51 protein-coding genes and 1 tRNA gene (1 of these 52 running past the window's edge) are annotated in these 57,671 nt (G+C 53.7%); 3 read left to right on the top strand and 49 right to left on the bottom strand.

Annotated features, from left to right (window positions below; translation table 11 throughout):
• The 10 genes from L2W48_RS11925 to glmU all read right to left on the bottom strand — a co-directional run.
• A protein-coding gene (locus L2W48_RS11925) for an HD family phosphohydrolase (protein WP_236116552.1) crosses the window boundary here: on the bottom strand, positions 1-1,804 show its 5' portion. It extends 86 nt beyond the left edge of the window; only the first 1,804 of its 1,890 coding nucleotides appear in the window; the start codon lies at positions 1,802-1,804; its stop codon lies off the left edge, out of view.
• Positions 1,805-1,919: 115 nt separating this feature from the next.
• Positions 1,920-2,960, bottom strand: a complete 1,041-nt coding sequence (locus tag L2W48_RS11920) for a PhoH family protein (RefSeq protein WP_236100077.1) — start codon at positions 2,958-2,960, stop codon at positions 1,920-1,922.
• 18 nt (positions 2,961-2,978) lie between these two features.
• Positions 2,979-3,212: a NifU family protein gene (locus L2W48_RS11915; RefSeq protein ID WP_236100076.1), complete on the bottom strand. Its 234-nt coding sequence runs from the start codon at positions 3,210-3,212 to the stop codon at positions 2,979-2,981.
• 13 nt (positions 3,213-3,225) lie between these two features.
• Positions 3,226-4,638: a pyruvate carboxylase subunit B gene (locus L2W48_RS11910; RefSeq protein WP_236100075.1), complete on the bottom strand. Its 1,413-nt coding sequence runs from the start codon at positions 4,636-4,638 to the stop codon at positions 3,226-3,228.
• A gap of 37 nt (positions 4,639-4,675) precedes the next feature.
• Positions 4,676-5,503: a nucleoside triphosphate pyrophosphohydrolase gene (gene mazG, locus L2W48_RS11905; protein ID WP_236100074.1), complete on the bottom strand. Its 828-nt coding sequence runs from the start codon at positions 5,501-5,503 to the stop codon at positions 4,676-4,678.
• The gene (locus L2W48_RS11900; RefSeq protein WP_236100073.1) at positions 5,500-8,448 is read right to left on the bottom strand and encodes a DEAD/DEAH box helicase; all 2,949 of its coding nucleotides are present in this window, start codon (positions 8,446-8,448) and stop codon (positions 5,500-5,502) included. Before L2W48_RS11900 ends, mazG begins: the two co-directional genes overlap by 4 nt.
• A gap of 329 nt (positions 8,449-8,777) precedes the next feature.
• Entirely contained in the window at positions 8,778-9,338 is a 561-nt protein-coding gene (gene pth / locus L2W48_RS11895; protein WP_236100072.1) for an aminoacyl-tRNA hydrolase, read from the bottom strand.
• Positions 9,339-9,353: 15 nt separating this feature from the next.
• The gene (locus L2W48_RS11890) at positions 9,354-9,974 is read right to left on the bottom strand and encodes a 50S ribosomal protein L25 (RefSeq protein ID WP_236100071.1); all 621 of its coding nucleotides are present in this window, start codon (positions 9,972-9,974) and stop codon (positions 9,354-9,356) included.
• A 53-nt stretch (positions 9,975-10,027) separates the two neighbouring features.
• Entirely contained in the window at positions 10,028-10,996 is a 969-nt protein-coding gene (locus L2W48_RS11885) for a ribose-phosphate diphosphokinase (RefSeq protein WP_236100070.1), read from the bottom strand.
• Positions 10,983-12,380 (bottom strand): bifunctional UDP-N-acetylglucosamine diphosphorylase/glucosamine-1-phosphate N-acetyltransferase GlmU, encoded by a 1,398-nt coding sequence (glmU, locus tag L2W48_RS11880; RefSeq protein WP_236100069.1) that lies wholly within the window; start codon positions 12,378-12,380, stop codon positions 10,983-10,985. The genes L2W48_RS11885 and glmU overlap by 14 nt, the downstream gene beginning before the upstream one ends.
• Before the next feature lie 445 nt (positions 12,381-12,825).
• On the opposite strand from glmU, the gene mrtS reads away from it, so the two are divergent.
• Positions 12,826-13,347, top strand: coding sequence for a Synerg-CTERM system glutamic-type intramembrane protease MrtS (gene mrtS / locus L2W48_RS11875; RefSeq protein ID WP_236114955.1), 522 nt, complete (start codon positions 12,826-12,828; stop codon positions 13,345-13,347).
• Positions 13,348-13,370: 23 nt separating this feature from the next.
• A complete protein-coding gene (locus L2W48_RS11870; RefSeq protein ID WP_236100067.1) occupies positions 13,371-14,441 on the top strand; it encodes a hypothetical protein in 1,071 nt (356 codons plus the stop codon).
• A gap of 93 nt (positions 14,442-14,534) precedes the next feature.
• On the opposite strand, the gene glmS is transcribed toward L2W48_RS11870, so the two are convergent.
• The 38 genes from glmS to rpsO all read right to left on the bottom strand — a co-directional run bounded on the left by glmS (position 14,535) and on the right by rpsO (position 55,064).
• Positions 14,535-16,361, bottom strand: coding sequence for a glutamine--fructose-6-phosphate transaminase (isomerizing) (glmS, locus tag L2W48_RS11865; RefSeq protein WP_236100087.1), 1,827 nt, complete (start codon positions 16,359-16,361; stop codon positions 14,535-14,537).
• A gap of 227 nt (positions 16,362-16,588) precedes the next feature.
• Positions 16,589-17,455 (bottom strand): UTP--glucose-1-phosphate uridylyltransferase, encoded by an 867-nt coding sequence (locus L2W48_RS11860; protein WP_236100066.1) that lies wholly within the window; start codon positions 17,453-17,455, stop codon positions 16,589-16,591.
• A complete protein-coding gene (locus L2W48_RS11855; protein WP_236100065.1) occupies positions 17,452-18,828 on the bottom strand; it encodes a phosphohexomutase domain-containing protein in 1,377 nt (458 codons plus the stop codon). Before L2W48_RS11855 ends, L2W48_RS11860 begins: the two co-directional genes overlap by 4 nt.
• Before the next feature lie 31 nt (positions 18,829-18,859).
• Positions 18,860-20,083, bottom strand: coding sequence for a CdaR family protein (locus L2W48_RS11850; protein ID WP_236100064.1), 1,224 nt, complete (start codon positions 20,081-20,083; stop codon positions 18,860-18,862).
• 10 nt (positions 20,084-20,093) lie between these two features.
• On the bottom strand, positions 20,094-20,912 hold the full coding sequence (gene cdaA / locus L2W48_RS11845; RefSeq protein ID WP_236100063.1) for a diadenylate cyclase CdaA: 819 nt from the start codon (positions 20,910-20,912) through the stop codon (positions 20,094-20,096).
• A 32-nt stretch (positions 20,913-20,944) separates the two neighbouring features.
• Positions 20,945-21,553: an NUDIX hydrolase gene (locus L2W48_RS11840; RefSeq protein ID WP_268906579.1), complete on the bottom strand. Its 609-nt coding sequence runs from the start codon at positions 21,551-21,553 to the stop codon at positions 20,945-20,947.
• A complete protein-coding gene (pyk, locus tag L2W48_RS11835; RefSeq protein ID WP_236100061.1) occupies positions 21,543-23,297 on the bottom strand; it encodes a pyruvate kinase in 1,755 nt (584 codons plus the stop codon). The genes L2W48_RS11840 and pyk overlap by 11 nt, the downstream gene beginning before the upstream one ends.
• A gap of 27 nt (positions 23,298-23,324) precedes the next feature.
• Complete coding sequence (gene dnaE, locus L2W48_RS11830) at positions 23,325-26,762, bottom strand: DNA polymerase III subunit alpha (RefSeq protein WP_236100060.1); 3,438 nt, start codon at positions 26,760-26,762, stop codon at positions 23,325-23,327.
• Positions 26,755-28,437 carry a DNA polymerase III subunit gamma/tau gene (dnaX, locus tag L2W48_RS11825; RefSeq protein ID WP_236100059.1) on the bottom strand — a complete coding sequence of 561 codons (1,683 nt, stop codon included), beginning with the start codon at positions 28,435-28,437 and terminating at the stop codon, positions 26,755-26,757. The genes dnaE and dnaX overlap by 8 nt, the downstream gene beginning before the upstream one ends.
• A gap of 91 nt (positions 28,438-28,528) precedes the next feature.
• The gene (locus L2W48_RS11820) at positions 28,529-29,599 is read right to left on the bottom strand and encodes a M48 family metalloprotease (protein WP_236100058.1); all 1,071 of its coding nucleotides are present in this window, start codon (positions 29,597-29,599) and stop codon (positions 28,529-28,531) included.
• A gap of 34 nt (positions 29,600-29,633) precedes the next feature.
• Complete coding sequence (locus L2W48_RS11815; RefSeq protein ID WP_236100057.1) at positions 29,634-30,086, bottom strand: flagellar protein FlgN; 453 nt, start codon at positions 30,084-30,086, stop codon at positions 29,634-29,636.
• Positions 30,076-30,525: a flagellar export chaperone FliS gene (fliS, locus tag L2W48_RS11810; RefSeq protein WP_236100056.1), complete on the bottom strand. Its 450-nt coding sequence runs from the start codon at positions 30,523-30,525 to the stop codon at positions 30,076-30,078. The genes L2W48_RS11815 and fliS overlap by 11 nt, the downstream gene beginning before the upstream one ends.
• 66 nt (positions 30,526-30,591) lie before the next feature.
• Complete coding sequence (locus tag L2W48_RS11805) at positions 30,592-31,527, bottom strand: 1-phosphofructokinase family hexose kinase (RefSeq protein ID WP_236100055.1); 936 nt, start codon at positions 31,525-31,527, stop codon at positions 30,592-30,594.
• Positions 31,528-31,618: 91 nt separating this feature from the next.
• Positions 31,619-32,536, bottom strand: a complete 918-nt coding sequence (trxB, locus tag L2W48_RS11800; protein WP_329604265.1) for a thioredoxin-disulfide reductase — start codon at positions 32,534-32,536, stop codon at positions 31,619-31,621.
• Positions 32,537-32,603: 67 nt separating this feature from the next.
• Complete coding sequence (gene prmC, locus L2W48_RS11795) at positions 32,604-33,452, bottom strand: peptide chain release factor N(5)-glutamine methyltransferase (protein ID WP_236100054.1); 849 nt, start codon at positions 33,450-33,452, stop codon at positions 32,604-32,606.
• Entirely contained in the window at positions 33,449-34,525 is a 1,077-nt protein-coding gene (prfA, locus tag L2W48_RS11790; RefSeq protein ID WP_236100053.1) for a peptide chain release factor 1, read from the bottom strand. Before prfA ends, prmC begins: the two co-directional genes overlap by 4 nt.
• Positions 34,509-35,483, bottom strand: coding sequence for a DUF1385 domain-containing protein (locus L2W48_RS11785; protein ID WP_236100052.1), 975 nt, complete (start codon positions 35,481-35,483; stop codon positions 34,509-34,511). Before L2W48_RS11785 ends, prfA begins: the two co-directional genes overlap by 17 nt.
• A complete protein-coding gene (gene thyX / locus L2W48_RS11780) occupies positions 35,480-36,127 on the bottom strand; it encodes an FAD-dependent thymidylate synthase (RefSeq protein ID WP_236100051.1) in 648 nt (215 codons plus the stop codon). The genes L2W48_RS11785 and thyX overlap by 4 nt, the downstream gene beginning before the upstream one ends.
• Positions 36,128-36,186: 59 nt before the next feature.
• On the bottom strand, positions 36,187-36,417 hold the full coding sequence (gene rpmE, locus L2W48_RS11775) for a 50S ribosomal protein L31 (protein ID WP_236100050.1): 231 nt from the start codon (positions 36,415-36,417) through the stop codon (positions 36,187-36,189).
• 108 nt (positions 36,418-36,525) lie between these two features.
• Positions 36,526-37,065 carry a HutP family protein gene (locus tag L2W48_RS11770; protein ID WP_236100049.1) on the bottom strand — a complete coding sequence of 180 codons (540 nt, stop codon included), beginning with the start codon at positions 37,063-37,065 and terminating at the stop codon, positions 36,526-36,528.
• Between the two features lie 18 nt (positions 37,066-37,083).
• On the bottom strand, positions 37,084-38,247 hold the full coding sequence (locus tag L2W48_RS11765) for an alanyl-tRNA editing protein (protein ID WP_236114959.1): 1,164 nt from the start codon (positions 38,245-38,247) through the stop codon (positions 37,084-37,086).
• 23 nt (positions 38,248-38,270) lie between these two features.
• A complete protein-coding gene (locus L2W48_RS11760; protein WP_236100047.1) occupies positions 38,271-39,305 on the bottom strand; it encodes an AI-2E family transporter in 1,035 nt (344 codons plus the stop codon).
• Positions 39,306-39,460: 155 nt separating this feature from the next.
• Positions 39,461-39,537: transfer RNA gene (locus L2W48_RS11755), tRNA-Arg, on the bottom strand.
• Positions 39,538-39,619: 82 nt separating this feature from the next.
• Positions 39,620-41,968 (bottom strand): endonuclease MutS2, encoded by a 2,349-nt coding sequence (locus L2W48_RS11750; RefSeq protein WP_236100046.1) that lies wholly within the window; start codon positions 41,966-41,968, stop codon positions 39,620-39,622.
• Positions 41,969-41,971: 3 nt separating this feature from the next.
• Complete coding sequence (locus tag L2W48_RS11745) at positions 41,972-42,508, bottom strand: CvpA family protein (RefSeq protein ID WP_236100045.1); 537 nt, start codon at positions 42,506-42,508, stop codon at positions 41,972-41,974.
• Positions 42,505-42,759: a hypothetical protein gene (locus L2W48_RS11740; protein ID WP_236100044.1), complete on the bottom strand. Its 255-nt coding sequence runs from the start codon at positions 42,757-42,759 to the stop codon at positions 42,505-42,507. The genes L2W48_RS11745 and L2W48_RS11740 overlap by 4 nt, the downstream gene beginning before the upstream one ends.
• Before the next feature lie 16 nt (positions 42,760-42,775).
• The gene (locus L2W48_RS11735; protein ID WP_236100043.1) at positions 42,776-43,069 is read right to left on the bottom strand and encodes a coiled-coil domain-containing protein; all 294 of its coding nucleotides are present in this window, start codon (positions 43,067-43,069) and stop codon (positions 42,776-42,778) included.
• Between the two features lie 56 nt (positions 43,070-43,125).
• Positions 43,126-45,528 (bottom strand): phenylalanine--tRNA ligase subunit beta, encoded by a 2,403-nt coding sequence (gene pheT / locus L2W48_RS11730; RefSeq protein ID WP_236100042.1) that lies wholly within the window; start codon positions 45,526-45,528, stop codon positions 43,126-43,128.
• Positions 45,525-46,562: a phenylalanine--tRNA ligase subunit alpha gene (pheS, locus tag L2W48_RS11725; protein WP_236100041.1), complete on the bottom strand. Its 1,038-nt coding sequence runs from the start codon at positions 46,560-46,562 to the stop codon at positions 45,525-45,527. The genes pheT and pheS overlap by 4 nt, the downstream gene beginning before the upstream one ends.
• Before the next feature lie 3 nt (positions 46,563-46,565).
• Positions 46,566-47,255, bottom strand: a complete 690-nt coding sequence (locus L2W48_RS11720; RefSeq protein ID WP_236100040.1) for a potassium channel family protein — start codon at positions 47,253-47,255, stop codon at positions 46,566-46,568.
• A gap of 12 nt (positions 47,256-47,267) precedes the next feature.
• A complete protein-coding gene (locus tag L2W48_RS11715; protein ID WP_236100039.1) occupies positions 47,268-48,530 on the bottom strand; it encodes a TrkH family potassium uptake protein in 1,263 nt (420 codons plus the stop codon).
• A 56-nt stretch (positions 48,531-48,586) separates the two neighbouring features.
• Entirely contained in the window at positions 48,587-48,946 is a 360-nt protein-coding gene (gene rplT / locus L2W48_RS11710) for a 50S ribosomal protein L20 (protein ID WP_236100038.1), read from the bottom strand.
• A 30-nt stretch (positions 48,947-48,976) separates the two neighbouring features.
• Positions 48,977-49,174 carry a 50S ribosomal protein L35 gene (gene rpmI, locus L2W48_RS11705; protein ID WP_236100037.1) on the bottom strand — a complete coding sequence of 66 codons (198 nt, stop codon included), beginning with the start codon at positions 49,172-49,174 and terminating at the stop codon, positions 48,977-48,979.
• Positions 49,175-49,218: 44 nt separating this feature from the next.
• A complete protein-coding gene (gene infC, locus L2W48_RS11700) occupies positions 49,219-49,788 on the bottom strand; it encodes a translation initiation factor IF-3 (RefSeq protein ID WP_236114961.1) in 570 nt (189 codons plus the stop codon).
• A 210-nt stretch (positions 49,789-49,998) separates the two neighbouring features.
• Positions 49,999-51,891, bottom strand: a complete 1,893-nt coding sequence (gene thrS, locus L2W48_RS11695) for a threonine--tRNA ligase (RefSeq protein ID WP_236100036.1) — start codon at positions 51,889-51,891, stop codon at positions 49,999-50,001.
• A gap of 73 nt (positions 51,892-51,964) precedes the next feature.
• The gene (gene dut, locus L2W48_RS11690; protein ID WP_236100035.1) at positions 51,965-52,423 is read right to left on the bottom strand and encodes a dUTP diphosphatase; all 459 of its coding nucleotides are present in this window, start codon (positions 52,421-52,423) and stop codon (positions 51,965-51,967) included.
• Position 52,424: 1 nt separating this feature from the next.
• Positions 52,425-54,674, bottom strand: a complete 2,250-nt coding sequence (locus L2W48_RS11685; protein ID WP_236100034.1) for a polyribonucleotide nucleotidyltransferase — start codon at positions 54,672-54,674, stop codon at positions 52,425-52,427.
• 123 nt (positions 54,675-54,797) lie between these two features.
• Positions 54,798-55,064: a 30S ribosomal protein S15 gene (gene rpsO, locus L2W48_RS11680; RefSeq protein WP_005661854.1), complete on the bottom strand. Its 267-nt coding sequence runs from the start codon at positions 55,062-55,064 to the stop codon at positions 54,798-54,800.
• A 249-nt stretch (positions 55,065-55,313) separates the two neighbouring features.
• On the opposite strand from rpsO, the gene L2W48_RS11675 reads away from it, so the two are divergent.
• Positions 55,314-56,006, top strand: coding sequence for a response regulator transcription factor (locus L2W48_RS11675; RefSeq protein ID WP_236100033.1), 693 nt, complete (start codon positions 55,314-55,316; stop codon positions 56,004-56,006).
• A gap of 67 nt (positions 56,007-56,073) precedes the next feature.
• Here L2W48_RS11675 and L2W48_RS11670 read toward each other — a convergent pair whose 3' ends face one another.
• Entirely contained in the window at positions 56,074-57,471 is a 1,398-nt protein-coding gene (locus L2W48_RS11670) for a Do family serine endopeptidase (protein WP_236100032.1), read from the bottom strand.
• Between the last annotated feature and the right edge of the window lie 200 nt (positions 57,472-57,671).

Raw genomic sequence — 57,671 nt, 5'->3', positions numbered from 1 at the left:
TCTTAAGCATTACTTCCTTTATTTTAGCCAAATCCAGCAGGGTAAATCCAGTATCGTCAAGCTGACCATCTCTCAGCTTGGACTCGGTTACCCCATCTACTATTTCCTTCAGGTCCATGAAACTTTTTATATTTTCCCTCTCCGCTCTAACCGCTGCCTCTATCGAATCGGCCAACATGACCAATCCGGTCTCCTTCGTCTTCGGCCTGGGTCCGGGATATCTGAACTGACTCTCGGAAGGATCGAGTCCCATTTTCTTAGCCTTTTTGTAGAAATACCCCAGACAAGTCGTGCCGTGATGCTCCGCTATAAAGTGTCTTATTCCCTCGGGCAACTTGTTCTCCAGAGCCAAGTCCAGCCCTTCTCTCACATGGGATACTATCACGAGAGCAGACATAACGGGAGAGATGTCATCGTGAGCGTTTTTAGATCCAAACTGGTTTTCCACAAAAAATTGCGGCCGTTTCAGCTTGCCTATATCGTGAAAGAAAGCTCCGGATTTTACCAGTCTGGAGTTAAGTCTCAATGCATCGGACGACGCCTCGGCAAGTATAGCAACCATTTGAGAATGATGGTAGGTTCCCGGTGCCTCTATCTGAAGCCTTTTCTGGAGGGGATGATCGGGCTGACAGAGTTCCATTAGGCGCAGAGGCGACAGAACGTCGAACAGACCTTCCGTCAGAGGAAGGATTATCATCGTCAAGGTTCCCCAAAGAACCGACAGAAAAAGAACCTGTAGGGGAAATATATAGTCGAAGGGGCTGTTGAAGATCCATCTCGATAACAAGAGGGCCGCTCCTGAGACCAGGCCCAGCTGCACCATGCAGAGCCAAAGACTCGATCTGGAATCGATTCTCCTGAATAGGATCTCGCCTATCCCAGCGACGACCGCCCCTATAAGCAAAATCTCTCCTGACGATATCGGAGTGACGTCGAAAAAAAGAGACGCTAACAGAAAGGTCCCAGCCAAAACAGTGGCTCTGGCTCTTCGATGGGGCATCGTTACGTAGGCTATCCCTGCCATGGGAACTATACCGAGCCCCGTCATCCCGTAAAAGGCGGATAGAACTCCCATGACGAGGCATAAAGCAAAGAGAAAAGCCAAAAAACCTGCTTTTCTCTCGTCCCATAGAGTAAGGACGTTCTTTTTGGCCCAGATAAAAACCGATATGACCGACAAGGAAATTATAAGAAGGGTCTTTATCGGAAAGGCCGCTTCAGGATATCCCTGTCTCCTCAGTAATTCGGCAATTTGAGGGGTGATCGTATCCCCTTTGGAAACTATTACCTCTCCCGCCTGGATCTCTTTCGGCACCGTATCTACCGCATCCGCAACTATATCTCTCAACCTGTCCGTGATACCCGATTCTCCCGAGACAGCCGGTACAAGGATTCCAGATAGAACCTGTACGGATATATTGGCCTCTCCGGGATCCAAGCCGCTGTTCTCCAGAACACGCCATAGATAGTCTTCAGAAACACCCTGCATAGAATCCCTGTAGATATCCGATTCGGAGACCTCCAAACCGGCTTTAGAGGTGACTCTAAGCAGGAGATCTCGCCTTTCGACCGGGAGGGCCCGAATAAGCTCGATGAAAGCCTGGGGAACTCCGGCCTCCTCCAGACGACCTTCCCCTATCAGAGAGAGCCTCTCCTGGGCTTCCTTTATATGACCGGTTTTTCTCACCAACACGTCTACTATGCTGTTTTTTGCGAAATCCCTGAGCTGTTCGGTCTCCTTCTCGTCTTTATAACGCATGTTGAATAACGCGAAGTAATTTCTGGTCGCGGGGAGTCCCTTCACAAAAGATCTATCGATATCTATGGATACCCACCTAAAAACTAAGAGCAGACAGCCAACGACAAGGAGGGCTGAAAGCGACAGATAAGTCGCTTTCAGCCTCTCATGAGACCGGTCCTCAGCTTTTGGCTGCTGTCGAACCGGTTCCTGTCTCTTGTTTTTCTCTTTGTCTTTCTTCATGTCTTTCATAGGCAGCCACAACCCTCTGAACGATCTCATGGCGTACGACGTCGACGTTTTCCAGGCGGATAAAATCGATCCCTTTGACACCTTCGAGTATGTCCTGAACGACGAAAAGTCCGGACCTCTTACCTGAGGGGAGATCAACCTGGGTCAAGTCCCCAGTTACGACCGCCTTGGATCCGAAACCGAGTCTCGTCAAAAACATCTTCATCTGCTCCGGAGAGGTATTTTGAGCCTCATCCAATATTATAAAACTGTCATTCAAAGTACGCCCTCTCATATAGGCTAAAGGGGCTACCTCTATGACGTTCTTGTCGATATATCTCATAAACCGTTCCGGACTCAGGAGGTCGAAAAAAGCGTCGTAAAGAGGCCTTAGATAGGGCTCCACCTTTTCTTTCAGATCCCCTGGAAGAAAGCCCAAACTCTCCCCTGCCTCTACCGCCGGACGGACCAGCACGATCCTGCTGGTAGCGCCGGACTTCAACATATTGACGGCCTCGCAGACCGCCAGATACGTTTTTCCCGTACCGGCTGGGCCTATGCCAAAGACGACATCGTTCTCCCTGATCGCTTTTATATAGGCTCTCTGTCCTAAGGTCTTCGGTCGAACCGGCTTTCCTCTGGCAGTCATACAGAGCAGATCGTCGTACAGGGCCTCTAGATCGACTGACCCTCTCTTGGCGATCATGTCCATTCCGTACCTTATCTCCGCCGCCCTTATGGCGTGCCCCTTGGAGGCTATGCTAAGCATCTGATCTATAAGATCGGAGACCATCTCGACCGCGTCTCTATCGGGACCCTGAACGGTTATGTTCTCTCCCCGAAGAACTATCCGTACCGGATACCTCTCCTCGATCAGATGGATATTCTCGTCGTCCTTGCCGGAAAACTTCGACCCCGAGCCGATTGCCCCGGACTCGAAGACGGAGGAATAACCGCCAGGAGTCTCCTCTACTGTAATTTTACTGGTCAAGAGGATAACCTACCGGGGCTAGGCTCTGACAACCGAGGAGACCTCCGGAATCTCCCTTTTCAAGACCGCTTCTACCTGCATCCTGAGGGTCTCCTGAGCGAAGGGACAGGTACCGCAGGCTCCCTGAAGACGGGCGGAGATCACTCCCGATTCTTCGTCGAAGGACACGACCTCGACATCCCCGCCGTGACTTTGAAGAGCGGGACGAATGCTTTTGTCAACTACTTCGTTTATCCTATCTATTAAATTCATTCGAGCCTCCCAATTAAACCGGATAAGCGATCTCTTCGACGACCTCGTCGAGACCGATATCCCTTAAGTTCAGTTTAGAATACTGTCTCATGAGGAAGTCTTTAGCCACTGCCGGAAAAAGGACATAACTGAGGACATCTTCCGGCTGGGTTATCCAGGCAGCTATATCGGCCCTGGCCCTGTCGAGCTCGGGATCGATCTTCTCTCCCGGCCTGCAGGTTATAGGTTCCTCCCCTCCGAGGGCCTTCGCCTGGACCTCGGGGTCGACCTCTGCGGGAGGCTTCCCGTAGTAACCCATAAAGTAGTTCTTCACTTCCTTAGGAATGATCTTCCATCTCTCCCCGACGAGGACGTTCAATGTCGCCTGGGTACCGACTATCTGACTGGTGGGGGTCACCAGCGGAGGATATCCCATAGCCTTCCTGACCACCGGCACCTCTTTGAGAACATCGTCTAAACGGTGCTCCGCCGATTGCTCCCTAAGCTGGTTCACCAAGTTGGAGTACATTCCTCCTGGTATCTGATATATCAATACGTTAGTATCGGCTCCGTCGAGCTTCACGAAAAGGTCGTCGTATTTGGACCGAAGTTTCTTGAAATGATCGGCTATAGGAATCATATTCTCCAAGGAGAGTCCCGTGTCGAAGGGACCTCCGGATAAGGCTGCTACCATGGACTCTGAAGCGGGCTGACTGGTTCTCATTGAAAAGGGCGATATGGCACAGTCAACCACGTCCGCACCGGCCTCTATGGCAGCGTAATAGGCCATTGACGCCAATCCACTGGTGTAGTGACTGTGCACCTGCACGGGGAGCTCAGTCTCTTTCTTTATCCCTCTTACCAGACGATCCGCATCGACCGGACTGAGGAGACCGGCCATATCCTTGATACATATCGAATCGGCTCCCATATCCCTCATCTTGCCGGCGATATCGATGAACAGTTCGTTCGTGTGCACCGGAGATATGGTATAGGAAATACACATCTGGAGGTGGGCACCCTCTCTCTTGACCTGGTCGGACGCAACCTCAAGGTTTCTAAGATCGTTCAAGGCATCGAAGACCCTCATTATGTCGATTCCGTTACCTACCGCCCTTTTGACGAATTCCCTTACGACATCGTCTCCATAATGTCTGTATCCGACCAGATTCTGTCCACGAAGGAGCATCTGAAGCTTCGTGTTCTTGATATGTTTTCTGAGGACTCTAAGACGTTCCCAAGGGTCCTCGTTGAGGAATCTCATGCAGGAGTCGAAGGTGGCCCCTCCCCACACCTCCAGGGAGTGATATCCAACCTGGTCCATCTTCTCCAGGACCGGCAGCATATCCTCGATCCGGAGTCTAGTCGCCATGAGGGACTGGTGAGCATCCCTCAAAGCGGTCTCGGTTATCCCTATTTTCCTGAAAGAGTTTTTCGACTGACTCATAGCCTTACCTCCATATCCAGTAACTGTGGACACTATATCACATGGGATTATCGCATGCACCATCCTGCCGAGAGACCATCTTAGCCCGATCCCAGAGAGAATCGAGTTCGTCCAGGTCGGTATCGGTCCATGACCTATTTCGATCCCGAAGGTCCTGTTCTATCCTCCCGAAACGATCGATAAATTTTTTGTTCGATCTCTCCAACGCGAGATGAGGGTCCACCCCTAACCGACGAGCCAGGTTCACTATGGAGAAAAGAACGTCCCCTATCTCCTCCTCCACGGAAAGCCTGTCCTCCGATTCCATGGCCGTCTTGACCTCTTCGATCTCCTCGTCTATCTTATCGAAAACCGGCGACTGAGACGATTGGTCCCAGTCGAAACCTACGCTGGCCGCCTTTTGCTGTATCCTGAAAGCCTTTACAAGCGGAGGTAGTCCTTTGGGGACCCCCGACAGGACCGTGGCTCCGTTATTCTGACCGCCCTTTTCATTGAGCTTTATCTGTTCCCAGTTTCTCAAGACCTCGTCGCTATCGGAAACGTCGACATCGCCGAAGACGTGGGGGTGCCTACGGATCAGTTTATCCGATATCGACCTCACTATGTCCGCCAGGGAGAAATCCCCGGACTCCTCCGCTATCACTCCCATGAAAACGACCTGAAGCAAAAGATCACCTGATTCCTCGCATATCCCCGCTGTATCGCCGTTGTCGACGGCATCGACCAGCTCGTAGGCCTCTTCTATGATGTGAGGACGAAGAGAGCCATAGGTCTGTTTTCTGTCCCAAGGACAGCCCCCGGGGGCTCTCAGTCGGTTCATGATATCCCTCAACTGGGAAAAAAGCGCCCCGCTATCGTCTTTCATGAGATCACTCCTTCAGTCGACTTTCGATCGGTCAAGATATCCAGCAAAGATATAATCCCCAATCGACCTCCGGGACCGATCATTTCGTCTTTCTTTTCGATCCATAGAGCCGGTAACCTTACGTCCATATTCTCTCCCGGGGTTATCTCACATCGTTCCTCGGAGAGCATACAACGAATTATACCCCGCTTTCGACATATAGTCCTGAGCAACGCAAGATCCAAAAGTCGATCTACCTCGGATGGAATCGGCCCGAATCTGTCTAGAAGCTCGTTTCTCAGATTTTCACGACCCTCTACGTCTTCTATCTCGTCTATTCTACGATATATGGCCAGTCTAAGGGCAGACACGGAGATGTAGCTTTCAGGAATAGAGAGTGGAATCCTTATCTCCATCTCCGTCTCCCTCACGGTCTCCCCTCTCAGGCGAGCTACTTCTTCTCGCAGCTTTCTGTAATATAGCTGAAGTCCGACCCTCTCCCTGTGGCCGTGCTGAGACATTCCCAGCAAGTCGCCCCCGCCACGGATGTGAAGATCTTCCTTGGCCAGTTCGTAACCGGCCCCTTGGAAGGAAAGCCTGCCGATGGCGTCGAGTCTTTCGGCGGTGGAATGAGGTAAAACGCAGTCGGAGGGATAGAGAAAAAAGGCATAAGCGGTGTCATCTCTGCGACCGACCCGCCCCCTCAGCTGGTGCATCTGGGCGAGTCCGAGCAGTCTCGAGTCGTCCACCACCAATGTATTGGCTCTTCCGACGTCCAGCCCGCTCTCGACTATGGTGGTGCAGACCAAGATATCTATCTCCCCGTCGTAAAAGGCCATCATAGTTTCCTCCAGCTCATTTTCTCTCATTCGACCGTGAGCGAAGGCAACTCGGACATCGGGAAAACGGCTCTTCACCCAGCCGGCTCTTTCCTCTATGGTCCCGACCCTATTGTGAAGCATATAGACCTGACCGCCTCTCGCCATCTCTCTACCGAGGGCCTTTCGGACAAGTCCGTCGTCCCAGGCGCCTGTCACCGTTATTATGGCCGGTCTGTTACCCGGAGGTGTCTCGATTATCGATACGTCTCTCATTCCCTTCATCGCCATGGAAAAAGTTCTCGGGATCGGCGTTGCCGAAAGGGTCAGGATGTCCACTCCGGATCTCATTTTACGGAACCTCTCTTTATGGGCGACTCCAAAACGATGTTCTTCGTCGACGACTATAAGCCCTAGGCGCCGTATCTTGAGATCGTTCTGTAAAAGCCTATGGGTTCCTATTACCACGTCCACCGAGCCATCCGCCAAGCCCGTCAATATTTCGTTTTGTTTCCTCTGCGAAACAAAACGAGAAAGCAGCTCTACCTTAAGAGGGAAAGGTCCCATTCTGCTGCGGAACGTCATGTAATGTTGTTGAGCTAAGACGGTCGTAGGGACCAACACCAACACCTGGAATCCGTCCATGGCGGCCTTAAAGACAGCTCTGAGAGCCACCTCGGTCTTTCCATATCCGACATCTCCTACGACGAGACGGTCCATAGGTCTCGGCGCCTCCATATCTTTTTTCACGTCCGATATTGCCTTTAACTGGTCTATCGTCTCCTCATGGGGGAACGACCTCTCAAACTCCTCCATCGCCTCTCCGTCGGACGAGAACGCATGTCCCTTTGCGATCTTTCTCTTGGCGTAGAGCTCCAGGAGCTCCTTGGCCTCCTTCTCTATTTGCTTCTCCGCTTTTTTCAAAGAAGTGCTCCAGCGGGACGACCCAAGACGATCCGGAACCGTCGATTCGTCCACCGATCCATTGTAGGGAGAGATCCTCGAGATCTGCCCGGTGGGCAAAAGCAATCTCTTCTTGTCCTGGAACTCCAAAACTAGGAATTCCTGCCTTCCCCAGAATCCCTCCACCGACTCAAGTCCGCCATAACGACAAAGACCGTGATCCTCGTGAACCAACCAATCCCCGGTCTCGAAAAGTATAGACCAATCTTTGGGCGTTCCCTGTCTTTCCGTCCTCCTGTCCGGCCTGATTCCGTACATCTCTACGTCGGACAAAAAGACCATCTTCTCCTCGTCGTCTATAAAACCGGAGGAAAGAGGCTCGGGCTGCCAGTCCATTCCTTCGAAATCGCTCGGAAGAGGGGACGAACTTCGGATAGCTACGGAATACCCCAGATCTCTCCAACGAGAGATCTGAACCGCCATCTCGGAGATGCGTCCTCTAAATCGGGGGACCTCCCTTAAGGACAATCTCCTCTGACGAACGCCGAGACCGGATTCGAAACGGTAGAGAAGCGGAGTATCGATTAAAAAGCGATCCCATCGTTCCTCCGGGATAGCCCATTTGGCGGAGAGATCGTTCCATATGGACCTGAAACTATCGGCGTTAACCTGTGAGCGGAGGGGGTCGAAAAGGAAGACATCCCCTTTTTCAGATACCGACGAGGCAGCGGATGGGATAATACGATCCCCCAACTCCCAGACCGAGAAAGCCTCCACCTTGCATTTACCCATCTGATTTTCCGGAGAGAACAGGCGCATCTCCTCTATATCGTCGTCGAAAAAAACGACCCTCAGAGGCATCCGGGAGGAAGGATCGAAGAAATCGACGATACCTCCTCTTACAGCATACTCGCCTGGCTTCCATACCAGATCGCTTCTGGAATAACCGGATGAATCCAGCCATGAGATCAGACGGTCTCTGCCCGCACACTCCCCTATTCTTAGGGAGAGAAGTCCTTCGGAGTCCATAAAGGGAGAAATCATTCCGCCTGGAGTGGAGATCAGTATGCCCCCTCCCTCGGACCAGTTTCGAAGAACGTGACCTCTTGCGACCATAGAGGCCGGATCGTCGACGATCCCCTTTTCCAAGGGGATATCGGGCAACCTGAATATCTTCTCGCGGGAGAGCAGGATTTTCGCGTCGGAATAGAAATCCTCTGCCTGATTCTCATCGGGAAGCAGCACGGTAAGGTGACTCGACCGTTCTCGACATACCCAAGCTCTGACAGAGCCTTTGAATGGGAAAAAAAAAGATCTCGAGCCGCCAAAAAGATCCAACAAATCTATCCTCCTCCCGATAAAGGGGACCTCTAAAAACTAACTTCCGGATCTCCTCGTAGAGGTCGCCTCGCCTGCGCTCCGTCGGAACGATCTCTACGAGGATCAGCGTTTTTGGAGATGCCCTAGAACAAGCTCAGTCGCGACAACCTCACGAAGGGTCTGCATTTTTAGAGACATCCTAAAGGCATTTAAAAAAAGTGGCGGAATAAAAAATTCCGCCACCATCCAACGCATTAATTAAATCTATTCATGACGTGTTCCAACGAATTGGAGCACAGCTCTCTACAGGCGGAACAAGCTCTGTCCAGGGAACTTAGGAGATCGGGAATCCGATCCTCGGGAAATCGTCCCAAGACAAAGTCGACCAAGGGTATTCTATCCGGTTTGGGACCTACCCCTATTCTAAGCCTGGGGATTTCGCTGAAACCCAGACAGGCTATGATTGATTTCATGCCGTTATGTCCACCGGCAGACCCTCTCGCTCTGATACGGATTCGTCCGACATCCAAGGCCACGTCATCGTAAATGACCAGGATATCCTCCAGATCCACAGGATGATATCGGAGAAAATCCCTTATGGCCTCTCCGCTGGCGTTCATGTAGGTCAAGGGCTTCATAAGGAAGACCCTCTCTCCGTCCATAAGGACAGGCCCCCATACGTAAGACTTGAACTTTTCCTGCGGAGCTCCCAAAACAAGCTCGTCCACCAACCTGTCCACGACCATCCAGCCGACATTATGCCTGGTCTGGCCGTATTTCAGCCCTGGGTTCCCCAGTCCTACAAACAGTTTCAAACTTATATGCCGCCGCTAGGACATCTCCTCGGCGGACTCTTCCTCCTCGGAAACTTCTTCGGAAGAGGCGGCCTTGCCGTGGACGACCTCGACGACGATCTCGGAAGGATCTTTATCCATCTCGGCGCTCTCAGGAAGGTCGAGATCGGCCAAGGTAATCGAGTCACCGACGTTCATGGATTCTACGTTCAAGACGACGTTCTCCGGTATCTCCCTGGGAAGAACGTTTATCTCGATATCGAGAACGCGGTGTTCCAGAAGGCCTCCGGCTTTAACCCCGGCGCAGGTCTCTTTGCCTACGATCTCGATGGGAACCTTCACGGACACCTTGTGACCTTTGACCAGCTGATAAAAATCGACGTGAAGCACGTCGTCGCTGACGTAATTTCTGTTCATGTCCCTTATGATGCACATCTCCGAAGAGCCGTCAGGCAGCACGGCGTCGAACTTGAGCGTGTTCCAATGGGTGCCTCTTATATTGGGCAGAAAATCCTCCGCTTTGACCTGTACCGACACGGCTTCCCTGTAGTCGGGACCGTAGAGAACCGCGGGAATATATCCCGAACGGCGAAGACGACCGCAGGCCTCTTTTCCTACGGCATCTCTCTTTTCGAGGTTAAGTCTAACAAGATCCATAAAAATCCTCCTCAGACGTTGCTTAAAGCAACAAATAGTAAAAAAATCGATTATCAGTCGAAAAGACTGCTCACCGAACTGTCCACATGTACCCTACGTATAGCTTCGGCAAACAAAGGCGCTATGGACAACTGAGTAATTTTATCCAGTTTTCTCTCATCCGGCAACTTGATACTGTCGGTCAAGATCACCCCATCCACCTCGTCCGAGGCCAGACGCTCCACCGCAGGACCGGAGAGGATTCCGTGAGTGGCGCAACAATACACCTTAGATGCTCCCCGTTCCTTCAATGCCTTGGCGGCGTTGACGATGGTTCCCGCAGTATCGATTATATCATCCACCAAGATAGCGACCTTACCGGAGACATCGCCTATGACGGCCATAACCTCACAGTAGTTGGCCACCTCGTGGGAACGTCTTTTATCGACTATGGCCAGATCCGAATTCAACAGAACTGCGAACTTTCTGGCCCTCACGACCCCGCCTACGTCTGGGGCTACTACCGTGACCTTTCTGTCCTCCAGATCCCCGGCAAGCTGTTTTTTGAAGTACGAGGCCAAAAGAGGCACGCCCATCAGATGGTCCACCGGGATATCGAAAAAACCCTGGATCTGACCGGCGTGAAGATCCGCAGAGATGACCCTGTGAGCACCGGCGGTCTCCAACAAGTTCGCCACGAGTTTCCCCGAGATGGGGTCTCTTGCCTTGGTTTTTCTGTCCTGTCTGGCATATCCGAAATAGGGAATGACCAAGTTTATCCTATAGGCAGATGCCCTCTTCAACGCGTCCACCATTATCAGAAGCTCCATAAGGTTTTCGTTTACAGGATAACACGTCGGCTGCACAACGAACACATCGGCGCCTCGGACGCTTTCCTCGATGGAAAGGCCTATCTCCCCGTCGGAAAACCTAAAGTGACTGGCCCTGCACAGAGGGACGTCGAGCTCGGAGCAAATCTTATCCGCGAAAGCCCTATGGGCCGTTCCGGAAAAGATCATGAGCTTGCGACTACTGTTCGACACGATCCCCACCCCCAGATTTTTTCTTCATCAAACCCCGTCTGTCCTCGATGTTTCTCTGACGAGCTCTCCCTATGGCCAAGGCTCCGTCAGGCACGTCCTTCGTTATCACCGACCCTGCACCGGTCATGGCATTATCCCCGATCTTGACGGGAGCCACCAACATGGTATCGCTTCCGACGAAAACGTCGTCTCCTATGGAGGTCTTGTGCTTGTTTTCGCCGTCGTAATTGCAGGTAATCGTTCCTGCTCCTATATTAACCCTCTCTCCGAGGGTAGCATCTCCCATGTAGGATAGATGGGGGACCTTACTGCCCTTGCCTATCAAGCTCTTTTTGACCTCCACGAACTTTCCCACGAAAGCCTCGTCGGAAACGTCTGCTTTCTGTCTAATATAACAGAAGGGCCCCGCTTTAACCTGTCGACCCAAGGAGGAATCCTCTATTCGACCGTAACCGTTGATCCTGGATCCATCTCCCACTATGACGTCTCTCAAGACAGAGAAGCTCTCCACAGTTACGTTTCGGCCTATCTCGGTCTTTCCCCAAATCTGGACGTTCGGATATATGGTTGCCTCACCCTTGAAAACCACATCAGGGCCTATCCATACAGAGGAAGGATCTATACATTTGACGCCCTCCCCGATCATCCAGCCGTTCAGATATCTGTCTCGAAGGATACGGCCGACCTCGGCCAATTCCACAGGATTGTTGACCCCCATAACATCGTCGCTGCTATCCACGTGTATCGCAGAAACAGGAAGTCCCATTCGGTGAAAAGAATCCAATATATCAACCAGGTAATATTCCCCTTGAGAATTGTCTCTGCCCAATTCGTCCAATCCCTTTAAAAGTGGAGGAACATCCACCAGATAGACGCCGGCATTGACCTCTGTCACGGCTCTCTCTTCCTCGGAACAGTCCTTTTCCTCCACTATGCGAACCCTGGGATCCTTTAAGACCCTTCCGTATCCAGAAGGATCTTCGGCAGAGAAAGTAGCGAAGGAACATCCTCCTACGTGAGAATCGGATATATGTCTTGCTGTATCGGTCGTCAAAAGCGGCATATCGCCGTTGACTATAAGGACCCTGTCGAACCCTGAAAGCCACTCCTTGGCCATCATCACAGCATGTCCGGTACCAAGCTGATCTCTCTGCCACAGAACGTTGGCATCAGGCCAGTTCGAATCCAGGTAAGACTCGACGACATCTCCGCCATGACCGACTATGACGGCAACGGGCCCCAGAGGAGCCAACGCCCTCATCACATGATACAGCATAGGTTCTTCGAGAACCGGCTGCATCACCTTGGGAAGGTCGCTTTTCATCCTCGTCCCCTTACCGGCGGCGAGAACCACTATCGCCAAGGATCCCTCGTCTGCACTCATAAGTCATCATCACCTTCGAGAAGAGAAAAACACAAAAACAGGGGGAACCCCAAGGCCCCCCTTCTGATATACTGACGAAAAGACGAACCTGCCTGTCGGTTCAAACTATACGACATCAGATAACTCAACAAAAGAGCGGTACTATACTACCATGGCCTCTTGGGCTGTCAAGATGAATAAGACCCTTCGAAAGAGATGGTTATATGATACGAGAATATTCTATAATTTTTATGGTGGCGACGTTGTTGACGAGCTCTATTTCCGGAATATGGGCGGCGAAAGGGAATACTCCCTGGAGCACGAGATTTTTCTGGACGTCCTCAATTTTATTCCTGTTGTCCGTCTCCATCGTCCTATACTCCGTCGTAGCACCCTGGGCTGCTGCAATACCGGCAATTCCGTCTGTCCTGTTCGCACTTATCTTTTTGTGGGTAAGGAGAAATCGGTGATACCGTTCATTCTCGCCGGGATCATGCTCTACGGTCCCTACGCGTGGTGTTTCATCCGAAAGGAGCCAACGGAGGGATACGGCCTATCTTGGACTCTGGACAGGAAAGGCCTTAAGGAGACCCTTCTTGCGATAACCCTTACATTGGCCCCATTGACCCCTCTAGCTATGAGATGGCCCGGCAATGACCTTCCCAGATCCCTCCCGTCGAACACAGTACTAACCCTCCTGGCGGCTGGAGCCGTGGCCGCAGTGGTGGAGGAGGTCTTCTTCAGGGGCTGGATACAGACTCTGTTGTCCAAAAGGACCAACCGCAACATCTCGATAGTGGCGACGGCCCTTCTCTTTGCCATGGCTCACCTTTTTCTCAAGCTTCATTGGCTGAGGTTTGCCACCTTTTTCCCCGGTTTGGTGATGGGGATCCTTCGAGATAGACATCGATCCGTAGCACCATCGGCTATATACCATTTCGCCGGAAATATATGGTCCATATGGTTTTTCCCCAACATACCGATTTAATCCATATCAGGAGGCGTTTGTCCATGTATAGATATCTTTTGTTCTTAACCCTGTTTTTCTCTACCCTACAGGCATCTGTCTCCAAGGCTGAGGCGGACCTGAGGTGGGACGTGGAAATCCCGATGTCGGTGGGATCTCAGGCTTTCGTAAACTTCGAAGACAGAAAAATACCTATAGGCAAGGTCATGAAGATCCCTAGTTCCTCGAGATATCCGGCCTATACTGCAAGTGCTTGGGGAAAGCCGGGTAGGGTATGTGCGTCCGCGGTAAACGCGATACACATGCTTTTATCCGTTGAGAAAGGAAAGGGCAGAACCATAAGCTTGATTCCTTCCGAGACGGTAGCCCCTGCGGCAACTCCTGGGACAGCCATAGTTCTGGAAGGTAAGGGAGGAATGGGGATCTTCGGAGCCTGGGCACCACCTGTCGGTACTCCAGTAACCATCAGAAGCCCTGAGGGAACGGAGCGCCCTCTAACGGCCGACGACCTGCCCCGAGAGGGAGAAACCGTGAAATTGAGGGTGGAAACCTTTGCCCCCCCTCTCTTCGTGGAGATAGAAAACCACCCGGGAGGAAAGGTCTCGACCTTGTCGGAACGAGGCTATAGGACAATAGCGAAAGTCGTGAGACCTGTCGGAGGAACCGGCAGGTTCGGAGGAACCCTCTATCAATCGGTCAGTAGACTAAGGGCAAACCATACGGGAGTTATAGACATATCGACATCTCCCTATGGAGAGATCGGGGGGTTTCAGATAGTACCCTTAAAACACGGAGACTCTCCGGAGATGGCGTCCATGTGGCACATGACCCAATGGATGATACTGGCTCCTCTGGACGGGGTTCCTCTGGCCGGGAACCCTCCCCTGTTCGACGGGTACCTCGTACCGGGACCGATTCAAGTTGAGGACCAAGACAACGTAAACTTCCTCTCTCTTTGGGCGAAATACGGGAGACGATCGCTGGCCCTCTGCCGCATCGACGGAGGACCGTGGCGCTTCTTGCCGGAGTCGATAGGACGGAAAGACAACTCCCTCAAATCATTGACCCATCTAAGAATATATTTCCCCGACGACAGAGAGCCGTTAAAGGACTGACACGAAGGCACCTCTAAAAACTCCCCCCCTCCGTGATGAAGGGTAAGCCGTAAAAATGTGAGGGATCGAGACAAGGCTCGATCCCTCGTGTTTTTATTCGACTGTGACGCTTTTAGCGAGATTTCTAGGCTGATCTATCTCCTTGCCTTTGGCCAGGGCCACGTAGTAAGCGAACATCTGGAGAGGTATAACAGCTAAAAAAGGATTTAACTCTACCTCAGTTTTAGGAACCCACATAACGTCCTCGACCTGTCCCAAGATAGACTTCCTTCCCTCGGTCGCAATCGCTATAACCGGAGAATTCCTGGCTTTCGTCTCCTGAACGTTGGAGAGAGTCTTATCGAAAAGGTTATCGTCGGGCATGACCACCACCACCGGAACGGATCTGTCCAGAAGAGCGATGGGGCCGTGTTTCATCTCTCCAGCCGCGTAGGCCTCGGCATGAATATAGGAGATCTCCTTCAATTTAAGGGCTCCCTCCATGGCTATAGGGAAAGAAAATCCCCTCCCAAGGAACAAAAAGTCCCTGGCCTCACAGTATCGCGACGCTATGGCCTTTATCTCGTCGGCCCTACCGATCAAGGACTCCACTTTGTATGGAAGAACCTCCATCTCCCTCACCAGCCTCATCTCGTCACCGAGAGAAAGTTCTTCTCTGAGCTTCAGAAGATAGAGGCCCATGAGATAGAGCACCGTCATCTGTCCCATGAAGGTCTTGGTAGCAGCGACTCCTATCTCGGGACCTGCCTTGAGCGACAACACATCGTCCACCTCTCTGGCTACGGTAGAGAGCCCATTGTTGGTTATTGCCATACATCGGGCACCCTTTTCCTTGGCGAACCGCTCCGCCGCCAGTGTATCCAAGGTCTCTCCAGACTGGGTGACGAACACCGCCAGGGTATCGTCTCCTACAGGAATATCTCTATAGCGATATTCCGACGCTATATCCACCCTTATGTCCAAATCGGAAAATCTCTCTAGAAGCCTCTCCGCCACCAAAGCGGCATAATATGAGGTTCCGCAGGCGACCAGATGAAGCCTCTTTATCCTCTTTGCCGATTCGGAGGTCCAGGAAAGCTCTCTGGATAGGTCGACCTCACCATGGAAGATCCTGTCCAACATGGACCGTCTCAACACGGCACCCTGTTCGTTTATCTCCTTGAGCATGAAGTGGGGGTATCCCCCTTTGTCCACCATGGAAATATCCCAATCTATCTCCACAGCGTCCTTCTCTACGGGGTTACCTTCAAAATCCCAAAAAGACACGTCGTCTCTGGAAAGACAGGCCATCTCGCCCTCTCCCAGGTACGCTATATTTCTCGTATAGGGGAGAACCGCCGGTACGTCGGAAGCGCAGATATTCTCTCCATCGCCGAAAGCGACTATAAGGGGAGAACCCTTTCTGACGCAGTAGAGATGTTCCATGTCGTCGGCAAATATAACAGCCAAAGCAAAAGCTCCCTCTATCCTTCGATACAGCTCGACCAGGGCTTTTTTGGGGTCTCCGTCGTAGATCTTGGCCAAAAGCTGGGCTATGACCTCCGTATCCGTGTCGGAATAAAAAGAAACCCCTTCTTTCGCCAACTCATCCCTTATCTCCAGATAGTTCTCGGCTATTCCGTTGTGGACCAATACAACCGATCCATTCTGATCTCTATGTGGATGGGCGTTTTCCACCGATACTCCCCCATGGGTGGCCCACCTCGTGTGACCCAGACCTATTGTACCCTCCAGAGGAAATTCTCCTATATGCCTGGCCAGATCGGCGACCTTGCCGACCTCTCTGACTATCTGGACGCCTTTCTCTCCCACGACGGCCATTCCGGCAGAATCGTATCCCCTGTACTCGAGACGGCTCAAACCCTCCAGGACTACCTTGGACACATCCCTGTGACCGATATACCCTACTATTCCGCACATATAAAGAACACACGTCCTTCCACGATCGGGAAAAACGGGAGCTTTTGTCCCGCCGGTCGCCCAGCGGTTTTGTGTTCCCGATTCAGGGAGTTTTCCCGACCCCCCGGAGGCATCCGCCGATAGATCGATAACCTCCGTCCTCGTCAACTAGGCCTCCCTAGTTCAGGCGCTTTTATCGGGCGCAGTCGTGGCTTCGGATATCACCCCCTTTCCGTGCAGACGTCGTTCTATTTACCGGCTGAAGACATCGCCCGTTCGACCACTCCGGCTAGATCCTTTCGCCTACAGGCCATCCTGACATTAGCATCCAACCATCCCTCCAGGGTACCGCAGTCGTATCGTTCTCCCTTATACACCACGCCCCAGACCGGCTCCTCGTCTATCAAGGTTCTTATGCCATCGGTCAATTGATACTCTCCGCCAGCTCCCTTGGGCTGAGACTTAAGTAGGTCGAAAATCCTTCTGGAAAGAACGTATCTCCCCATCACCGCCAACCTGCTAGGGGCATCGGCAGCAGAGGGTTTCTCGACCATGTCGGTAATTCGGAATACACCCTCCGTTCCCGAGGGCTCTACTGCCACCATGCCATATCTGGAAACTTCGGCATCCGACACCTCTTCCAGGGCCAGTACGGATCCTCCCAGAGTATCGTGAACGTCTATCAACTGACGAAGCACAGGGGGCTCCCCCTCCATCACGTCATCTGGAAGTATCACGGAAAAGAACTCACCGTTACACAGTGGCTCTCCGCAAAGTACGGCGTGACCGAGCCCAAGCGGGGCGTTCTGTCTTACCGAGAGGATATCCCCCATAGAGGAGGTCTCCCTGACGACGCCCAGAAGACGTTCCTTCCCCCTGGCTTCAAGAATTCTCTCCAATTCCCAGGAACGATCGAAATAATCCTCCAGACAGCCCTTTGAGCGTCCTGTGACCATTATCATCCTAGAGCACCCCGAGTTACGGGCCTCATCTACTCCATAGTGGATTACTGGGCGGTCTAAAAGAGGGATCATCTCCTTGGGAATTTCTTTCGTAGCAGGCAGAAATCTCGTACCCAGTCCCGCCACCGGAAAGATGCACTCAAAGTGGGTCATACTATCATCTCCAATATGCGCTTCTGTAGATCGGAGGATATCTCCTCCATCAGATTCGGGTCCTTACATTCGACGAGGAGTCTAACTAAGGGCTCCGTGCCGGACGGTCTGAGGAAAACTCTGCCGGTATCGCCTAGATCTCTCGAAGCGGATTCCACCGCCGAAGCTATATTGCCATCGTTCATAACACGACTCTTATCCTTGACGACTATGTTGGTAAGCTTTTGGGGGAATCGACCGAAACGATCCACTAAGGTGTCGATATCCTCCTTCAGCTCCTTGCAGGCTCTCAAAAACAGAAACCCCGTACATAGTCCATCGCCCGTTTTAGTGTAGGGAAAAACTATCACGTGCCCCGATTGTTCTCCACCGAGCCTGGCGTCCTTTTCAGTCATTGTCTGAAAGACATAACGATCTCCTACAGGACAACGATGCACATCAATGCCATCGTCCTTTAAATGGTGATCCAAGGCCAGATTGCTCATAACGGTGGCCACTACACCGGTCCCCAACTCCCCCCGGGAATGAAGCCATCGGCCTATGATCCAGAGCATTATATCTCCGTCCAGGACTCGCCCCTTTCCGTCTGAGAGAAGGACCCTGTCCGCATCGCCGTCATAGGCGATCCCCAAGGACATGCCTCTTACCACGACTTCCTTGCAGAGACCCTCCATAGCCATGACACCGCATTTTTCGTTGATGTTCAGTCCATCCGGAAGATTGCCTACGGCGGAAGAGTTGACCATCCCCATCCTGCCGATCATATCCGACACGATCGGAGATAGAGCTCCATTGGCACAGTCGAAAAGTATCGAAGCCCTATCGAGACCGACATAGCCCACGAGGTCCAGAACGTGATCCTCGTACTGTCTGTTGAAGTCGCACTCTCTGCTCTCTATAGAGCCGACCGAAGCGCCTGATGGACGCCACTCATCTATCAGATTGTCTCCAAGATAGTCCTCTATCGAAAGTTCATCCTCGTCGGAGAGCTTACACCCGACTCCATCCAGGAACTTTATCCCGTTATACTCCGCTGGGTTATGAGAAGCGCTTATCACGGCACCTCCCTGGGCCGAAAAAAGCCTCACTCCAAAACCGACGGAAGGAGTGGGAGTAACCCCCACACATATCACATCCGCCCCGGCGGACGTCATGCCGGCCGCAAGAGCGGCCTCCAACATCGGTCCGGAACGGCGGGTATCCCTACCCACGACTATCCTGGGCCTGGGGAATCCCCTTTCGGTCAAAAAGAGAACGTAGGCCCTGCCCAGGCGAAGAGCCATCTCAGGGGTCATAGAGCCCCTATTGGCCACATCTCTAACCCCATCGGTGCCGAAGAGACATCGCCTCCTCTTAGTAGCCACGTCGCTCATAAGCGCTCCTCCCTCGTCTGTGCTAATGACATCAGTCTATCTTAGCCTTAACGGTCACTCTTTCAGGAGCCACCGATACGATTTTAAGTTCTTTTTCTCTCAACGCGATCGTTACTGGAACCCGAAGCTGTCTCGATACTATATTGGTGACGTCCACATACACGGAGAAGGGGATCTCAGAATCCTCCAAGGATTTCATCACCTTCGAAGGCCCCTCCAATCTGACGTCCACGGTCTGGGGAGATACCTCCCAGCCGGGATACACGCTTCTTCCCTTGGTGACCACGGGAACACCGGAGAACAGTCTATTTTCCGTTTTCGGCTTAAGCATTACCTTTACGGACACGGAAGTCTCTCCTATAAAACGGACCTCTTCGTCCTCGACCGGCCGCAAGGGAACGATCATCGATCTGTCTTTATCGAATCCGGTAAGGTCTATCGTCTCAGTCTCCACCTTGTCTATTTTCTTGATAGCCTTTTCCGGCCCCTCTATCTCGATCATCGACGGAGTAACTACAAGGGTTTTAACCTCGACACCCTCTGCCGGAGAGCCGCTCACGGAAATATCTACCGGAAGGGTCTTTCTCGGAAGTCCCTTACGAAGTATCGCCGTAAGATCCACCTCGGAAGGGTAGACTGTCAAGGAGTCGTCAGCGCCTTCCGATTGTATCAGTTTAACCGATAGGGTCAACTTTTCCCCTTTTTGAAGTTCATCTACAGTGGGCTGGACCTGTACTTCTTTAATTGAAGCCAAATCCTCCTCCGGTCCTCTTACGGTAACCTCCGTAGGGGAGAGATCCACAGCGTCCATCAACAACCCGGCAGGGAGACCACCTACCACTGAAACGTGTATGGGCAGCACCTTTTCCGCATACCTGAGCAGAGAGACCTCCATGTTAGGAGGCCGAATAAAGCCCAGCTTCACCCCTGCTGGCAGTATCACCTTGATCGGCAACCTATACTTACCCGGGGCAAGCCCCCTTATATCTACCTCACATAATAAATCTCTTGGGGTTAAATCGGCGATCACATCTCTCTTCCCCTCCACTCCTATATCTACCTTGCGAAGCTCGGAGGTCAAGGTCAGCTCCGAGGAGAGGTTAAGGAATTGGACATCGCAGGACATCTCCTTCTCCATGTTGCCGCCGATATCCCCGTTTACGTAGAACCACAGCACCAAAGCGACGAAGAGAGACACTATTCGAAGGAAGAATCTGGATCCGAAAAAGTTATCCACGTTTTTAAAAAAAGGCATCGTTCTACCCTCACGATCCTAGAGATTTTATCTCATCTCTGAGAGTATCGAGGAAGGATTGCTGTTCCGTATCCTCTCCGGAGAAATAATGGACCAGAAGCTTATGCACCTGATCGTCCTTGAGGTTTCTGGAAAGATGCCCGTTAATGGCTAGAGAGACCTCTCCTCTCTCCTCCGAGACTATCAAGGAAATGGCGTCCGACACCTCGGTGACCCCAAGACCGGCCCGATGCCTTGTCCCTATCCACCTGGAAAGATCGCTATCCTCCGTCAAGGGCAGATAACATCCAGCCGCTATAATCTTGGACTGATCCAGAATAACCGCTCCATCATGAAGAGGGTTGTTGACCCAAAAGATGGATATCAAGAGTTCCTGGGTTATGTCCGCGTTCAACTCTATGGCTGTACGCCAAAAATCCTTCAGCCCCGTTCCTCTCTGCAGTACCAGCAGAGCTCCTATCCTCTGCCCCTTCATGTAAATAAGGGCTTTCGATATTTCTCCGGCGATCGTCTCAGCTCTTTTTTGGGCCTTATGTCTCTTCCATATGTTTCCCCTGCCGAGCTCCTCCAGAACCTTTCGAAGTTCGGGCTGAAAGACTATGGGGACGGCTATGACCGTTATGTTCAGTATCTGCCCCATAAACCACGATATAGTCTCCAGGTTGAGAAGCCTAGCGGATGTCGCGAGAATACCGATAACCAAGAGCCCTTTGACCAGCTGCATAGCTCTAGTCCCGTAAAGCAACGAAAGAAGGCGATAGACGACATAATATATGACCAATATATCGACTACATCCTGCCATCTTATAAGCTTAAAGATTTCCGTCATGATGCATCCCCTTCTCGACCTGGCCGCTAGATTCAAGAGGCTTGGAAAAACGACCGTTCAAAAGACCGCAAACGCCGAAAGAACCCCAGGCGATCCACATTCCGGAACATCCTGGCTGAAGCCCCCCAGAGGGATATTTTCTCGCACAGGGGGTATATGGGGTAAGAGTATTCGACTCCCATATAGAGACCTCTCTTTATCTCCGGGGTGCCGGAGATAGAATTCGGATTCAGGAGAATCACCCTATCGACCTCGTCCTCGTTGAGGACGAGGTCGGATTCTTCCATCGTTTTCTCAACCTCTACGACTATAGGGACAACCTTGAAACCACTGACCAACACGTCTTCTATTGGGGCGACTCCAAGAAATTTAAGAAATCGCCCATCCAGACCGATCTCCTCATAAGTCTCTCTACAGGCCGTTTCCCATGGGGTAAGATCATTATCTTCCCTGGCTCCTCCGGGAAAGGCTATCTGTCCTCCGTGAGACCTCATCGATCCCGGCCTTAATATCGACACAACTCTAGGCCCAGCTTTGGTCGATAAGATAGGAATGGCAACCGCTCCCCATCGGACCGGTTCAAAGTTACCGACGAGCGTCTCCCACGGAGAAAAAGGGGAAAAACGTAAGCTAGGCTCCAACGTTTACAGTCCCCTCGTAGACCAGTCCTTTCCCGCTGTCTACCGTCACGATGTTTCCGGTCTTAAGGGAATCCATGCATCGAGAAGCGTTGACGATACAGGGCAATCCAAGTTCAAGGGCCATTATAGCCGAGGGGGACGTAAGCCCTCCCTCCTCCGTGATCAAAGCGCCAGCTCGCTTTAAAGCCGACATGTAAGATCCATCGGTAAAGGGAGTCACCAGTATATCCCCGTCCTGCATGGACTGGGCTTCCTCGGCGGAAGAAGCTTTAAACACCCGACCGGCCAGGACCTTGGGAATCACAGAAAGGCCTTTGAGGACGATTCGCCCTATGGTATGGACCCTCACCATATTCGTAGTCCCCGGCACGTCCAAGGGCATACCGGCGGTTATCACTACCATATCCCCTTCGGATAGAAATCCTCGCCCCATGGCGGCGGCGACCGCTCCCTCTATCGCCTCGTCCTCGGAACCGTCGGTGCTCTTGAAAAGGGGGACGACTCCCCAACTGAGCGAGAGCTCTTTTTGCGTCTTTACCGATGGAGTGGTGGCGATAATAGGACAATCCGGACGATATTTGCTTACCATCCTGGCGGTAACTCCGCTTCTGGTAAGGGAAAGAATAGCCTTGGCCCCGGTTTTTTTAGCTATCTCCACCGCGGCCATACTGACCGCGTCCGGAACGCTGTTGGGCACGGCGGGAACCTCGAAAGGACGCTGCCATCTTTCGAGCTGTTCCTCCGCCTTGGAGATTATCCTGGACATTGTCTCCACGGACCTCGCAGGATATTTCCCCGCCGCGGTCTCTCCCGAGAGCATCAATACGTCGGCTCCGTCGAGAACCGCATTAGCCACGTCGCTGGCCTCCGCTCTGGTAGGCCTTGGATTTCTGATCATAGAGTCCAGCATCTGGGTGGCCACTATAACCGGTTTCCCCTGACCTCTGCATATATCTATCAATCTTTTCTGGACCAGCGGAACCTCCTCGGTCGGGATCTCGACTCCCAGATCTCCTCTGGCTATCATCATCCCGTCGACGACCTCGGCTATCTCGTCTATGTTAGCCACCGCCTGGCGGGTCTCGATCTTGGCGACTATCTTTATGTTTCCACCGGCATCCTCTATTACCTTTCTAACAGCCAGGACGTCCTGTCTGTCCCTAACGAAAGAGACAGCCACGAAATCCACGTCGTTTTCCACGCCCCATAGTATGTCCTCCCTGTCCTTTTCGGACATGGCGGAGAAGGAGAAGTTCGCTCCGGGCACGTTGACGCCCTTTCTGTTGCCCAAAGAACCTCCGACCACCACGGAACAGTCGACAGACTCTTTCGAGATGGACTCTATCCTGAGATGAATAGTACCGTCGTCTATGAAGACATCCTGTCCCACCGAAACCTCGTCTCCCAAGAGATGATAGGTAACCCACACGCCGGAGGAGTCCCCGGGAGAATCGTCTTTAAGCCTCAGGGAAAAGGCGGAGCCCTGAACGAGATCGGTGGTTCCGTCTTTCAGAAGCCCGGTCCTTATCTCCGGTCCCTTGGTGTCAAGCATGATCGGCACCGGGCCTCCGTACACATCGGATAGACCGCGGACCAACCTCAAAGTATCGAGATGCCCCTCGTGAGTTCCATGGCTGAAGTTCAGGCGAGCCACAGTCATGCCTCCCTTTATCATCTCCGCCAATACCTCTCTGTCGGAGCTGGAGGGACCCAATGTGCATATTATCTTGACCTTTCTCTGCATACTACATTTCACCTCCGAAAAAAGACTCTATATCCTCAAAGCGACTAGGTCGGAGGAAATCAAACTCTCCAGTTTTTTACGGAGATCCGAGCTAGGGGATATTCTGATATCTTCCAGGACCACGCACGCTCTTTCGTGGTCGCCCTCCAACCTCAACAAGACCGAACTATCGCCCGGATGCCCCTTCAATATACGCAAAAACTCCCTGAAAAAGGACTCCCTGAAAGCCTCCTCCCGAATGGATATCTCGGCGTATCGCCTGACGCCTGCAAGATCTCCCTTCAGGGGAACTACCTCGTTCACGAGGACGTTCACCCCGCCCCGATCCTGCACGGACCCTCTGACCAGATAGGGATCCCCCAGAATCAAAGAGGGCTTGATATCCAACCAGGGTCTTCCTTCCCTGGGTTTGGGGAAACACACTGCCTCGATCTCTCCGGAACAATCCTCGAAACGAAGTATCCCCATAGGATCCCCTCTTTTGGTATATTTTTCCACCGACCCCACCAACATGCCGGCAAAGCAGGGAGACACCTTCTCGCTCCTCCAAAGCTCCAGATCGGAGATGGTGCAGTTGACGTGTCTGGAGGCCCTCTCCTCATGTCTCTCGAAGGGATGCCCCGATATATACATGCCTATGGCGGACTTTTCCATCTCCAGTTTTTCCTGTATATCGTAATCCTCGACCTCTACCATATCTGGGTGAACAGCCGCCTCCTGTTCCCCGAAAAGCGAACATTGGTCTCCGTCGCAACCCCGTTTCAATGCATAGTCCATCATGGCCGGAAAGGATTCCATGAGCTGTCTGCGATTTGGAGATATGCTGTCGAACGCCCCGGCCTTTATGAGGTTTTCCATGACCCCCTTGTTCAGACAGTGAACGTCTACCCGGTCCAGAAAATCCCAGAGATCCTTGAAGAGGCCTCCCTCTTCCCTGGCCTTTATGATGGCCTCTACAGCTCCCGCTCCCACCTTGCCCACGGCCTCGAGGCCGAAACGGATTACGTTCTCCGCCGCAGTGAAGGCCGAACGGGACTGGTTTACGTCCGGGGGCAACACTGGTATGCCAGATTTTCTGACCTCCCTGACGTAGGCTGCCATGACGTCCTTTTTCGACCCTATCTGACTGGTAAGGTAAGCTGCCATGAATTCCCTGTCGTAATGGGCTTTGAGATAGGCCGTCTGGTAGCTGATGAGAGCATAGGCAGCGCTGTGGGATTTGTTGAAGCCGTATCCGGCGAACTTCTGTATTATGTCGAAGATCTCGTCGGCCTTGGCCTTGTCAACTCCCTGCTTCTCCGCTCCGGAGAGGAAGATGGCCCTCTGCTCGTTCATGACCTCGACCTTTTTTTTCCCCATGGCTCTGCGAAGAAGATCCGCTCCTCCCAGGGTGTAACCAGCGAGGGTGGATGCGCATTTCATAACCTGTTCCTGATAGAGAATGACACCGTGGGTTTCCTTCAGGACGTCCTCCAGCATGGGATGAAGATAATGGGCCATGGCCCTGCCGTGCTTGCACTCCACGTACTGATCCAACATGCCACTCTCCAGAGGACCGGGGCGATAGAGAGCCAGCACAGCTATGACGTCCTCGAAGCTGTCGGGAAGCATCTTCTTGAGCAACCGTCTCATACCGGCAGACTCCAACTGGAACACTCCCAGGGTATCTCCCGCCTGGAGCATCTTAAAAGTAGGCTGGTCGTCCATGGGCAGTTCGTTCAGGTTCGGAGGTTCCTTGCCGTTGGTCTTTATATTTTCCAACGCCTCCTCCAATATGGAGAGGGTCTGAAGTCCCAGAAAGTCCATCTTGACCAACCCCAGCCTCTCGACAGGCTCCATCGAGAATTGCGTCACTACCTGGTTCTCCCCTATCTTACGGACCGGGACCAGGTCGGTCAGAGGCATGGGGGTTATTACCACTCCGGCGGCATGCTGGGAACAATGCCTGGCCAAACCCTCTATCTTGGCGGCGCTCTCCAGCAATGTCCTCATCTTAGGGTCCTTGTCACGGATTTCCTTGAGATCCGGGGTCAGGGAGATAGCGTCGGCGATGGACTTCACTCCGTCGGGAACGAGTTTGGCTACCCTGTCCACCTCGGCGTAGGGAATACCCATGGCCCTTCCCACGTCCTTTATGGCAGCCTTGGTCTTCATCCTACCGAAGGTTATTATCTGGGAGACGTTTTCCACCCCGTATTTCTCCACGACGTATCTTAGAAGATCCTCCCGCCCCTTGTCGGAGACGTCCGTGTCTATATCGGGCATGGTCACCCTCTCGGGGTTGAGGAATCTCTCGAAGATAAGGCCGTACTTTATGGGATCCAGCTCGGTTATCTTCATGGCGTAGGCCACCAGAGACCCAGCGGCGGAGCCTCTTCCGGGACCTATGGGGATCCCCCTCTCCTTACAGGCCTGTATGACGTCGGCGATTATCAGAAAATAGCCGGGAAACCCCATCTGGTTGATAACCGATAACTCGTACTCGAGTCTCCGTCTGTACTCCTCCGTCAAGGGCGCGCCCTTCAGCCTATCCTTGAGTCCATCGAAGGCACTTTTCTCCAGAAAGCTCTCCAAGGTCTCACCCTCGGGTATATCGAACTGGGGAAGCTTATACTCTCTCGTACCAAGATCGAAAGAGACGTCGCATCTCTCCGCTATTTTCAGTGTATTCTCCAGAGCCTCCGGCACGTCGTCCCCGAATATCTCCCACATCTCCTCGGCGGAACGAAGGTAGAAGTCGTTGGTCTCGAAGGACATCCTCTTAGGGTCGTCCAAGGTCGAGTTGGTCCCCACGCACAGAAGAATCTCGTGCCAGTCGTAGTCCTCCTCGTTCATGTAGTGCGAGTCGGTGGTGGCCACCAGAGGGAAACCGTGCTTACGGGACATCTCTATCAGTCCCTTGTTGACAACCGCCTGCTGAGGGATATGGTTGTACTGTATCTCGAGAAAGAAGTTGTCCTCGCCGAATATATCCCTGTAGAGATTCGCCCTATCCAGGGCCTTATCGTCCTCTCCTGCTATGAGAAGCTGGGGGATCTCTCCGGCAAGACAGGCGGAACAGGCTATGATCCCCTCGCTGTGACGGGACAGAAGGTCGTGGTCCACCCTGGGTTTGTAGTAGAAGCCGTCGGTGTTGGCGATGGAGACCAGCTTTACCAGGTTGTGATATCCGACGTCGTTCTCCGCCAGGAGGAGAAGGTGGTTTATCGGATTTTCCTTTCTCTTCTCCTCTATTCCCTCTGGGGCAACGTAGATCTCGCACCCTATGATCGGCTTGATTCCCTCGTCCTTGCAGGCCTGGTAAAATTCTATGACACCGTACATCACGCCGTGATCCGATATGGCTACGGCGGGCATATCCCATTCCTTGGCCCTTCTGGCAAGCTCCTTGCACCGGATGGCACCGTCAAGAAGGCTGTATTCCGTATGGACGTGAAGGTGGACGAAATTCTTTTCCTTAGTCACCGTCTATCTCATCCTCCTTCTCTATCTCCTCGTCTTTACGAAGGTAAAGTACCTCCCCGGAGGTCTGGGACCGGACCACCTGAAGGGCTCTCAATAAACCGTCGTCCCCGTCGGGGACCTCTACATTCCCTGCCTTGGAGACATCCGTCGATTTTACCTCTTTAACAGTCTCCCTCTGGTCCTCCCGATCGACCTCCAGGGGAAGTTCCTGCGACGAAGGAGCCGATAGGGGCTCGTAGACCCTCTCTCGGTCTCCGCAACGAAAGACGACTCGCCCCTCCCATCCGTCCTCGTTCAGTACGGACTGCAGTATATAGGCGTTTCTCTCTCCGGAGAGAAGCTCGAAGCAGAAGGCCCTTTCCGGAGGTACCACGACCTCCATCTCGTCGTCGGACTTAGATATGGCGCAAAAAGCCAGGGCGGAAACTATATGGGGTATATCCCCAAAGCGAGACCACAGTGGCGGATCCTCTTCGTCTGACCCGGGAACGGATACGGGCGTCGGCTTCGCCGAAACCGGTCTAGAGACTTTACTCGGCTCCTCATTAGGCGTCTCGACGGTAGGAGACTTGATGGAGGATGGCGTTTCCGAAGGCACCAGACGGGTCATCAGAATTCCGATCAGCACATCCTGTCTCAGCCCCCTTCTGGATTGAGGCATAAGAGACGACGTCAAACCCATCATCTCCCTGAGAAACGGCTCGTTCCATCTTCCTACGGCTCGAGTCAGGAAACGACTTTCCCAGGGAGACAGGCCCAAAGCTTCTATTCCCTTCTCTCCCCATCTAGAGGCGATCCAGAGATTCCTGAATATAACGTAAAGGCCGTCTAGCACCCTCTCTACAGAGGCGCCACGGAGGAACATCTCCTCTAGGTTCTTGAGGGAGTCCATCTCACCTCTTTCGTGAAAACCGTCGAGCCATCTACACAGTTCTCCGTGGCTTCCCCCTCCCACCAACCGTTCCACCACGGACAAATCCACCCCGTCGTCCTGGACGGCTATAGCCTGCTCCAAAAGAGAAAGCCCGTCCCTCAGACCACCGTCGGCCTGACGGGCGATCTCCCATAGGGAGTCGTCGTCGCATTTCACCTTTTCCAGCTCGGCAACGTAGCGCAGTCTGGAGACCATTTGCTCCAGACCGATGGAGTGAAAGGGTATGTGCTGACATCTGGAACGAATCGTAACCGGAACCTTGAAGGGCTCCGTGGTCGCCAGTATAAAGAGCACCGACTCGGGGGGCTCCTCCAGTGTCTTCAACAAGGCGTTGAAAGCCCCTATGGAAAGCATGTGGACCTCGTCCACTATATAGACCTTGTAGGGAGAGGAAAAAGACGCCAGCCCCACGTGGGTCTTGAGATCCCTTATCTCGTCGACCCTGTTATTGGAGGCTCCGTCTATCTCTACGACGTCGAGGGAGTTTCCCTCGGAGATACTGCGGCAGGAATCGCAGACGTTGCAGGGTTCTCCGTCCTCGCCTCGGTCGCTACAGTTGACGGCCTTGGCGAAAAGCCTGGCTACAGTGGTCTTTCCGCAACCTCTAGGGCCGGAAAAGAGATAGGCGTGTCCCACGTTATCCCTGGAGACGGCGCGACGCACCACCTCTACGGCGGTATTTTGACCGGTTACGTCCTGAAAAGTCTGAGGTCTATAGCGACGGTACAGAGAAAGGTACATGGAAGTCCTCCTGTTCTTATAAAAAATCCTCCAAGGAGGCACGACCATTATACCCGACGGGCTGTTCGGATGCAGCGCGTCGGGCTCTTCATCAGGAAAGATAGTCTGCTGTGGGGTTCTTGTCCTTAGCCGCGGAGAGAGCTTTCAATATGCCCTTTCTGAGCTCGGACAGAGAGGAGGTTCCTGTCGGAAGAGGGGCGGAAGCTATTATATGTCCGCTTATGATAAGCGATTTCCGTCCCTCGAGGGTATCTACTATCTGTATGTCGTGTGGCGATGTCTCAAGTTCCAGGCTGTCGGATATAGCCGAAGCCACCTCGGCCAAGTACACCCGATTCTCCGAGGAAGACGACCAGACGGACAACCCGTCGACGGTCAGCTCCAACCTATGGTCCGATTCCCTCACTTCTGTAACTAAAAGGTTCAAAGCGGCTTTACGGCTGAGCTCCCAACCGCTGTCCTCTATGAACCTCGTGATATAGTCGATTCTATCGGGTAATCTAGGATGATCCATGAAAACACCGGGATCGACATAAGGCCTCTTCAGCTGTTCCGCTGCCAATCCCTCCATCACGGTAAGGGCGGCGGCAGGAGGATAACCGGCCCGGTGAATCTTATCGACGGCGCCGAGATCCGCCTCCCTCTCGAGGTCCCGGCTGTATCCGTTGGTTATGGCGATCTGAGCTACCCCGGCCATCATGGCAGCGGCGGCCTGCCCCTCGCTGGCGATCAAGATAGCCAAGGTAGCCAAGGATAGCTTCTGGGATCTATCCGCCTGGATCATGACGTGATTTTTATCGGCGTGGGTCAACTCGTGGGCCAAAATAGCGGCCAATTCGCCGTCGCTCCTGACGAAATCCAACATACCGGAGGTAACGTATATTCCACCTCCGGGGATACAGAAAGCGTTGGGAAAATCGGCATCCAGGAGATTCACGCTGTAGGGAAGCTTCCTATCCACGAAGGGGAGCAACCTTTCGAATACCACCCTTACCCTAGCGACCTCAACTGGGTTAGATACGACCGGCCACCGTTCCTCCACCTGAGAAGCCACTTTTTTGCCTAAGGCTATCTCCCTTTCGTAGGGACCGGCTATTCCAGCCACGGGGGACAGAAAAAGACAGAGGGCCAAGGATAATAAAAAAATGGCTTTCTCAGCCATTTTTTCAAGAGCATCCATCCTCATGACGGCACCTTCAGATGCTGCCCATATATCCTCGTACCGCCTTTTTGCCGTTGGCGACCCGGGACATCCGGCTTCTGAGCTCGCTCAATTTTCCGGCCATTTTCTCCTGTGCGACGTTCTCGAAATCTATGGAGGCAGAGACCAAATCCTGAATCTCTCTCACCCTGGATATAAGGCCCTCGTAACCTCTCTCACCCACCGCCGAGGCAAGAGCCTTCCAGAAAACCGGTTCGTCTCGGCCCTCCGATATCCCGAGTTCGGAGGAGACATCCCCCCAACGTTCCATAAGAAGCTCCTGCCTGGATATTATGGACTGTTTTTCCTGAAGGATGGACATGAGGAGATCCATATCGTCACCGTCGATGGCCTCCAGCTCTGCGTCTATTCTCGACCTGAGCAGCCGGTAAAGATCGAGCTCCTGCCTCAGCAATCCGGCTACCAGATCTTCCAGCTTAACCGGCAAAACTGACCCCTCCCCCGGACGGGACGGGCTCCTCCTGCTTTTTGGAGATGGCCTCTTTCTTGATCTTCTCCAATGCCTCCTGCCAGGTGTCCCGCAGCTCTTCCAGCATGGACCTGACCATAGCCACCTTTTCCTTCGATTTCTCCACGTTGGCCTCCACGAGACTACGATGCATGAAATCGTAGAGCCCCATCAAGTCCTCCGCAACGGAACCACCGACCTCTACGTTAAGGGACACCATCAACTCTCTCACGGCGTTCTGTGCTCTCAAAAGATTTTCGTGGCTTTCCTCGGTGTTCCCCTTCGCTATGGCAGACTCAGCGGCTATACAAAACCTAATGGCTATGTCGTAGGTTATCAGCAACAGCTGTTCTCTAGAGGCAGTTCTGATCCTCGTGACCTGATAGGCCAACTGAGCGTTCTGATTCTTCTGTTCCATAAGCACCCACCTCCTATCAGTAGTTTCGGATGCTTCCCGTCTCCGGCTTGAACCGAAATTTGACGGTCAACGAAGTTTCTCTATCTCCACCGTCGACATATACCGTTCCACTGCGTCTCTGCCGCTGATCCCCTTGCCTATGTGGGTAGCTTCCTCCATGGCGCAGGCCATGCTGAAACGGATGGCCTCCTCCGGAGACATGCCTTCCCTGTAACCGACTACCAATCCAGCCACCAGGGCATCGCTGGCCCCGAACATCGAGACCACGTCGGTCCTGTCTCCCAGTTTTGCCAGATAGATACCGTCCGGGGTGAAGAATACGTCTCCGTAGACGTGGTACGAGGAGACCGCCCAGTTTACCCCCAGATCGTGGAGGTCGGAGACAGCGCGAATCAGGTTGTCCAGGGTGGAGAGCGGGGTTCCCGAAAGCTGAGACATGAACCTATGGTCGATCTTGGCGAAGGACGGCCCCGCCTCTATGCCAGCCATAAAAGCTGGCCCGGCGGCGTCTACGAAGGTTTCCACTCCCACGTCCTTGGCCGTTGATACCAGATCCCTGTAGATATCCTGCGGAACTCCCGGAGGGATGGAACCTCCTATCACCACTACCGAAGCTCTGTTCAACATCCGTCTGTAATTGGACAGAAAGCGGGTGAGCGCCTCCTCGGAGATCTCCGGTCCGGACTCGGATATTCCCGTCTCGACCCGACCGGTCTCGTCCACCACGTAGACGTTGGTCCTGGTCTCTCCGGTAACGTGTACGAAGTTGGTGGTTATGCGAAGACGCCGCAAGACATCTCTGATGTAATCCCCGTTGAACCCAGCCAGAAAGCCCATAGCAGCCGATTCATGGCCCAGCTGATTCAGGAGCAAAGAGACGTTGATTCCCTTTCCCCCAGGAGATCTGTCGGACGATACCGCCCGAAACCACCCTCCTGGATTGAAATCCCTGACTACGTAGCCTTCATCGACCGCTGGGTTTAGAGTCACAGTGACGATCATCGATCATCCTCCTCCGTTGAAGGGACATTTTACCTAAAGAAAGGGGCGGGGTGACAGCCACCCCGCCCCACCGCCTATAAGTATAAATCCTCTAGAAGTGCTCCGCAATATATTCGTAGGAGGACATGGCCGCGATGGCTCCATCGCTGGCGGCAGTGACCACCTGGCGGAGAGATTTGCTCCTAAGATCTCCGGCGACGAAGAGTCCCTTCATCGACGAGGCCATCTTCTCGTCGGTCTTGACCCATCCGCCCTTCTCGGTCTCCAGAATATCCTTGACCAACTCGGCGTTGGGTGTGTTGCCTACGAACATGAACACACCGGATACGGGAATCTCGGAAATCTCTTCGGTCTTGACGTTCTTGAGAACAACCTTCTCGACCATACCGTCTCCGGCGATCTCCTCGACCACGGAATCCCAGACAGGCTGGATCTTGGGATTGGCCAGGGCTCGATCCACCGCCACCTGGTCGGCACGGAACTTGTCCCTTCTATGTACTACATAGACCTTGGAAGCGAACTGAGTGAGGTAGCAGGCCTCCTCGACGGCGGTGTTTCCTCCTCCGATGACCGCTATCTCGAGATCCTCGAAGAAGGCTCCGTCGCAGGTAGCACAGTAGCTGACCCCCTTGCCGGTGAACTCGGCCTCTCCGGGGCAACCGAGCTTTCTGAAGCTGGCCCCGGTAGCGACGATAAGGGCCTTGGCCTCTATCTCGCCCTTATCGGTCACGACTATCTTGGAATCTCCGTTCTCCTTGATGGACTTGACCTCTGCCTCCATGAACTCTGTCTTCAGGGACTCGGCATGGTCTCTGAACATATCTCCGAGCTCGGGACCGGTAGCGTGCTTAATTCCAGGCCAGTTCTCGATCTCGTCGGTCACGCAGATAGCGCCTCCGAAGACGCCTTTCTCTATCACCAAGGTGCTCAAACCGGCCCTTCTTCCGTAGATGGCCGCGGTAAGACCGGCAGGCCCGGCCCCTATGATGACAAGATCTCTCTGTTCCATGACAACTCCTCCTCAGTTCTGATATCTCTTCCATGCGACACGAGCGCAGGATATAACCAGCTGATTATTATACACGACGCCATCCCATAAGGCGAGGTACACCGGAAAGGTCGTCCCTCATATCGAGGAGCGACAGCCCCGACGGCGTCATCTCAGTTAGAGATCTAACCTGGTCTGTCCCTCCGAACTCGACCCAAAGCAGCCCTCCGGGCCGTAGAACCCTCTCCGCCCACGGCAGGAGCATTCTGTATGGATCCAGACCATCTGGCCCTCCATCGAGGGCCGAACGAGGCTCGTAACGGGATACCTCCGGCATCAACGACGGAACGTCCTCGGAGGGGATATAGGGTGGATTGGAGACTACCAGATCCACCGTTCCGGAAGCCAAAGGGATGGACTCGGGGGTCGAGCAGTGCCAAAGCAGACAGCGGTTCAAGACCCCCTCTCTCTGGAGATTGCCGTAGGCTACCTCTATAGCCGATGCCTCGGAGTCTACCGCGATACAGAAGGCCTCCGGTCTATCGGACAGAATCGCACAGGCGATACATCCCGAGCCGGTCCCCCAGTCGACGAACGTTCCACCGTTGAAGTCCCTTAGGGCCGCTTCGACCAGAAACTCCGTCTCAGGCCGGGGAATCAGGCTGCCGGACCTCACGGACAGGGACTTTCCCCAGAAGGGACAGCTGCCTAAAATATAGTGGAGAGGCTCTCTGTCCTTCCGCCTAAGGACAGCCGCCTTCATGGAGTCCAATGTGACACCTTCCACGGAAAATTCCCCGTGACAGTGGATCCACGACCTATCCACACCCATAAAATGAGATAATATCAGGTCGACATCCAGATCGGGATTATCGACCCCGGCCTCGGATAGATCCGCTATAAACAGCCGCCTCAGATCTTTCAGGGACGAGCTCACCTATCGTCCAGATCCTTCATCCGCTCCGCCTGTTCGGCCATTCTAAGAGCCTCTACCAGCTCCGTTATGGCTCCCCCCATGGCGGCTTCGAGCTTGTAAAGGGTAAGGCCTATCCTATGATCGGTTATCCTGTTTTGAGGAAAATTGTAGGTCCTTATCCTCTCGGAACGGTCCCCCGAACCTATCTGACCCTTTCGCTCCTGGGCTTCGGCGTCCTGTCTCTTCCGCTGCTCCATGTCGTATAGTTTGGTCCGCAAGAAAGCCATGGCCCTCGCCCTGTTCTTTATCTGAGACCTCTCATCCTGGCAGGTGACGACTATACCGGTCGGGAGGTGGGTGATCCTGACAGCCGAGTCGGTCATATTGACGTGCTGTCCTCCGGCACCGCTGGAACGATAGGTATCTATCTTGAGATCTTCCTGACGGATCTCAACGTCGACCTCCTCCGCCTCGGGTAAGACCGCCACCGTGGCGGCGGACGTATGTATCCTCCCCCCGGACTCGGTGGCAGGAACCCTCTGAACTCTGTGAACCCCGCTCTCGTACTTTAGATCGCTGTAGGCCCCCTGGCCGTCGACCTTGAAGACGATCTCCTTGTAGCCTCCTATCTCCGTCTCGTTGGCATCCAGTATCTCCACCGACCATCGACGCTGCTCGGCGAAACGACTGTACATACGGAAAAGGTCGGAGGCAAAAAGAGCGGCCTCGTCTCCGCCGGTACCGGCTCTTATCTCTACCATCACGCTTTTATCGTCGTTCGGGTCCTTGGGAAGAAGCAACAAGGTAACCTTTTTCTCCTGCTCCTCCAGAAGAGGCTCCAGACTATGAGCCTCCTCCTTGGCCAACTGGGCCATCTCGGGGTCGTCCGAGTCCAAAAGGGCCTTGGCTTCCTCCAGATCGGATCTTATCCTCTTGTATTCTTCGTAGGCCCCCACGATCTCCGAAAGCTCGGCATGCTTCTTCCCCAGAGACTGAAGCTCTCTGGGGTTGGAAGTCACCGAGGGGTCGGCCATTTTGTGCTCTATTTCCTCATGGATGGCCGCTATTTCCTGAAGTTTATCGTCTAGTTTCACGGTACAGATCCCTCCCAGGTCTATCGGGCAAGAAGGAAACGTCAAGAGCGGATTCCAAGGCGGACAGGGCGACCTCCAACTGTCTGGAGGTCGGTATCCTGGTCGTAAGGTACTGCAGGCTCAAGGCCGGAGCCATTATGCTCTTGCCCAAGGACCCCCATTTCGCGGAGGAACGTATTATCTCGTAGGAAAGGCCTATCACCAGAGGCAACAGCACCACCCTGGAGCCCACCCTCCACAGGATTCCTCCTCCTCCGACCAGGGAGAAGACTATAATACTCATGACCACCACCACCAGAAGAAAGGAAGTCCCGCATCTGGGATGGATCCTGGAATACCTTCCTATCCTCTTTACCGTCATAGGGGATCCGGCCTCAAAAGCGTTTATGGTCTTGTGTTCCGCTCCGTGGTACATCAGAACCTCTCGGATGTCCTTCCACAGGCCGATACAACCGACATAGGAGACGAAGACGAGCCCTCTGGCGACGCCCTCCACCACGTTTTTAGCCAGATGCCCCAGGCCGAACCAGCCTCCGAAAAGATCGCCTATCCAAAGGGGCAAGGCGACGAAAAGTCCGACTACCGCCACAACCGCCACCAGAACGGACATGGCTATATCGAAGGAGGTAAGCTCCTCTTCCTCCCCCAGGGCTATCTGGGCGGATCTGGACAGAGCCCTGAAGCCCTCTCTGAGCATCTCTGCCATAGTGGCCATTCCCCTGAACACAGGGGTTTTCCATATGCCTTTTTTATCCCAGCCAGCGCAGGACCAGCGATCTTTCCATATATCGCCGTCGGGCTGGCGCACCGCCATTCCCCAATGGCTGGGGCCCTTCATTATGACCCCTTCTATGACCGCCTGCCCTCCGACCGGCAAGGTCTCCGGACAGGCTTTTTCCGACACCCTGTCGGAAGCTCCTGCCAAAAGAGCCATGAGCTTGATTGGACCTAATATCATCGTTTCTCCTCCAGATCGGAGCCCAGATAGGGCTTAAGCCAGGATTCCTTTTCGAGCAACAACCTTCCCATCTCGACCAAAAGCTCCCGAATCTCCCATTGAGCCCCCTTGACATCTACTCTCTTTCTGTAGACATCGAGAAAAGACCGCAAGTTCAACGTGGTTACGAAGTTAGTGGTTATTGCGCCGGGAAGTACGAACCGAGCGTCTTCCCTGGGCATTCCGACGTCCAGCAGTCTATCGTAGCAATCCTGACAGCTTTCCATAGCCTTGGAAAATATCTCCATGGCCTCCGGAGATGCCGATATGGTAGGGGGAACCACGTGATCGAAGACGGCTCCAGAATCGGATCTCTCCGATACGTAGCGCTGACTCTGAACGCTCAAACTGACCCCTATCCTGTGGCGACTGTACTGGGCCAGCAAAGTTCTGGAAACCCCGGAAACGGCGAAGGTCATGGAACAATGCTCCATGACGCTCAGGTGCTTCGCCTCGATGAGGAAGTCGGCAAGTTTCAGCATCTTTTCCCTGCTGACCGGCTCGGCGTATAGCTCCTGAGGGGCCTTGGGACTGTGACATGTATGGCCTGCGAGCCATACGGCCATGAGATAGTCCGGGGTAGTATAGATCAGATCGACTCTCATGATGTGCCCCTTTCTCTTCTGAGATACTCTAGAAAAAAAAGAGGGGCAAAGCCCCTCTTTTACTCGGTGGCCTCTTTCTGGCCGTAGTTGATTCCAGCGTATTTCTTGTTGAACTTCTCCAGCCTTCCGGCCTCGGAGAGGAACCTTCCCTTCTTACCGGTGTAGAAAGGATGGCAGACCGAGCAGACGCCTACCTTGATCTCATCGACGGTCGCCTGGGTCTCGAAGGTGTTCCCACAGGCGCAGGAGACCTTGCAGGGCCCGTAGTTGGGGTGAATGTCCTTTTTCATATTGAAGCTCCTCCTCTAAATAAAACGTTCGATATTCCTAAGAACCGAAAACATCTCAAAACGAAAATTTATCACAGCTGCCGATTTTTATCAAGGAGAGAAATCGATTCAGATATGCATGACCCCCAGGCCGAACCTCTCGTGGTGGGCCACAGCATGATAGGCGGTATCCCCCATGACGGCGACGGATATCCAGCGATCGTTCCTGACTATGGCTATCTTGGCACCTATGCTGGCCTCCAGAAGACCGGACGGAATGAAGGCATCCAGGGACTCGAAAGCAGCGTGCATAAGGGCGTGCATCTCCCTCTGGTCCTTCTGTATAACACCGCTGTTTAAAGCCGCCCCTACCAAAGCCCTGGTTATCTTCTGGGGAAGATCTCCATAAACGCCGCCAACCTCGGTTGCCACGGAATGCCATCCCAGACCGAGAAGCTGTCTCTTGACCGAGTCCTCGTCTTCCTTCGTCAAGGTGGAGGCCAAGAGCAAGGCGGCTCTGCCTATCTGACCGTCGGCGTTAAAACGGATCCTGGCTACTATCTCCACCCCGTCGTCATCGTCCGGCAGGATCTCTCTCTCCATCTCCCTCCCGTTATCGGCGACATCCTGTTCCCTTTCCTCTCCGGCGAACATCTTCGTCCACTTCATCTAAAAAACACCGACCTCTCAAGAAATAATACCTCTACAGACCTTCAGCCATACGTCCAGAGAACGACATTCCGTCTGCCCCGAGAGGACTCCCCCTCTTCCGCCTCCACGGACCTTGAGCTCGTTCGAACCGAGCAAACCCTTAGAATCAAAGGTGAAATCCCCCCCGACACACAGCATAAAGGGGATGGCCCGACCGACTCCATCGTCGATGAGGGCCAAGACGATAGAGTCTGAACGACCTTCCGCCCTCTTTCTACAGGAAGAGGTAACCAACTCCTTGGGCAACCCTACCGAATGAAGCACATCGAAAGTCAATCCATCTAGTTCTCTGGTCTCCCACGGAAGGGTCACGTACTGCTGGACCTTGGCGAGCTGTTTTCTCAGGCTACCGTTCTCATCGCCAAGACGATCCATTATCTTTCCCACCTCGTCGTATCGACAGTTCGCCCTGGAGATCAACCTTCTCATTTCCCTGGAATACAGGACATCCCTGTCGGAGTCCAAGGAAAACACGACCTCCCACTCGGGAGAACTGCCCTTGAAGGACTCGACGAACAGGGTTCCTATCTCGGAGGTGTTCTCCACGTGGCTTCCAGAACAGGCGATCAGGTCGAACTCGGGTATTCGGACAACTCGTATGAATTCGTCGGAAACCCTGTCCCACCGGGCCTTGAGACCGTCCAGTCCCTTTGCTTCCTCTATCGGGAGAACTAAGGTCTCCACCGGCAAGGACGACCTTACGACCTCTCTGGCCCGATCCTCCGCTTCGAAGAGAAAATCCCAGTCCAGATCGCCGTCGTATCTCAGGTAGACTCCGGTCCGTTCCTCGCCTACTGCGACCTTGTAAACCGACAGCCCTGGCCGCATGTCCTCCATGACCCGGGAAAGAACGTGCTCCCCCGAGTGCATCCTCGATAGGACGGAATGTCTGACGTCGTCTCTCTCTATTTCAAGGAGGTCTCCCTCTTTGAGCTCTCCGCTCTTAAGCTTTAGATCCAGGACACAGAGACCGTTGTCCTTTCTGGTATTTAAGATGAATCCATCGCAGTTATCAGAGAAAAAAACGCCAGAATCGCCGGGCTGTCCGCCTCCCTCGGGATGAAGAAAGTGATCGCCCTCTATCAGAACGCTGGCTTTCTTCCCTTTTTCGTTATCCAACCTCAGCACTCGAACCGACACTTCGGAACGACCTCCTCTCTGGATCATTCGAACTCCTTTTTATACTGTTTACCTGTCCCCATCATAACTCCCACCGTGTTCAGGGAGTCGACGTTCTCGCATATTATCTTGATAATCGCCACTATTGGTACCGACAGCAACGCACCTATGACACCCCAAAGCCAGCCCCAGAAAAACAGGGATATGAGTATCACCACCGGACTGACGTCCAGGCTATCTCCCATGACCTTAGGAGTTATCACGTTTCCGATAAGCATCTGGATTAACAGAAGGGACACCGCCGCGCCTATGGCGGGAAAGGTATTCGGATAATACTGTACCAGAGCGAGCAGAATCGGAGGAACCGAGGCTATTATGGAACCGATGGTCGGGATGAAATTGAGAGCGAAAGCCAAAACCCCCCAGGTCATGGCGAAATCGACCCTAAGGTAGGACAGAGCCAACCAAACGCAGACCCCGGTTGAGACGCTTATCAAGGTCTGTAAGGTCAGATAGCTCCCTATCTGGGTGGAGATGGCCTTAAGGACAGAAAGAATCCTGGACCCCGAGTCGACGGAGAAGGCCTTCTTGATCTTGTACTCCACGTAGGGGCTGCCCAAAAGCATAAAGACCAAAAAAACTATAACTAAAACCAGATTGGACAGGAAGGTTACCAGGGAACCTGAAAGGGAAAGAAGATATTTGCCCATCCTCTCGCCCCAGTTTATGCTATCCCAGAAATCCGGAGGAAACAGATCGCTGCTGGTGAAGCTTTTCGTGAGGGCTATGAGCTGATCGTAATATTTGGGATAAGCCGACGCGAAAGCCACCACCCGGGTATTCATGAAAATGGCCCCTAGGGCACATACCCCCAAAAACAGGGCTAAAACCGCCACGATGGTGAAGAAGATTGGAATCTTCTTCCGAGCCATAAAGCGGACTATAGGTCCGAACACGTATGAAAGAAGCCAGGCTATAACAAAGGGAAGTATGACGCTCTGAGCGGCCTTGAGCACCATACCTACCGCTACCAAAGTCAGTATGAAAACGCACGCAACTATGATGTTTACGTTTTTCATCGCGACCTCCCTTGGAACTCGTCTTTTGCCCGTCGATTATACATCCTTTTCCCCGTCTCGGTCTAATATCTACCGATGGTACGACCGTAGATAGGCTATAAAAAAACCCGCCTACAGGCGGGTTGGAAGGCCTCTTGGAGGCTCGATATCTCATATGGCGCGCCCGGCGGGATTCGAACCCACGACCTCTGGCTCCGGAGGCCAGCACTCTATCCAGCTGAGCTACAGGCGCATCGTTCAAAGCTAAGCAACTTAAATACGATACATCGAAAAGCCTCTTAGGTCAAGTATCCCCTACGGAAATAAACCTGGAGCTAGTCCCTGAAACTGACCACTGTCACCCCATAGCCGCCTTCCCCGTTTTCTCCCAGTCGAAAGTTCGCCACATAGGACAGACGGCGGCATAGCTCGTGGACCTTTCTACGCAGTATCCCCTCGCCCCTTCCGTGGATCACGGTAACCTCTCCGTAGCCAGCCAGGACAGCCCTGTCCAGGTAGTCCGCAACGAGAGGCATAGCCTCGTCCACAGTCATTCCTCGTACCATTATGGAGCTAGGTACCCCTACGGGACGTGATACTGAGATAGAAGGGCCGGAAACCTCAGGACGTATCTTCTTGTCACTCGCCGTAAGTTTTTTGAGATCAGTCTCGACCTTCAGACCTCCCACCAGAACGACCGCTCTCTTTCCCCCTATAGAGAGAACCTCTCCGGCCGAACCTGATCCGGAGATCTGAACCACGTCTCCCACCTCTATCTCCTTGGAACCCCGTTCCTTTATCTCCTTGGCCTCGAATACTGCCTGACGGACTTGGGATCGTTCCTTCGATTTTTTGACCCCTTTTTTGTGCTTGTTCAACTCCCTGTCGGCTGCCGATTTAGCGGCCTCGTCGAGACCACGGAGCATCTCCCTGGCCTGGCTCTCCGCCTCCTCCAGGACCCTCTCCGCCTCTCTGTCGGCCTTCATAATGGTCCGTCTCTTTATCCTCTCAAGATCGTGGCGGTCTTTTGCAATGGCCTTTTTAAGCTCCTCTATCTCCTGTCTCTCCTTGGACAAAGAGGCGGCCTGAGAGTCGAGATGGAGGGTCTTCTTCTGAAGTTCTCCTATCATGGTCTCTATGGAGGCCTCTCCGCTTTTAAGCACCTTTTCGGCTTCCCCTAGAACCTCCCGATGCATCCCTAGCCTCTCAGCTATGGCCAAGGCGTTGCTCTGCCCCGGGATACCCATTATCAGCCGATAGGTCGGTGTAAGGGTGGATAGGTCGAAATCCACGCTGGCTGTCTCTACTCCGTCGGTGGTGGTAGCGAACTTTTTTATGGGGTTGTGATGGGTGGTCGCCAGAACCAAAGGACCTCTTCTCTTGAAGGTTTTTAGCAATGCGACTCCGAGTGCGGCTCCCTCCTGGGGATCGGTGCCCGCACCCAGCTCGTCCAGAAGGATCAGGGATCGGTCGTCCGAGTCCTCCAATATGTCCACGACGTTCTTGAGGTGGGCACTGAAGGTCGAGAGACTTTGCTCTATGCTCTGCTCGTCGCCGATATCGGAGAAAAGAGACGACACCTCTCCGACCTGAGAGCCCTCCACCGCCGGAATCGGCAGACCGCACCAGGCCAGAAATACCGACACCCCCACGGTCTTGAGAGCCACGGTCTTTCCTCCTGTATTGGGACCGGTGATGACCAGGACCCTGAAAGCCCCACCGCAATGGACGTCAATGGGAACCGCCGACGAACCGAGCATAGGATGACGCACCTGGAACAGTCTGAAACGGGTTCCTCCGGTCATCTCCGGGAAGGTCCATCTCTCCCTGTCCATCAGATCGGATACGGCATATATCATATCCATGATTCCTACAACGTCCTGGGCCTCGATAACGGCCCCTTTTCTGGACATTATGCCGGTGGTAAGGGCCCGGAAAATTCGTCTTTCCTCGTCTCTTTCGTCCTGACGAAGCTCCACCATGCGATTGTTCAGGGAGACCACGCAGTTGGGCTCCATGTAAGCGGAGTTTCCCGATGAAGAACGATCCACCAATATCCCCGGGAACCTTCCCACGAACTCCTGTCTGACCAGAAGGACCGATCTACCGTTTCTCATGGAGAGGACCCTCTCCTGCAGCATATGGGAGGAGCTACCGTTGATTATGCCGTTACAGTCTCTCCTTATTCTCCTCCGTAGTTCGTCTATTCTCTCCCTCAGATCCCTCAACCTCGGAGATGCTCCGTCGTAGAGCTCACCCTTCTCGTCCAACACGGATAGCCTTTCGAGATCCTCGGAAAAATCCCGGACCCTTCTGGCCAAAGTCCACAGGGCGGGGAAATCATCCCTGACCTCTCCGACAGAATCGCGGATACGCCCAGCCAGATGAAGGAGAACGCGAACACGCAGAAGCTCCTCTCCCGACATCATTCCGGTCTCGGAGGCCCCTTCGATCAGGCCGTCGACGGAAGCCACGTCGGAAGACCAGGGCAAATTGCCATGTATCGAGAGATACCTCCTGTAACCCTCGATCAGGGCCTGTCTCTTGAGAACCTGGTCCTTATCGGAAAAGGGTTCCTGCCGGGACAACATAAAAACGCCCAGTTCGCTTCGAGCCCGAGAGGCGAACTGGAGCATTATCTTCTCTATTTCAAGGCTTTTATAGGCCGTTTTCGATACATACATAACTCAGATATCCCCCGTATCGACGGGATAGGAACTCCCCTCATCGGGCAAAAGCCCGCTCTTGGCCGCGTAGGGCGCGACGTGAGGCCATATGGTCGCGGCTAAAATCATCGAACGACTCTGTTTTAAAACTTCCCGGGGCACCAGAGGCTTCACCATGGAAACCAGGACGAAGAGGACCAACAGAAGGGCCACCGACTTAACGCACCCGGCAGCCAGCCCCAGCATTCGATCCAAAAAGGTGAGAGAGGTGATGGTCAGGAAAGCCCTGCAGACCCTGGTCAACAGAGCACCCAGAAGGACGACCACGACGAAGACTACCACCATGGATATCACCTTTCCGGCAGGGAAGGACAGGCCATCGAAAGCTTCCGTCAGAAAAGCAGCCCCCTGGTCGGCCAGGCGGAAAGCCAAGACCAGACCTCCCACCGTGGCGACCAAGGAGATGACCTCTCCCATAAGTCCTCGTAACATGCCCTTGACAGCGAAAATAACCGTGACGAACAGAAATATCAGGTCTATTGCCAATCCTATATTCATGGAGAATCCTCCTCTGGAGCGACTTCAGCCAGTAGATCCTCCAGCCTTCTGCTTTGACCGTCGACCCAGAGGACCAGGTTCAGCCACGCCATCAGAAGTCGTCGATCCGAGGGCATCTTGGAATCGGTCTTGGCCATGACCTCCTCCGTGAAGGCCATGGCCCGTGACCAAGTAGCTTCGTCTACGGCAGTCTCCACGCTGTAGCGACTCCTGCCTATCACGACGGTCTCTTGGCGGCTTTTATCGGACAATCAAGAGACTCCCCTCTTATCCTCTGTTATCCGGCCCCTCCTGGGGCAACAGATTTTTAAGCTTACCGTAGACGGCGGTCAGACGACTCTCCAGCTGGGCCTTCTCCTTTTGAAGGTTCATCTTCTCCCTCTCCAGTTGCTCTATCCGTCTCTGACTCTCCTTGTCCTGTCTTATATGTTCCATCTCTTTGTCCTTAAGCTGGGCCTTGGCTCCTTCCAGCTCGTCCTTGAAGCGGTCTCTGGATTCTTTAAGGACCTTAAGCCTCTCAGCAAGTCCATCGATAAGTTGATCCATATTTTCCAGGTTCATAATGACCCCTCCAGTATTATTTAGATTTTGGGAATACCCGTTTATGGCTCCGCAGATCAGCGGAGAGAATAGCCTTTTTCTTCCAGCCTGGACCTCAGTTTATCGTGTACGGAATCGACCTCTTTGTCCTTAAGGGTTCTGTCCGAGCTTCTGTAGGCCATGGAAAACGCCAGACTCCTCTTGCCCTCGGGGATTCCTTTCCCATCGTATATATCGAACAGCCTGACCTTATCTAGAAGGTCGTCGGCGAGGTCTTCTACGTCACCAATCACGGATTCGACCGATACGGAGGAATCTGCCAGCAAGGATACGTCCCTGAAAACCGGAGGATAAGAGGAGCCCTGTCCGAACCTCAAGACCGGATCCTCAAGCAGAGGAGCCAGATCGAACTCGAAGCAGTAAACCGGGCCGTCCAGGTCCAACTCGCTCTCTATGGCCGGCTTCAGCCTTACCATAAAGCCTATCACCGCACCATCATACACGATATGGGCCGTTTGCCCAAGATGTCCGAAAGGCTCCTCTCCTTGAACGAAGGAGAAACGGACATTTCTGGAAAATCCGAAGGACTGCACGTCCGCCTTCACCGACAGCAGATCGTCTACGACGGATTCACCGTAAGGGCTGCGTGTATCCTTGCCGGGATAGACCAGACCGGAGACCCTGTCGAACTCGATCAATTCGTCCCTTTCGTCCAGCCTGAAGACCCTTCCGGACTCGAAAAGCCTGACGGGACCTCTCCAGCCCGACCTCAGGGTCCGCCTCAGGGACTCCAGAAGTCCGGGTAACATAGTCGATCTCATTACGGACAGCTCTCCGCTTATCGGATTGCTGAGGGAGAGAAAACGACCTCTGGGGTCATCCTCGAGGCGCAGCGTCTCTCCGTATTTAGGCGAATGGAAGCTGTAAGAGACCACCTCCACGTACCCTCTGGCGATGGCGAGCGACCTCAGCTCTCTCGATGTCGCAGTCACGGCTCCCAGTTTTCCCGTACCGTAGGAGCATCCGGGAATTCGGGAAGGTATCACGTCGTATCCCCTTATCCTGGCGACCTCCTCCACGAGATCCTCCTCTATGGATATATCCGGACGATAGGAAGGGACTTTGAAACTTCGCACGCCGCCGTCCTCACTGACCTCGACCTCGACAAGACCCAGCCTCGACAGGATGGAGGACGCCTCTTCCATATCGTCCCATTGGGCGATTCGAGCCAGTTTTCTTTTCGTCAGGGACACCACCGGACGGTTCGTATCGCCTCTGAAGGCTCTGGCCACACCGGAGGCGACCTCCGCACATCCCCAGTCTCTCAGTAGGGAGAAAGCGTAGTCTATGGCTCTCTCCGGAAGCTCCGGATCCACCCCTCTGGCGTAGCGATAGGAGGCCTCGCTGGGAAGTCCCAGACGGCGGGAGGTCGAGCCTATCCTGGCAGAATCGAATATGGCGCTCTCCAGGAGCAACCGCGTCGTGCCGTCCTCTATCTCCGAGTTCAACCCTCCCATGACCCCTGCCAGGGCCACCGAGCTATCTCCACTGCATATGACGAGATCCGACGAATCCAGGACCCTTTCCTTGTGGTCCAGCGTCACGAACCGCTCTCCTTGGAGGGCCGAACGGACCGAGATGGATCGATCGGGCAACCTGTCGGCATCGAAGGCATGAAGGGGCTGCCCCAGGGCGAGCATGGTCAGGTTGGTAACGTCTACCACGTTGTTGACCGGCCTCATTCCGCAAAGAGCTAGCCGAATTCTGGCCTCAAGAGGTGACGGAGCTATCTTCAGCCTCTCCGCCATACCCATGAGATAGACCGGACATCCGTCGTCCTCCAGAGTTATGCCTTTGAAATCGAAGTCCCAGTCGGGATCTCCCAGGGAAACGGGCTCGTCCCCTTTCCTCATGGAGGCCTCGGGGAAGAGGGCTATCACCTCTCTGGCGATCCCTCTCATGCTCAACATGTCCCCCCTGTTGGGGGTTATGGAAAGTTCTAAGATAAAATCGTCCAACCCCAGAGCCTTGACTGCGTCGTCTCCTGCGGTCAGATGCTCGGGGAGCCTCAGTATACCGAACTCGTCCGCCACGTCGGGAAGTCCCAGCTCCTCGGCGGAAAGCATCATTCCCGAGCTGACCACACCGTCGAACTCCCTGTCGCTCAACACGGTTCCGTCGGCTATGGTGGCGCCACCGGGAGCATAGGGAACCTTGTCGCCTACGGACAGATTTTTAGCGGCGGTAACGCAGGTGGTCGAGCCATTCCCTCTATCGAGATCCACCAGCAGGAGGTTTCCGCTGCGAGGATGTGGAACGATCGAGGTCACCTGGGCCACCACAATCCCGGCCAACTTCTCGCACGGACGATGTATTGCCTCTATTTCGTTTCCGGTAACGGTAAGCCTCTCGGCCACCGTCTCCATCGAAACAGGCAGATTCACCAGCTCGTTGAGCCAATTCCAGGAAACCAGCATCATTCATCCCTCCCGGAGAGCAGATAGGACAGATCTCCCTCGAAGAGAGGGCGAAGGTCCCTGAGATCGTACTTCAACATAGCTATTCGATCCAGCCCCATACCCCAGGCGAAGCCGTTGAACCTCTCGGGATCGACTCCTCCGGCCCGAAGTACCTCGGGATGGACCATTCCCATACCGCCTATCTCCAGCCATCCGGTCCCCTTACAGATCCGGCAGGAAGGATCCTTGCCGGAACAGGCGATACACTCTATGTCGACCTCCATGGACGGCTCGGTGAAGGGGAAATAGCTCGCCCTGTATCGAGCCTTGAGAGGCCTGGAGAAAATCGCCGAAACCATGGCCTCCAGACAGCCCTTGAGATCCCCTATGGAGACGTCCTCCTCCACCAGAAGCCCCTCTATCTGATGGAACATAGGGGAATGGGTGGGGTCGCTGTCCCTCCTGTAGACCTTCCCGGGACAGGCCACCCTCAAAGGCGCCCCGTAGGCCAACATGGACCTCACCTGTACCGGAGAGGTATGGGTCCTGAGAAGTCTGCCGTCGTCGAAATAAAAGGTGTCCTGCATATCCCTGGCGGGATGATGAGGGGGGATATTGAGGGCCTCGAAATTATGAAAGTCGTCCTCTACCTCCGGTCCAAGGGCCACGGAAAAGCCAAGCCCGGTGAGTATCTCGGAGACATCGTACATCACCTGCATAACCGGATGGACTCCTCCGGAAAGGCGACCTCTGGCGGGCTGGGTAACGTCCACGAACTCCTCGAGCTCCTTTTTCCTCAGGGCCTCGTCTTCCGCCCTTTTGGACCTCCCGGCAAGGTCCGAGTCGAGGACCTGTTTTAGCTCGTTTATGACCTTACCCGCCTCCGGACGTTCCTCCGGCGACATCGTCCCCAGAGACTTCAAAAGGGCAGTCACCTTGCCCTTCTTGCCCAGATAGCGAACCCGGAGGTCTTTAAGATCGTCCAGAGACTTCGCATCCTCCAACTCAGAAAGGAAGGAACTTCTCACCCCTTCTATATCCAGTTTCAAATCCATCGTCTAGACCTCCCCTTCCGAATCTATCTTTTCCAATTTATATATCCAATCGGCCAGGCGTTCCCTGTCGCCGACCAGCATCAGTTTATCTCCCTCTCTTATAACCGAATCCGGACCTGGCATCATCTTGGCGTCGTCCCGCTCCAACAGTAACACTGAGGCTCCGTAGGAACTTCGAAAGTTAAGGTCAACGAGACTCTTTCCCACCATACTGGGAAGAGGTTTCAGCTCTCCCACTATGTAGCCGTTGCCAGGTATCTGAGAGAAGTTCGACAGCCATGGGTTGACGAACTGCTCGGCCAGACGGACTCCCATGTCCTTTTCCGGAAAGATGACCCTGTCCGCCCCGACTCTGGCCAGGACCCTGGCGTGAAGGGCGGTCTGGGCTCTGGATACGAGCCTATCTATTCCCAAACCTTTGAGGATAGCGGTGGTGAGGATGCTGGCCTCCACGTTCTCCCCTATTGCGACAACGGCCACATCGGCTTCCTTGGCCCCGACCTTTATAAGAGCCTCCTCGTCGGAGGCATCTAGCTCGGCGGCGTAGTCCACCGTATCGGCTACCTCCGCCACCTTGTCAGGATCCATGTCGACCGCGACTACCCTCTGTCCCAGAGCGACCAACCTCTCGCAAAGAGAGAGGCCGAAACGCCCCAGCCCTACGACGAAATACATCTTGGTCTCCCGGGCCATGAAAAACAGCTCCTATCCTATAGGTATAGAGGTCTCGGCGTAGCTGACCTTGCTGGACTCTTCGATATTCGCGAGGCTGAACAGGAAGGTGAGGATCCCCACCCTACCCCAGAACATCAGAAGTATGAGAATCCACTTTCCCGCAGGAGAGAGATCCGCCGTCACCCCCATGGAAAGCCCCACCGTACCCATTGCCGAGACGACCTCGAAGGCCAAGCTCCTGAACGACATATCCTCCACCAAGTTCAGAAGGAGTATACCAAATAAAACCGTGGCCACGTAGAGAAAAGCGAGCATCATCGCCCTCAGCACGAGCTTTTGAGGAACGCTTCTGTGCCAAAGCACCAGGTTGGAGTTGCCTCTCGTGTTGAAAAAAGCGGAGGAGACCAGAAGCCCGAAGGTAGTTGTCTTCATTCCCCCTCCTGTAGAGCCAGGCGAAGCCCCTATCATCATCAGGATCATGATCAAAAAAGCCCCTAGAGAGGACAGCCCGACGGTCGGCAAGGTGTTGAACCCGGCGGTACGAGAGGTAACGGAGGCGAAAAGGGCGTTCCATATCTTCATGGGAACCGAAAGCCCTCTCAGCAGACCATCCCATTCGGTCAAGGCGAGAACGGCCGCTCCGAAAAAAACCAACGATACGGTTACCACCAGCACTAGCCTGGTATGGATGGAAAGCCTTTTTCTACCTCTGAACCACTCACCTAGCTCCCACAAAACGATGAAGCCGATACCGCCTAGTACTATGAGAAACATCACCACCGCCGGGAGAAGCCACCCCGTGGCGTAACCCTCCAGGCTATCGCTAAAGAGGGAGAAACCGGCGTTGCAAAAGGCGCTGACGCTGTGGAAGATCGAACACCACAGGGAATCCATGGCAGACATAGTCTCGCTGAAGACGAAAAAAAGCGGAACAGCGGCTAAGCACTCTATCACAAGGGTCATCTTCACTATACGGGCTACGAGCCTCACCGCACCGGAGGGCCCCTCAAGCCCCATGCCTCCGGCAAAGAGAAGCCTCTGTCTTATCCCTATGGGACGACGCAGTAAAAAAAGGGTGAAGGTCGCCGCGGTCATGACTCCCAGTCCTCCCAGCTGAATCAGAAGAAGGAGTATCGCCTGAGACGAAAAGACCAGGTCCCTGCCGGTATCTACCACGGCCAGACCGGTCACGCAGACAGCGGAAGTGGAGGTGAAAAGGGCGTCCAACGGAGAGATAGGCATATCTCCAAGATAGTTGAAACCCCATAGCAGAAGGGCTCCTATCAAAATCAATGATAGGAACCCTCCGACGATGGCTCGTTCAACTCGTATAGAGCTGTATGTCCTCACTACGCCTGGTTCAAGGCCTCTTTGGCCTTGACGGCTAGGGCCTCGAAGGCGGGCATGTCGTTTACGGCCAGGTCCGCAAGCATTTTGCGATTGACCTCCACGCCGGACCTCTTCAAGCCGTTGATCAGATTGCTGTAGTTCATGCCGTTGATTCTGGCCGCAGCGTTGATCCTGGTTATCCAGAGACGACGGAAATCCCTCTTGCGGAGCTTCCTGTCGGCGTACATTCTGGTCAGTGAGTGGAGGAAAGCCTCCCTGGCACGACGATAGACGTTCTTCTTTCTTCCGAAATAACCTTTAGTTATGGAAAACAGCTTTTTGCGTTTTCTATCGCTAGAGCTGGCAGCAGCAACACGCATCGTTCTTCACCTCTCGTTACGAAATCGCCGTTAGGCGTAGGGCATCATTTTCTTCATCGTCTCGGTCAAAGTGTCGTTAAGGATACCGTCCTGACGAAGGCGACGAAGGCGACTGGCGTTCTTCGTCTTGAGCTTGTGAGCGCGACCGGATTTCTTATAGGATACCTTTCCCGTTCCGGTGAAAGAGAAACGCTTTTTAGCGCCGGAGTGGGTTTTCATCTTAGGCATAGGAGCTCCTCCTTATATTAGAATACCGTTTTATACGACTTTTATTATTCCCCTTGATCGCTTTCGCTCTTAGGGGATTTTTTGACCTCTTTCTGCTGGACCGGGGTCATCATCATCCGCATGTAACGTCCTTCCATACGGGGAAAGCCCTCCATCTTACCGAGGTCCTCGCAGTCCTTGGCTACCCTGTCCAGCACTTCCTTACCGCGATCCAGGAACGCCATCTCCCTACCCCTGAAGAATATGGAGACCTTCACCCTGTGACCGTTCTCCAGGAAACTCCTAATGGCCTTGGTCTTGAAGTTATAATCGTGTTCGTCGATCTTCGGACGCATCTTCATTTCCTTGAGAGTCTGGGTCTTCTGTTTCTTACGAGCGTCCTTCTCCCGCTTCTGCTGCTGATACCTGAACTTACCGTAATCCAGGATGCGGCAGACCGGCGGCTTGGCTCCCGGAGCCACCTCCACCAGGTCCAGTTCCTTTCCTGCCGACAGATCCAGGGCTTCGCTTATGGGAAGGACTCCCAATTTTCCACCTTGATCGTCTATAACCAGGACCTCTCGTGCGGTTATCTCCTCGTTGACTCTCGGCTCGTCAGAAAGCTTCTTAGCTATAACGGTTCACCTCCGTGAATGATTGGCGTAAAAAAAGGGGACCGACTACGGCCCCCTCTAAAGTACGAAATACACTACGCCCTAAGGCGCGATGATTCGACTGGAACCAGACAACTGCTAAAAGCGTCGCCAGGTGAGGGGATCCCCTTCTTTTCTACATCGTGACTTGAGAGATGTTACCACGACATCCCGTTTTAGGCAAGTTTTTCTCTATAAGGGGGAGAACTGCCCTTTAAGCAGCTCCAGTAGATCCTCCTTGCTCATGGATCCTTTATCCCCTTCGGACCGATCTCTGACCGAGACGGTGTCGGTCTCCAGCTCTCTGTCTCCGACGACCAGCATAAAGGGAACCTTCTCCATCTGAGCATCTCTGATCTTCCTGCCGAGCTTTTCGTCCCGACAGTCCAGTTCAACCCTATATTCCCGATCCTGGAGCAATGCCTTCAAATCCTTGGCGTAATCGACGTGGTCTTCCCCTACTGCGAGAATCTTCACCTGAACGGGAGCGATCCAGAAGGGGAAGGCCCCTGCGTAATGCTCTATCAGTATGCCGAGGAAACGCTCGATGCTTCCCAATATGGTCCTGTGGAGCATAGCAGGACGATGTTCCTTCCCGTCCGAGCCTATGTAGGTGACGTCGAACTTCTCCGGCATCTGGAAGTCGAGCTGGATGGTCCCACACTGCCAGGTCCTACCTATGCAGTCCTCCAGATGGAAGTCTATCTTGGGACCGTAGAAAGCTCCGTCTCCGGGGTTGAGAACGTAGTTAGTTCCCCTCTCCTCCAGCACCTCTCTCAGAGATCTCTCGGCCAACTCCCACATCTCGTCGCTACCCATGGAGTTATCCGGCCTGGTGGACAGTTCCACGTGGAACTTGAAGCCGAACACCTCGGAGTATATGTAGTCCACCATGTCCATGATCAGGGAGACCTCGTCCTTGATCTGATCGGGAGTGCAATAGTGATGTGCGTCGTCCTGGGTAAAGCAACGGACCCTCATCAGACCGTGCAACACTCCGGATTTCTCGTGTCTATGGACTATTCCAAGCTCGCCGAGCCTGAGGGGAAGATCCCTATAGCTGTGAAGATCCGACTTATAGACCAGGATCCCTCCGGGACAGTTCATAGGTTTTATGGCGTAGGGCTGATCGTCTATCTCGGTAAAATACATGTTTTCCCTGTAGTGATCCCAATGCCCCGACTGTATCCAAAGGTCTCTGTTCAGAATCAGAGGAGTCCTTATCTGATCGTAGCCGTTCTTTCTGTGCACCTTGCTCCAGAAGTCTATCAGGGTATTTATGACCACCATGCCCTTGGGATGGAAGAACGGGAACCCCGGGCCTTCCTTGTGGAGAGAGAACAAACCCAGCTCACGGCCTATTTTGCGGTGATCCCTCTTCTTGGCCTCCTCCATCCTGGTGACGTAGGCCTCCAGTTCCTCCTTCGTTGCGAAGGCGGTTCCGTATATACGGGTAAGCATGATATTGTTCTCGTCGCCTCTCCAATAGGCACCGGCGACGGAGAGAAGCTTGAAGTTCTGAAGCACCCTGGTGTTGGGAACGTGAGGTCCCCGGCAGAGATCGACGTATTCCTCCTGCCAATACAGGTTGACCGAATCGTCGTCTATCCCCTCCAGTATCTCGACCTTATAGGGATCCTTCCTTTCCTTGAAGAGTTCTATGGCCTCTTCTCTGGAGACTCGCTGACGCTTCAGGGGTATTCCCCTCTTGACTATCCTGCGCATCTCCTTCTCAAAGGCGGGCAGATCCGTCTCGGAGATGGGCTCCTTGAACTCTATATCGTAGTAGAAACCGTCCTTTATCACCGGACCTATGGCGACCACGGCGCCCGGGAAGAGCCTTGTGGCTGCCTGGGCCAAAAGATGGGCGGTCGAGTGTCTCAATATCTCCAGACCCTCTTCGGTATCGGAGGTAATGGGCTCCACCGAGGCGTCGCAGGAGACCTCTACGTCGAGATCCAGCTCCTCTCCGTTCACCTTGGCCGCGAGAGCTCCCTTTTCAAGCTTCCATTCCTTTAAGATATCGCCGACGACAGCCTTCTCCGACTCGAGAAGCTGCCCGGCGGGACCGGAAAAACGATACATTTCCTACCTGCCTTTCCAAGGACCGACCAGGCCCTTTAACTCTAGAGGGGACCTTGATGTCCCCGTTACTCTACTACTTCCTCGAAGGGATCGAGATGCCGGTGCTACCGAATCCACCGGAGCCTCTATCGGTGGATTCCAGAGTAGCGACCTCCTCCCAGCAGGCTCTCGCGACTGGAGCGATCACCAATTGGGCGATCCTGTCGCCTACGGCCACCTCGAAGGGACTATCTCCCAGGTTCATCATTATTACCCTGAGCTCCCCTCTGTAATCCGAATCTATGGTTCCGGGAGAGTTCGGAACCACCAGACCTCTCTTGAGAGCCAGGCCGCTTCTTGGTCGGACCTGGGCCTCGAACCCCTCGGGAACCGCTATTCTGATTCCGGTTCCCACCGTCATGCATTTTCCCTGAGGGATCACCACAGATTCCGCCGCTATCAGGTCCATACCGGCGGAACCATTCGTCTCATAGCCGGGAAGGGGAAGCCTTAAGGCTTCCCCTTCCCGTACCACGGGGATACGTATCTCCATTTTATCTGCGATCGTTTCTACGACCGCCGTTACCGCCTCTTCGACGATCGTCTCCGCCAGGCCTGCGTCTGTCGTTGCCGGCAGGTGCGGGCGGCAGGGCAGCTATAGCCTCGTCCCTCTCGGCCTCGAAAGACAGACAGGACTCCAGTCCGGCTTCCTTGACCTTCGACTCGTCGGCCAGAATCTTCTTTCTGGTCAGGTTTATCCTGCCCATATCGTCGATCTCTCGGACCATCACCAGCACAGGATCGCCGGGTTTGAATACATCCTCGACCTTTCCTACCCTGTGGGTACTGATCTCGCTGACGTGGAGCAGTCCCTCCTTGCCTGGCAGGACCTCCACGAAGGCTCCGAAGGCCATGAGACGGGTCACCTTACCCTGGAAGACCTCTCCGGCCTGGACCTCCCTGACTATGTCGTCGATCATCTTGATCGCCGCGTTGACCTCTTCCTGGGAGGCTCCGGCAATCAGAATCTGACCGTCGTCGTCTATGTTGACCTTGGCCCCCGTCTCCTGGGTAATCCCCCTGATAACCTTGCCTCCAGGGCCTATGACGTCTCGGATCTTATCCACGTTTATCATCATGGTGTACATCCTGGGAGCGTTGGGAGAGAGATCTCCGGGGGTGGATATGGCCTGCTCCATAACGTCGAGGATCGCCATCCTGGCGTCTTTGGCCTGTCCTAGAGCCTGCTTCAGTATCTCCCTGGTTATACCTCCGGCCTTGTTGTCCATCTGAAGGGCTGTGACCCCTTCGCGGGTACCGGCGACCTTGAAGTCCATGTCGCCGTAGTGGTCCTCCAGTCCCTGTATATCGGTGAGAACCACGACGTCGTCTCCCTCTTTGATCAGTCCCATCGCTATGCCGGCAACATGCCTCTTTATGGGAACTCCGGCACTCATAAGGGCCAGACTACCCCCACATATGGAGGCCTGGGAGCTAGAGCCGTTGGATTCAAGGATATCCGACACCACCCTGACCACGTAGGGGAATTCGGTATCGTCGGGAATAATGGGAGTCAAGGCCCTCTCAGCTAAGGCGCCGTGTCCTATTTCCCTTCGTCCCGGTCCTCTCATGGGACGAACCTCTCCAACCGAATAAGGCGGGAAGTTATAGTGAAGCAGGAAGCTCTTGTTCGGCTCGTTGTGTTTGAGACCGTCTATAAGCTGATCGTCCTCGCCCAACATACCTAAAGTAGCCGTCGCCAGAGACTGGGTCTCCCCTCTGGTAAACACGGCGGATCCGTGAACCTTGGGAAGGACGTCGACCTCACAGCTCAGAGAACGGAGTTCGTCGGTCTTTCGACCGTCGGCGCGGCGCTTCTCCGTCACGGTGATTTTGCGCATCATGGCCTTAACCCAATGCTCGACGGCACCGGATATATATCCTCCCTTATCGGGGAATTCCTCGGCAAAATGCTCCCGGGCTCTATCCTCCAGAGCTCGAACGGCAACGCCTCTTTGTTTTTTATCGTGTATCATAACGGCTTCGGCGATGTCGGACTTGAGGTTCTCCTCCACCCAGCAATCTATCTCGGGAACCTTGACAGGAGGATCTATTACGATCTTGTCCTTGCCGATCTCCTCTCTCATGCGTAGCTGGAGATCGACGATCCTCTTTATCTCTCCCTGGGCAAGCTCCATGGCGTCCACCAGAAGATCCTCCGGGACCTCCTGGGCTCCCGCCTCGACCATTGTGATGCCGTCGGCGTGACCGGAGACGACCAGCTCCAAAGAACTGTTCTCCATCATCTCCTCCGTGGGGTTAACCACCAGGGAACCATCTATATTGCCTATACGTACCGCACCTACAGGACCACCCCATGGGATATCGGATATGGTCAGGGCCGCAGAAGCGGCGTTTATTGCCAGTATATTAGGCGGATTCTGCTGGTCCACAGAAAGGACGGTGGAGACCACGTGCACGTCGTGCCTCATCCAGCCCTCGAAAAGAGAACGGATCGACCTGTCTATGACCCTGGCACTTAAAATAGCGGTCTGGGAAGGACGGCCCTCCCTCTTTATGAAACCGCCGGGGATCTTCCCTGCGGAGTAAAATCGCTCCTCAAAATCGACCAGAAGGGGGAAAAAATCCAATCCCTCTCTCGGCTTATCGGTCATACAAGCGGTCGTAAGTATGACCGTGTCGCCCTGCCTGGCCCATACCGATCCGTTGGCCTGCTTGGCTACCTTACCGGTCTCGAAGACCAGCTCTTCTTCTCCAACTCTCACTCGATAAACATCCTGCATAAAAATTTCCTCCTTGTTTTTTCCATCCCTTTCGATCTGGATAAGCATACCACATAAAAGACGAAAAATGCGGAGACGATTTAAATCGTCTCCGCATTTCAGACCTCGAATTTTGACTCTTTTTTAGTGTCTCAGGCCGAGCCTCTCGATAAGGGTCTTGTATCTGTTGAAATCCTTGTTCCTGAGGTATCTCAACATCTTCCTACGACGTCCGACCATTGTAAGAAGCCCCTTCTTGGAGTGGAAGTCGTGCTTATGCACCTTGAGATGCTCGGTCAGATCTCTGATCCTCTTGGTAAGGATCGCCACTTGGACCTCGGGAGACCCGGTATCGGTGGAATGGGAGTGAAAATCCTCGATGATTACGTTCTTCTCTTCTTTGGAAAGCATACTGTTCACCTCTAAACGACTTTTACCGTCGAATTCCCTAATCCACGAAAGCTCTTAAAGGGCTATCCTAGATTTGGGTGCGCTAATTGTATCATCCGAATCGGCTACGGACAAGAACTATAAAAGCAGCCCTAAAAAACTCCCTCAAAAATCTTTTTTCACTCTAGACAAGGCAGTGTGGTTGTGTTTTAATACACGTAAGATGCGATAGCATCTATGAAATCTACTATTTTTTCAGGGGTGGTATAAATGAGAATTCTTATGATAGGGGATAAGGACAACGTAGGCGTCGGTGAAAGCCAGAATCTGTTCAGCGATCTATCTCGAGAGTTTACCGTAGTCCGCATCAGCGATCCAGAGGAGGGCCTGGAGATGCTGAAGTCCAACAAGTACGACTGCGTCATAATAGACAGAAAAGACGCTGAGGACAACTGCGGGATGGACCTGGTCGACTTCAACAAGGAAAGTGGAATGGGACTGCCCATATTGATAATATCGGCCGATAAGACCGTGGACGACCTGGTCGCTATGTTTGAGAGAGGGGCCGACGACTACGTGGCCTCGCCCTGCGACGGAAGAGAGATCATCGCCAGAGTACATTCTCTCATAAGGAGAAGCGCTCAGTGCCATAGGCCTCTCCTCACCTGCGGCAGACTCATACTGGATCCTGTGGCGAGGGAATGCAAAGTCGACGGAACCTCCGTGCCCCTCAGAAGACGGGAGTTCGATATTCTCGAGATCCTCATGCGCCACGACAACCAGGTGTTCAGCAGAGAGAGGATCATATCCGAGGTATGGCAGAAGGAATACGACGGAACCAGCAACGTGGTCGACGTCCACATAAAGTACCTCAGGGACAAGCTCAGAGAACACAAGATGGACTCCATAGTCGTAACGGTAAGAGGCGTCGGCTACAAGGTCCAGTGCAGTGAATGCAGCTAACTCGTCGATATAGATAAAATCAAAAGGAAAGGGCTCCGATTTTTGGAGCCCCTTCCTTTTTCTCACTCTAACGCCTCAGAGATATGGATATGAAGGTGGTCCTTCCGTCCCTTCTCACCAACAATACCGCATTGCCCTTTTCGTTCTTCAGGGCCCTGCCAAGATCGGAGGGGGTCTTCAGGGAATGGCCGTTGGCCTCCAGGATAACGTCTCCCTCCTTCAGTCCGACCATAGCCGCGGAGGACCGCTCCTCGACCGACAGTATCACCAGACCGTCTTCCGACGGAAGATCGTATTTATCCTTTAGCTGGCCTGTGATGACTGCCACCTTGACCCCGAGTATGTCGATCTCTCCCAACTCGGACGCCTCGCCGAATCCGGCGGTATCGTCTACCTCGGTAAGCTTGGCCTTCAAGGTCCTCTCCTCTCCCCTGCGAACTACCTTCAGGGCGATCTCGTCTCCCGCCATACGATGACGGACCTTCATAACGAAATCCTGATGATCCTTGACCTTCTTTCCGTCGATGGAGATAATGACGTCTCCCCTCTTCAAGCCGGCCTTGGCCGCAGGAGAATCGGGAACCACGTCGCTGACTACGGCCCCGTCGGTTCCATCGAGCTTATAGGCCTCGGCGAAGTCCCTCGTTACCGGCTGTATATAGACTCCGAGCCAACCTCTCCTGACCTTGCCGTAACGGACTATATCGTCCATGACCTGTTTTGCCATGTTCACCGGTATAGCGAATCCTATGCCCTGGGCGTAAGGGATTATAGCCGTATTTATGCCGATAACCCTGCCGTCCATGTTCAAAAGAGGGCCTCCGCTGTTGCCGGGATTTATGGCCGCATCGGTCTGTATGAAACCGTCGAAGTTGAAGTTCCTGGCGTGGATGCTCCTGTTCTTGGCCGAGACAACTCCCACTGTGACGGTATGTTCCAGGCCAAGTGGATTCCCTATGGCGATGGCCCACTCGCCGACCTTGGTGGTCTCCGAGTCTCCCAACTCGAGGATCGGAAGATCCTTCGCCTCTATCTTCAAAACCGCTAGATCGAAGGTCGGGTCTTTACCAACTATCTTGGCGTCGAATGTCCTGCCGTCCGAGAGAGTTACCGTTATGGTATCGGCATCGGCCACGACATGGTTGTTCGTAAGGATTTTGCCGTCCTCGCTGACGATGAAACCGGACCCCTTCCCTCTCATAGGGACCATCCTGGAGAACTCCTTGAACCTCTCTCCGAAGAACTCCCTAAAGAAAGGATCGTCCCCGAAGGGAGACACGCTCTGCCTCACCATGGCCTCCGTGTCTATGTTGACCACCGCGGGAGAAGCCTGCTCGAATATGGCGGCCACGGGGTTGCCCGTATAGACGTCCTGAGCTTGGGCAGACACGGCGGACAAGGAAAGGACGACCGCCATCAAAGCTGAAAAAACAACTCTCATCGTGATACTTTTTACATTTCTCATGAGATCACCTCCGAAATATCTACGTATAAATTACATCGAAGGCCCTCGCTTTACATCGTAATTTTTACCGAACCGTCATAGGGTAAAACGACGATAGCCGGCCTCCTCTACCTCTTATCCCTGTACTCCCTGAGGATATCCAGAACAGCGTCTATGTCCGAGGCCGTGTGGTCGCCGGAGATCTGGAACCGTATCTCCTC

It is taken from the genome of Dethiosulfovibrio russensis (assembly GCF_021568855.1).
Lineage (GTDB): Bacteria > Synergistota > Synergistia > Synergistales > Dethiosulfovibrionaceae > Dethiosulfovibrio > Dethiosulfovibrio russensis.
The sequence above is the reverse complement of the archived record's forward strand: the minus strand, read 5'-3'. Positions and strand labels throughout refer to the sequence as shown.

Coding starts and splice junctions, on each gene's coding strand:
- L2W48_RS11915 (WP_236100076.1), bottom strand. CDS start 3,212: ATGAATTTAATAGATAGGATAAACGAAGTAGTTGACAAAAGCATTCGT.
- L2W48_RS11910 (WP_236100075.1), bottom strand. CDS start 4,638: ATGAGTCAGTCGAAAAACTCTTTCAGGAAAATAGGGATAACCGAGACC.
- mazG (WP_236100074.1), bottom strand. CDS start 5,503: ATGAAAGACGATAGCGGGGCGCTTTTTTCCCAGTTGAGGGATATCATG.
- L2W48_RS11890 (WP_236100071.1), bottom strand. CDS start 9,974: ATGGATCTTGTTAGACTTAACCTCGAAAAGAGAGATGCCGTAGGAAAA.
- glmU (WP_236100069.1), bottom strand. CDS start 12,380: ATGAGTGCAGACGAGGGATCCTTGGCGATAGTGGTTCTCGCCGCCGGT.
- L2W48_RS11870 (WP_236100067.1), top strand. CDS start 13,371: ATGTATAGATATCTTTTGTTCTTAACCCTGTTTTTCTCTACCCTACAG.
- glmS (WP_236100087.1), bottom strand. CDS start 16,361: ATGTGCGGAATAGTAGGGTATATCGGTCACAGGGATGTGTCCAAGGTA.
- L2W48_RS11860 (WP_236100066.1), bottom strand. CDS start 17,455: ATGACCCACTTTGAGTGCATCTTTCCGGTGGCGGGACTGGGTACGAGA.
- L2W48_RS11855 (WP_236100065.1), bottom strand. CDS start 18,828: ATGAGCGACGTGGCTACTAAGAGGAGGCGATGTCTCTTCGGCACCGAT.
- L2W48_RS11850 (WP_236100064.1), bottom strand. CDS start 20,083: ATGCCTTTTTTTAAAAACGTGGATAACTTTTTCGGATCCAGATTCTTC.
- cdaA (WP_236100063.1), bottom strand. CDS start 20,912: ATGACGGAAATCTTTAAGCTTATAAGATGGCAGGATGTAGTCGATATA.
- pyk (WP_236100061.1), bottom strand. CDS start 23,297: ATGCAGAGAAAGGTCAAGATAATATGCACATTGGGTCCCTCCAGCTCC.
- dnaX (WP_236100059.1), bottom strand. CDS start 28,437: ATGTACCTTTCTCTGTACCGTCGCTATAGACCTCAGACTTTTCAGGAC.
- L2W48_RS11820 (WP_236100058.1), bottom strand. CDS start 29,599: ATGGCTGAGAAAGCCATTTTTTTATTATCCTTGGCCCTCTGTCTTTTT.
- fliS (WP_236100056.1), bottom strand. CDS start 30,525: ATGGAACAGAAGAATCAGAACGCTCAGTTGGCCTATCAGGTCACGAGG.
- L2W48_RS11805 (WP_236100055.1), bottom strand. CDS start 31,527: ATGATCGTCACTGTGACTCTAAACCCAGCGGTCGATGAAGGCTACGTA.
- trxB (WP_329604265.1), bottom strand. CDS start 32,536: ATGGAACAGAGAGATCTTGTCATCATAGGGGCCGGGCCTGCCGGTCTT.
- L2W48_RS11785 (WP_236100052.1), bottom strand. CDS start 35,483: ATGATATTAGGTCCAATCAAGCTCATGGCTCTTTTGGCAGGAGCTTCC.
- thyX (WP_236100051.1), bottom strand. CDS start 36,127: ATGAGAGTCGATCTGATCTATACTACCCCGGACTATCTCATGGCCGTA.
- rpmE (WP_236100050.1), bottom strand. CDS start 36,417: ATGAAAAAGGACATTCACCCCAACTACGGGCCCTGCAAGGTCTCCTGC.
- L2W48_RS11770 (WP_236100049.1), bottom strand. CDS start 37,065: ATGAAGTGGACGAAGATGTTCGCCGGAGAGGAAAGGGAACAGGATGTC.
- L2W48_RS11760 (WP_236100047.1), bottom strand. CDS start 39,305: ATGAAAAACGTAAACATCATAGTTGCGTGCGTTTTCATACTGACTTTG.
- L2W48_RS11750 (WP_236100046.1), bottom strand. CDS start 41,968: ATGTATGTATCGAAAACGGCCTATAAAAGCCTTGAAATAGAGAAGATA.
- L2W48_RS11745 (WP_236100045.1), bottom strand. CDS start 42,508: ATGAATATAGGATTGGCAATAGACCTGATATTTCTGTTCGTCACGGTT.
- L2W48_RS11735 (WP_236100043.1), bottom strand. CDS start 43,069: ATGAACCTGGAAAATATGGATCAACTTATCGATGGACTTGCTGAGAGG.
- pheT (WP_236100042.1), bottom strand. CDS start 45,528: ATGATGCTGGTTTCCTGGAATTGGCTCAACGAGCTGGTGAATCTGCCT.
- pheS (WP_236100041.1), bottom strand. CDS start 46,562: ATGGATTTGAAACTGGATATAGAAGGGGTGAGAAGTTCCTTCCTTTCT.
- L2W48_RS11720 (WP_236100040.1), bottom strand. CDS start 47,255: ATGGCCCGGGAGACCAAGATGTATTTCGTCGTAGGGCTGGGGCGTTTC.
- rplT (WP_236100038.1), bottom strand. CDS start 48,946: ATGCGTGTTGCTGCTGCCAGCTCTAGCGATAGAAAACGCAAAAAGCTG.
- rpmI (WP_236100037.1), bottom strand. CDS start 49,174: ATGCCTAAGATGAAAACCCACTCCGGCGCTAAAAAGCGTTTCTCTTTC.
- thrS (WP_236100036.1), bottom strand. CDS start 51,891: ATGTATCGTTTTTCCGGTCCCGCCGGGCAGCTTCTCGAGTCGGAGAAG.
- dut (WP_236100035.1), bottom strand. CDS start 52,423: ATGGAGATACGTATCCCCGTGGTACGGGAAGGGGAAGCCTTAAGGCTT.
- L2W48_RS11685 (WP_236100034.1), bottom strand. CDS start 54,674: ATGCAGGATGTTTATCGAGTGAGAGTTGGAGAAGAAGAGCTGGTCTTC.
- rpsO (WP_005661854.1), bottom strand. CDS start 55,064: ATGCTTTCCAAAGAAGAGAAGAACGTAATCATCGAGGATTTTCACTCC.
- L2W48_RS11675 (WP_236100033.1), top strand. CDS start 55,314: ATGAGAATTCTTATGATAGGGGATAAGGACAACGTAGGCGTCGGTGAA.
- L2W48_RS11670 (WP_236100032.1), bottom strand. CDS start 57,471: ATGAGAAATGTAAAAAGTATCACGATGAGAGTTGTTTTTTCAGCTTTG.